Source organism: Parapedobacter sp. GCM10030251, from assembly GCF_042666505.1.
Lineage (GTDB): Bacteria > Bacteroidota > Bacteroidia > Sphingobacteriales > Sphingobacteriaceae > Parapedobacter.
Window position 1 is genome coordinate 1 of record NZ_JBHTDN010000020.1, and the last position, 41,187, is coordinate 41,187.

At 53.5% G+C, this 41,187-nt stretch carries 11 protein-coding genes; 8 read left to right on the top strand and 3 right to left on the bottom strand.

The window, feature by feature from the left end:
• The first annotated feature begins 300 nt into the window (after nt 1-300).
• Together ACFQRK_RS23320 and ACFQRK_RS23325 are read left to right on the top strand one after the other, a co-directional pair.
• On the top strand, nt 301-1,077 hold the full coding sequence (locus ACFQRK_RS23320) for an OmpA family protein (protein ID WP_379010787.1): 777 nt from the start codon (nt 301-303) through the stop codon (nt 1,075-1,077).
• A gap of 548 nt (nt 1,078-1,625) precedes the next feature.
• Nucleotides 1,626-2,270: a response regulator gene (locus tag ACFQRK_RS23325; RefSeq protein ID WP_379010789.1), complete on the top strand. Its 645-nt coding sequence runs from the start codon at nt 1,626-1,628 to the stop codon at nt 2,268-2,270.
• Here ACFQRK_RS23325 and ACFQRK_RS23330 read toward each other — a convergent pair.
• On the bottom strand, nt 2,242-5,259 hold the full coding sequence (locus ACFQRK_RS23330) for a sensor histidine kinase (protein ID WP_379010791.1): 3,018 nt from the start codon (nt 5,257-5,259) through the stop codon (nt 2,242-2,244). The two genes, ACFQRK_RS23325 and ACFQRK_RS23330, sit on opposite strands and share 29 nt — an antisense overlap.
• 395 nt (nt 5,260-5,654) lie before the next feature.
• On the opposite strand from ACFQRK_RS23330, the gene ACFQRK_RS23335 reads away from it, so the two are divergent.
• The 4 genes from ACFQRK_RS23335 (at nt 5,655) to ACFQRK_RS23350 (ending at nt 23,341) form a co-directional block, all read left to right on the top strand.
• Nucleotides 5,655-19,559: a CshA/CshB family fibrillar adhesin-related protein gene (locus ACFQRK_RS23335; RefSeq protein ID WP_379010793.1), complete on the top strand. Its 13,905-nt coding sequence runs from the start codon at nt 5,655-5,657 to the stop codon at nt 19,557-19,559.
• A 35-nt stretch (nt 19,560-19,594) separates the two neighbouring features.
• The gene (locus ACFQRK_RS23340; RefSeq protein ID WP_379010795.1) at nt 19,595-20,608 is read left to right on the top strand and encodes a type IX secretion system membrane protein PorP/SprF; all 1,014 of its coding nucleotides are present in this window, start codon (nt 19,595-19,597) and stop codon (nt 20,606-20,608) included.
• 21 nt (nt 20,609-20,629) lie between these two features.
• Nucleotides 20,630-22,588, top strand: a complete 1,959-nt coding sequence (locus tag ACFQRK_RS23345; RefSeq protein ID WP_379010797.1) for an OmpA family protein — start codon at nt 20,630-20,632, stop codon at nt 22,586-22,588.
• A gap of 108 nt (nt 22,589-22,696) precedes the next feature.
• The gene (locus ACFQRK_RS23350) at nt 22,697-23,341 is read left to right on the top strand and encodes a response regulator (protein ID WP_379010798.1); all 645 of its coding nucleotides are present in this window, start codon (nt 22,697-22,699) and stop codon (nt 23,339-23,341) included.
• Here ACFQRK_RS23350 and ACFQRK_RS23355 read toward each other — a convergent pair.
• Both ACFQRK_RS23355 and ACFQRK_RS23360 read right to left on the bottom strand, forming a co-directional pair.
• A complete protein-coding gene (locus ACFQRK_RS23355) occupies nt 23,319-26,333 on the bottom strand; it encodes an ATP-binding protein (RefSeq protein WP_379010800.1) in 3,015 nt (1,004 codons plus the stop codon). The two genes, ACFQRK_RS23350 and ACFQRK_RS23355, sit on opposite strands and share 23 nt — an antisense overlap.
• A 173-nt stretch (nt 26,334-26,506) precedes the next feature.
• Nucleotides 26,507-28,039 (bottom strand): hypothetical protein, encoded by a 1,533-nt coding sequence (locus tag ACFQRK_RS23360; protein WP_379010801.1) that lies wholly within the window; start codon nt 28,037-28,039, stop codon nt 26,507-26,509.
• A gap of 427 nt (nt 28,040-28,466) precedes the next feature.
• Here ACFQRK_RS23360 and ACFQRK_RS23365 point away from each other — a divergent pair, with 427 nt between their 5' ends.
• Nucleotides 28,467-41,042, top strand: a complete 12,576-nt coding sequence (locus ACFQRK_RS23365) for a Calx-beta domain-containing protein (RefSeq protein WP_379010803.1) — start codon at nt 28,467-28,469, stop codon at nt 41,040-41,042.
• A gap of 7 nt (nt 41,043-41,049) precedes the next feature.
• On the top strand, nt 41,050-41,187 hold a 138-nt coding region (locus tag ACFQRK_RS23370; protein WP_379010805.1), incomplete at its 3' end, for a type IX secretion system membrane protein PorP/SprF.

Here is a 41,187-nt window from a genome sequence, read left to right on the forward strand (position 1 = left end):
GTCGGACATGCCGCCTTGGGCGGGGACGGAAGCATCCTGTACTTCGTAAGCGATATGCCCGGCGGCCGGGGCGGCACGGACATCTGGTACAGCCAGAGGCGGGCAGACGGCAGCTGGGGTGCACCGGAGAATGCGGGCGCCGTCATCAACAGCGCAGGCGATGAGCTGTTCCCGAACATCGGCCCGGACGGCACGCTTTATTATTCGAGCGACGGGTTCGCGGGCATGGGCGGGCTGGATGTGTTCGAGGCCACGGGCAGCGGGCAGCAGTGGAGCGCGCCGCGGAACCTTCGCTACCCGGTGAATTCGCCGGGGGACGACTTTGCTTACATCACAACCTACGAAGGGGATGAAGGTATCGCAGGCTATCTGTCCTCGAACCGCACAGGGGGAAAAGGGAGCGACGACATCTATTCGTTCACCTACGAGAAGCCGCGGATCGTCATCATCCTGCAGGGTACGGCTTCGGATAAAAACACAAAGGACCGGCTGGCAGATGTCTCAGTGACGCTGTATGACGGCAAGCGGGAAATCGTAGCGAGGAAGCGCACGGACGGCAGCGGGACGTTTGAGTTCGTGCTGGACAGGGACAGGCAATATACGGTATTGGGGCAGAAGGAGAAGTACCACGGCGATTCGGCCAGGGTAAGCACGGCGGGCATCACGATGTCGGATACGCTTGAGGTGGCTTTGCTGCTTGAACCCATATTCGAGGTGGGCAGGACCTTCGAGCTGGAGAACATTTATTATGACTTTGATAAGCACAACATCCGCCCGGACGCAGCGGCGGTGCTGGATGAGCTGGTGCGTACGCTTCGCGATAACCCGACGCTGCGGATCGAGCTTTCGAGCCATACGGACAGCCGGGGCAGCGATGCCTACAACATGGCCCTTTCCCAGCGGCGTGCGCAGTCTGCGGTTGACTACCTGGTGAGCCGGGGTATCGCGCGTGAGCGGATGGTGGCCAGGGGCTACGGGGAGACACGACTGGTGAACGGCTGCGGCAACGGCGTGCCGTGCAGCCGGGAGGACCACCAGGCCAACAGGCGCACCGAGGTAACCGTGCTGGAGTATTAATTGGCCCGCTTCACGACGCCGTATACGCGGCCGAGCGCAATTCCGTGAAAGTGACATCGAGCAGTGCCGACGGTATTGCCGCGGAGAGTAAGTCCGGGGGTTGGCTTCGGAGCTCGGTGCATACTCCAAGGGTACTCGTTCTGGTCTCGGACGTACCTCGGTGCGGCGCGGTGCGTTGGAGTGCAATACGGGTATGCATTCAGTAAGCATGCTGCTCCGAAGCGGGTACGGAGAGGGGGACCGGCATATCCCTGGCAACCCGTGTGCCTAAGTCCACCGGAACTGTAACACTTCCTGTGGTCACGTAACGTCTGCCGCGCCGCCGCCGCTAACCGGTTGAAATTTCCATCAAAATAAAAATATGATTGGTGATAATTATTTTGGTTATCAATTAATTATGGTTTTTATTTCTTTTATTGTCGACAAACGCTTTTTTTTATAGCGATATAGCGATATCTTTATTCGCAGATACTTACAGGGTAATCGCTATATTCAAAGGATATAGCTCGATCCCAAACAGTTTATTGTGCGTACTTCTACCGTTTTACATGCCGTTACACGTCGTTATTGCCGATGACCATGGTGCTATTCGCGTTGGTTTGAAATACATAATCCGCGAATGGATGCCTGAGTCCCGGATTTCTTATGCCAAAGATATGACTGAGCTCATCGCACTTTTAGATGCGGTGTCTCCCGAGGTGATCGTATTGGATATTAATCTTCCGGGAGGAAACAATTTTCAAGTGGTCAAGCAGTTAAAAAAGAAGCGTCCCCACACCCGGGTATTGGTCTTTTCTGCATACAATGAAATGCTGTACGCACTGCGCTATATAGACGCCGGTGCGGATGGCTATTTGCAAAAAGATGGCGATGAGGACGACTTCCGGGAGGCGCTGAATACAGTCTGTAGAGGACGAAAATACCTAAGCCCTAAAATGCGCGATTACCTGCTTGAACGTCGGTTGGGCAATGTAGAACTCGGGGAAAATCCGTTAGCCGCGTTGTCCGATCGGGAGACAGAGGTTTGCCAGCTTTTGGTGACCGGAAAAGGCGTCAGCGAAATAGCGAACGAATTAAACCTTCATACCTCTACCGTTGGTACCTACAAAAGCAATATCTATGCAAAATTGGGGGTGCAAAATCTATCGGAATTGATCGCCAAGGTCACCATGTACGCCGTGGTGCGAACGTAATCGTTATGGCCGTACCGTGGCCGATTGCGCTTCTTATCATCATCGTGCCATTGATTAATCTAGCCATATGCCATACTAGGATCAGCCCCAGCCCGCCTTTTTCGCCGGATAAGCCTTTTGGTCGGCCATTCTCTGGATTGTTGTAGCGTTCCATTTCGCTGCTGGACATGCCGATACCCGTATCGACCACTTTCAGGCTCTGTGTGTCGCCGTCTGCGTGAGCCGATACGTAAACAAACCCGTTCTTTGTGAATTTGATGGCGTTGTCCAGCAGATTATGGAGAATAATCGATAAAATCTCCTCGTTCGAATGCACCGCACTGCCTGGTGAAATTTGGTTGACCAGGTTTGTTCCGGCAGCAAGGGCAATGGGATTGAATAACTTGAGCTGCTTTTGGGCAATCGCATGCAAGGATACAGCATCGAAATGGATTTGATGGGTATCAAGCATCACCTTGGCCAGTTGCGAAAGGTTATTCGAATACCGAAAAATCTGCTGCGTGGAGTCGTAAACCAATTGGATTTCCTGCGTAAGCGGCCCATCTTCGGCTTGGCTTTGGGTAGATATGCCCTTTAATGCCTGCACCACATAGTTTAATGGCGCACGGATATCATGAACCATCGAGGCCGAAAGCAGCTGTTGTAAGGAGTGTTGTTGAGCAAGTTTGGCAGAATGAGAGGCTACTTTACGGCTAAGCTGCTCATTCTGATGGACGATAAAACGCGTCCTTAGCCGGAGAATAACCCAACCGATGGCAATAAATAGAATAAACAGTACAAGCAAAAACCAAGCAGTTTCATAAAAGCGAGGTGTTACATAAAGCGTTATTGAATGATAATGATAGTCATTTACATCCCAACCTTGGCGCATCTTAAACGTCACGGTGTGGTAGCCAGACGACAACTCATTAATGGATAAGGTATGGTCTGCAGGATTCAATGGCAACCATTGCATCTTGCCGGTGCTGGTGGAAATCGCGTATTCCAAGCGAATATTCTTCAGATGGCTAGCATAAGGAGTGGACACGGTAAGGTTGAGCCGGGAAAAGTTTGACGGCAGTTGTATGCTATCGTGCGCCGGAATGGCTGTACCGTCCAGATTTACTCCGTCGACCAACAACGGCCCGGTTGGCCACTCGCCGCGGATGCTGTCTGGATGGAACCAAACTAATCCATTCAGTGAAGGAAAAGAAAACATGCCGTTGGGCAGTTTAATCGCGCAAGGGTTACAACCGCCGTTAAATTCATTGGTAGCAAAACCATCATCAACGCCGAAATGAAAATAATGCAGCCTCGTAGCCTGAGGCTTCCGAAAATCCAACAAGTGTTGTTTTTTTACCCGAAATAAGCCCTTATTCGTACTAATCCAAAAATAGCCCCGTTGATCTTCCAATATACAATGTGCGGAGCGCAAAAACCCGGCTTCGTCCATCGGCATCGGATACACGGAGGTGTCCTCATGGAAGAAAACACCGTGTTGCTCGGTACAAATCCACAGCCGGGAGGGATGCGTTTCATCCTGGTGGAGGCTCCGTATGTGATATTGCTTAAGACCTTTGATCGGATAGGCCGTCTTCGTGCCGATATGAAATCGGTAAAGCCCCTGTGATGTGCCGATCCATATGTTTTCCAGATCGGCCTGCTGGATTAGCGAAATGGCGCTTGGCAACCGGGCCAATAACGTAAAGGTTCCCGCATCTTGATTCCACTGAAACACTCCGCCTTGGAGGCTGCCCAAGAGCAGTTTGTGCTGTTGGGTGCGAAATAACGCTTGACCCGGTTCGGGATTGGGAACTTTCTGCAAGAGCTTGTCGCCCAATGCAGAGTGGCAGAACAGAGTATCTTCGGTCAGTGTCCACAACCGGTCGTTGGCATCGTACACGTGGGCATATTGGCGGCCCATGTTTGAAAATGCGGGAATAACCCGGCATCGCCCTGCAGCGTCGTACCGTTTGCCATTATCCGTCAATACCGATCCGTCCTTTAAAACAAGCTGCGTATAGTAGATATCGTGCGGCGGCGTTTCCGGAGCCCGGACGACGGAAAAATGTTTCCGCCTAAGCACAAACAATCCTTTACTATCACTGCCAAGCATCAACCGTTGATGAGCGATGTCTAGATATATGACAACAATACGATTCGCTTCAATATCGAAATCGCTTAAGATGCGGGAACTATACAGATTGCCCTGCTTGTCAGGGCGAAGCCAATAGAGGTTATGGTTGAATTGAACAAACAGTTGATTGGCTGCATTGTTCCAGAAGAGGCTAAATTTGCCTTTTTGATATTCATCCGCCAGGTCGCCCACGATGCGCACCGGACGGACTGTCCCCAGCGTATCGATAGCTAAAGCCTGGTGGAGGTCTTTTATGTAGTATAACTCGTCATTCAAGCTGACGAACTGCCAAAATGATTTTCCGGGATTCGGAATGCGAAGCGATGGCGCTGAGACGCCGCTGTTGTACCAAATGATGGAATCTTGCTTAATGACATAATGTGCCCCGCGGATATCACCCACCCGCAGGTTTTCGATCTGCAGATTCGGGTAGCGATTGGGCAGCCCCGTGCTGAAATCGTTCGCCGGGTGTTGCCACGATAAATGCGAACGCCAAGGCGGCGCTGCCTGGTTGACGATGCGGGCAGTGCCATCATAAAGGTAAACCCATTGGTTGCTGGCCGTATGTGCCCATAGGGCGCCCGGTACGGAGTCGGTGTGCAGGCTTGTCATCCGCTCGCTCTTCAGCCGAGTAGATAAGCTATCCGGCAATTTGAACCGTTCATGCCCATCGAAACGTACCACACCCCTTTCGGTAATCAGCCAAACGAATCCAAGGTTATCGGGTGCAATGCCTTTAATGCTGTTTTGAGGCAATCCATGTTCATCGGTATAATGGAAAGTCAGGTAGTTTGTTTCATCGGCTAAGATGAGTTGCGGCAGAAGCGGAAAAATACAGCAAACAAGCCGTAACCAAAAATTGGTAAATCCCATTTGGTTTGATCTGATAGATGGTATCTGTGACGAACTACGAAGGTAGAAAAAAAAACGTAATGGAGATAAAACTGACAAGGATAATGCCTAGAAAAATTACTATAGCAGGCTCGTAAAATTACTTACAGGATGTCGAAAAGACACGATTGACGCCGATAACTAATTGGGGATATTTTTGATTGCTAAAGGAATAGCAGGTTGTGCATGATTGTTCTCGATCCGTTAACCGCTGTAACTCAATGACACATCTATCAATTGGCAGGTACTAAAGTGAAGCATCCTATGAAAAACAGCTACCAGTTTTCCCGCATTTGACCCTACATCACTACGACATCCATTACACTTCCTCGCATGTATAGGGAGTGATTAATTTTTTATTGCAAACCGTGAAAAGCATGAATGGCATCATTATTCCTTTAACATTTTTATTAGGTAAGTTCGGTTTAATCCTTGGGCGCGTTAAGCTACTGATCGTTTCGCTGGTTCTCTTTGGACTGTCATTGCTTGCTGCCCAAGTATTTGCCCAAACGCAGATGAAGCAGGCTACAGGTGGAGCTGGTAAGTATCGGAATAGCATTTACTGGTTTGATTTCGCTGGTTTGGATATGGTGGCCGGGCAGACCAGAACCTATCAGTTTACGGCTAATGGCGTTGACATAACCGTCGTTATTGATCAACTTAACAATCAAATAATCGGGTATCGGCCGGGGGCTTATGTCGATGACCGAATGGATGATCTTTATAACATTGGCGGTGCGGACGGTGCTAATACACTAACGAACGCTATCGTTAACTACACATCGGGCACGCAAGTTTCCTTTCGGCTGAGCGCTTACGCCACCTCCAATGGACAGCCCGCTAATATAGGGCTAGTCTTTGGTAATGGAGAGGCAGACGCGGTACAACCTAGTAATGAATTTACGCAAGGAACAACGAATGGTGAGCCTTGGCGACTATTGGAGGCAGGTGTGTATAATAATACTACCGATCGCCAAATTACCTTTTATGACGACAACCAAACCGCGCGGTTGGCTTGTTTGGACAATGTTGCACTCCTATATAGTCAAAAGACGGCAACAAACGAAACAAACCCATTGACAATCAACGCTGTGATTAATGGCGGGGGAAGAACGGCAATGGCTTTGGGTGTAATGGCTTATTCCGAGCGCGGAGACTCACCGGAAAACTATGGTATTGCCTCTCACACTATTACCCCATCCATAACGGGCGGGACCAATCCCGGTTCGGGCACCGGCAACACCGTTTATATCGCAGCTCCTCCAGCTGGAGGGCAATTGATTACAGCCGGAACGGTAGCTCCGGCCAGTACGCCAAAGTTGGGTGCGCTACCCGGCGACTTTGACCCTTCAAGTTTTACCGGTTTAGGTACCAATGCCGATGCAGACGACTTGAATGGGCAGGATGATGAGGATGGAATTGTTTTTGAACCGCTTCTCACGAATGTTGCTTCGTACAGCATAGACGCGATTGTAGGAAATTCGAGCGGATCACCGGCCTATTTGGTGGGGTGGATCGATTTTAACAAAAACGGCACATTTGAGGAAGCGGAAGGTGCTGCCGCTACGGTGGCCAACGGTGCAACCACTGCCACACTCAATTGGACCGGACTAAGTGGCTTGACAGCAGGGCCAACTTACGCCCGATTCAGAATATCAACCTCGCCGAATTTAACGGTGGCTAATCCAAGTGGATCCCTGAATAATGGAGAAACAGAGGATTATCGATTAACGATCAATGAACCGGTCGAAATCTGCGGCAATGGCATCGACGACGATGGTAACGGCGTGGCCGATTGTGATGATCCGGCCTGTAACCCTTATGTGAATTATTTTGCAAATGGCAGTTTAGAGAATTATACACAATGTCCAAACTTAAGCGCATTAGGAACTATCGCCTACGTAACCGGTTGGAAAACCAGCCAACCGGCTCCATCTGGGACAGGTGGCCAATTGATGGTTAACGATCCAGAGAAGGGGTGCATATCACCGCGCCCAGCGGCGAGTTGGCCCGCGAGCACCAATTTACCGGCTGGTTCAGATGGTGTTGCCTGGGCTGGGATGCATGGAGGAGCAGCCAATTCAGGTTTAGAAGATTTCCAGAATACCTTGATTGCGCCACTGCCCGCTGGAACCTACACCTTTACGTTTTCTGCCGGCTATTTAGTTGCCAGCCCATATACTGCTCCCGGTTTCTTCCGATTTTACGGGGTAAGGCCCGGTGAAGCCGACTTTACCACCGCGCATCCATTAGGTGATTCGCCGCTCATTAATAATGCCTTATCTTCGTCTAATCCGACCTGGAAAGAATACAGTTTTACGTTTACATCAACGGAAGTCTACGACCGCATTTATATGGTGGCGTATTCCGGGCCCGCCGGACAATCTTATTTGGTTTTTGACAGTTTCAAAATGGTATACAATCCGCCGATGGTGGGACTGCAAAACCCCGCTGCCGCCTGTCTGCCGGACGCTATATTCGAGGTGAAAAACCCCGATCCGGCGTGGGTAAGCTATCAGTGGTACATGGACGGACAACCGATCCTCGGCGCTACGGACCTTACCTATCAACCTCGCACAGGGCAACTGGGCGTATTTACGGTGGAAGCCATATTGGGCAGTGGATGCAGGACAGCGCAGTCTGCCGGCATTACCTTGAGCAGTAGCTGCCCGGTGCCGTTTGAGTGTAATGGGTCGGCGTATTTAGCAACTACCCCTCCCGGTGCTACAACATCATCGCTACTGGTAATCAACCCGGAAAATCCAACGCAGGTACAGGCGACAATTGCATTTTCCATACCAGATACTTACAATGGCATCGGTTACAATTTCGAGGACAATCTAATTTACGGCGTAGTTTCGGGTACTTCCGCGCAGTTAGATCCCGCTGATATGGTGCGGATCGATGGCACCGGTAAAGTGACGAGGTTGCCTCGGCCCACGCCCCTGAACGCCACAGAGGCGCAACGGATGGCGACCTGGACCAACGTAGCTACAGCAAATACAAATGGAGCACGCGTAAATTTAGCCGCCGGGGTAGTTGGTTTAAATAACATGTATTATTCAACCGTCCTGACCAATAATGCGTCCATAACCTTTCTGGTAAAAGTCGATCTGACCACCATGAAATACACGCTGGTTAGGCTGTCGCTGAATTACGCTTCCATGTCAGATATCGCTTTCTCTCCCCTGGATGGCATGATATACGGTGTACAGGGAAACCGGGTCGTCCAAACTAATCCTGCAAACGGAACGCAGACACTGGTTACATTAGCCGCGGGTTCAGCACCAATGGCAGGCTGGGCTGCCGGCGGTGCCTGGAACGATGTGCAGGGCAGGGTATACTTTTTCGCCAATGGCGGAACGGTGGAACAGGGAGGCCAGCGGCTGTACCGCTATAATCCGGCTAACAGGTTGCTTGTTAATCTGAGCGCAGTAAATAATTATCCGGGGCTGGACGCAACGGCTTGTTTTCCGACGCGAATGGACAAAAAAGTGATCATGCCGGCAGGCGGGGTGAAACCCGGTGACGTTGTTGAGTACGAGTTCAGCATCTACAACGGCCAGTCGTTACCGGTAACCTTTGACTTCGAGGACGTGCTCACATCAACCGATCTAGGCTGGGTGGATGCTTCGGTCAGCCCGGCCTCACCGGGCGGCGGAACAGTCAGCATATCAGGAAATACCCTGCGGATCTCGGGTATCACAGTAAATCCAATCCCGCAGACTAGTGGCCAGCCGCTTACCTTCCGGGTATCGGTAAAAATAGCTGACAACGCCAGCTACAACAGTTGTTATACGAATCAGGCCACTATCCGGACAGGAAATCTCACCGTGTACAGTAATAATCCGGATACACCGGAAGGAAACGACCCGACCGCTTTCTGCTCGAATCCTTGTGACGTACCGGCTCCGATAAGTGGCGGCAACCTGCAAGCCTGTGTGTCCGACCTGAACGGTGGAAAATTGACAGCTTCGGCCACAGCTGCTGCCGGTACCCAATTGATTTGGTATGATGCACCAACCGGTGGAACTGTGGTAACTGATCCAAGCTTAAGTGCAGTTGGAACGGTTACTTACTATGCGGCGGCGGATGATGGAACATGCATCAGTTCGAGCAGAACTCCGGTGACCTTGAATATAACGGCAACACCGATCTTGGATGAGCAGCAGGATACCACCTCCTGCGGACCGTTCGAATTGCCCGCCATCGTAGGTGAGCATTTAAGCGGGAACGAAGCGTATTACACGGCACCCAACGGGGGAGGCACCAAATACCTTCCGGGCGATGTAATCAGCACGCCGGGCACTTCCACGCTCTACATTTTTGATCAAAGCGAGGCGCTTACCAATTGCCAAGGTAGTTTGGCGGTAGCACCGAATACAAGCTATACGCTCAGCAATCTATTTGACGATACGCACTTCCGCTATCCGGGTACGGTTGATCCCGCGTTCTGGCAGGGAACGGGTAACCAGCAGATTTTGTATAACAGCCCGGGTACGCCCAGTGGAGGTATACAGACTTATCTGGGCATTATTGGTGACGTGTCAGTAGGCAGTACCGCAGACTGCTTCGGAAGCGAAGTGAGTATAACAGCACAGGTAAACGTGGCTAACCAAGGCCCGGGTCCGGCTTATGGCTATGCCGGAAGATTAGCGATTTTTAACAAAGCGACAAACCAGCGATTGTATGATGCGCAGTTACCGGCGAACATGGCCGCCAATACTTCGGTATTGTTGACGGTGACCGGAACGGTCCCGTTGCCGGAAGTATTGGCGGGAAATATCGCGATTGTGATTGTCGTGGAGACCGATCAGTTATCTGCGCCAAAAAACTGGTTGCTTTCTGACTTCAGAGCGTCTTACCAATTCTTGCCGGAAACCACCCAGGCTTGTTCGGCAGAAACTAGTTTCGAATTGACGGTCAATGACGTTCCAGCAGCGCCGACCAGCGATGGGAACCAACAAGCTTGTATTGCTGACGTTGCCGATAAACTGACAGCCACCGCCACGGCCCCGACCGGAGCAACATTGATCTGGTACGATGCACCGGTAGGTGGAAATGCGGTAACCGATCCAAGCTTGGATACGGTTGGCGTGATTACGTATTACGCCGAGGCTGACAATGCTACTTGTGTAAGCTCGACCAGGACACCGGTGACATTGAGCATCATGGAGTCCCCCGTGCTTTCTGAAGTTGAAGATGTCGTCAATTGCGGCCCCTATGAATTACCCATCATACAAGGCGAGCACCTTACCGGTAATGAAGCTTATTATACGGGTACGGGCGGTACCGGCACAAAGTACTTACCGGGCGATGTCTTCAGTACACTGGGTACGTCTACACTGTACGTGTACGATGCAACGGAACCGAGCGCTAATTGCGCTGGCAGTTTATCGGTTTCCAACAATACGAAGCTTACCCAGGATGATATGGGCGGTGCTTACCTCTATGATGTTGACAATACAAATTTTTGGAATGGTACTGCTAGTACGACGATAAACTACGACCCCGCTGATCCAGCTTGGAGCGGACAAACCTATAAAACAATTGCCGGCGATATTAATATCTCCGGCGCCACGGAATGTTTTGGCACGCAAGTGCAGATAACCGCCAAAGTTACCGTAGTGAATAACGGCCCGGGACCTGGTAACGCATATACAGGCCAACTGGGCATTTGGCATAATGAGACCAACCAGACGCTATATACTACGCATTTGCGTTCAACGCCGGTTGGACCGGCAATCGATCTTACCGTTACGGGCGTAGTGCCATTGGCGGACTTAGCTGCCGGCAAACTTTCTTTTATCGTTTCACTGGAAACGCTGCATGGCAGCACCAAGAGTTGGACGGTTTCCGGTTTTGAGGCCGATTATCAGTTTCTTCCTGAGACAACGGGAGTGTGTTCGGCCGAGCGCAGCTTCGAGCTGACCATCAACGAAGCGCCCGCAGCACCGATCAGCGGCGGAAACCAACAGGCTTGTATTGCTGACCTTGCGGATAAATTGACCGCTTCGGCCACTGTGCCGGACGGAACACAGTTGGTTTGGTACGACGCTCCGGTGGGTGGTAACGTGGTGACAGACCCGAGTCTGGATGCGGTCGGTACGGTTACCTATTTTGCAGCAGCAAATAACGGGATCTGTGACAGTCCAACAAGAACGCCGGTAACATTGAGTATTACGGCTTCTCCGGTATTGGATGAGATAGAAGACGTAGCTGCGTGTGAAGTATTTACCCTGCCCGAGATTACCGGTACCGGCCTATCCGGAAACCAGGCGTATTATACGGCACCGAATGCAGGCGGAACGAAATACCTGCCGGGTGACCAGCTGAGCTCCGTGGGTACAACGACGCTGTATGTCTATGACGAAAGCGGAGCGGTGGCCAACTGTGCCGGAAGTTTGAGCGTCGTGGCCAATACGAGTTATCCCAAGGCTGATTTTGATCAGCTGGCCAACCAGAATACGGTGATGCAGTATCCGCGGGCAATAAATCCGGCGTTCTGGAGCGGCACCGGTACGCAAGTGATCGACTACAATGCGGCCGATCCGATAGTCGATGACCAGACCTATCCGGCGATAATCGGCAGAGTGAATATTGCTGATACCGATGACTGCTTCGGTACGGATGTGTTCATTTCGGCCGATGTGACGGTAACGAATAATGGCCCTTCCGCTGGTTTTGGTGGTGTTGGTTATTTTTCCATCATCAATACCGCAACGAATACGCGTCTGTTTAACGGCGGCATGCCGTCGAGTCCGGCTGCTGGAGCCACGTTTCAAGTCCATGTGGAAGGTGTTGTGCCGGTGGCCGATGTGCTGGCCGGAAACATCAGTATCATGATTGTGGTTGAAACCCATCACAACGGTGCTAAAAACTGGACATTGTCCAATTTCCAGTCGGCTTATCAATTTTTACCGGAAGTAGCGCAGAACTGCTTTGACGAGACTTCGTTTGAGGTGACGATTAACGAGGCGCCGGTGCTGGTGATCACCGATCCGGCAGCGGTTTGTTTGCCCGGTACGGTGGATATCACTGCCAGCGAGGTAACGCAGGGCAGTGCACCCGGCCTAACATTCGAATTTTTCGTGGATGATTTGGCCGCACAACCACTGAGCAATCCGGAGGCCATATCCGTTTCGGGAACATACTACATCAAAGGTACGGACCCGGTAACCGGATGCAGCGCCATTGCGCCGGTTGAAGTAGAGCTCATCGGCCAGCCGGAACTGCGGGTTGGCCAGCCATTCTGTACCGGTGGCCAGGGCAGCATTGAAGTGCTGTCGCCATTAGGCCCCGAATTTGTATACTCGATTGATGGAACTAATTATCAGGCAGATCCATTGTTTACGTCGGTCGCGCCGAACACCTATCAGGTGACGGCGATGAATACAGTGACAGGTTGCGTGAGCGAAGCCACGGCGGCGACCATTGATCCGGCACGGCAGATACCAACGCCCGAGGTCATACAACCAGACTGTTCGACTCCAACAGGTAGTATTATCGCAGCCCAGTATGCAGGCGCTACCTACTCAATCGATGGGGGTACAAGCTTTGTTAATAGCAATGTCTTTACCGATTTGGCCCCAGATGTTTATACGCTTATCATCCGAGATGGTGGAGATTGTGATAGCGAGCCGGTGACGGTGACCATCAACGTACCCCCAACGGCACCGGCTTTGCCAATAAGTGGCGGCGATCAACTGGTTTGTGCAGAAAATCCGGTGCAGACGCTGACCGCCACTGCAACCGTAGGGAGCGGCGAAACGCTTGTCTGGTATGACGCGCCTGTGGGTGGAAGCGTAGTGGCTAATCCGATTTTAAATGCCATCGGAACGATAACTTATTATGCAGAAGCGACAAATGGGTCCTGTTCGAGCCCCACAAGAACGCCTGTTACGCTGATGATTCAATCAGCGCCTCATATCGAGCCTATTGAAAACCAAGAAGCTTGCGAAGCGTATACGCTGCCCGAAATTACCGGGGTTAATCTGACAGGTAATGAGGCTTATTATACAGAACCAGGCGGTGGAGGGCAAATGTATGTGGCTGGAGATATAATAAACACGGTAGGAACGACGAATTTATATATATTCGATAGGGCGGAAGGACAAACGAATTGTGCTGGATCACTATCGGTTGTGAAAACGACAAAAGTCAGCCAAGCGGACCTAGAAACCCTTTTTTCCTTTGTGCCCCATTATCTGACAAACACCTACGATCAAGGGCTTTGGGAAGGAGTTTCAACCGCGATTAACTACGATGCTACTGATCCAAAATCAATCAGTCAGACCTATAAAACGGTTGTGGGAGACGTAGTATTGACAGGCTCTCCGGCATGTTTTGGTTCTGCAGTGCGGATTAACCCGAAGGTCAGGATTACAAACAACGGTGCGGATAACGGAAGAGGGTATGCAGGCCGGGTGTCTATTGTTAATAATGCGACAAATACCGAAATAAACTTCGCTCAATTAACGGATACTCCAGTGGGAAGTCCGGTGGATATCGACATAGCTGGCGTGGTGCCTGTTAGCGATTTGGTAGCCGGCAATATTAGTATCGTTATTTCGGTAGAAACCTATCACACTGACAATTATATCAAAGATTGGACAATATCCGACTTTTCGGCTGCCTATCAATTTATACCGGAGTCTACTGAAAGTTGTTTTGATGAAGAAAGTTTTAGTGTAACGATTTATGAGATGCCTACTGCGGTTGCGGGCGCTGATGAAACGCAGTACAACAGCGGTGTGTTTACATTGGATGCCGCAACGCCGACGGTTGGAACCGGTGAGTGGAGTGTGGTTAGCGGAACACCGGCGGTTGAAATAGTGGATGTTACCGATCCGAATGCAGCCATCACGTTGGATCCGAATACATCGGTGACCTTGCGGTGGACGGTTACCAATGGAACGTGTGTTGCTTTTGATGATGTGGTGCTGAGCTACGTTTCACAAGCGGATATCGAAACGGTGAAGGTGACCAGCACAGCCGGGCAGACGGAGTTCACCCCGGGTGAGTCGGTAGACTACACGATCACAGTAACGAACAACGGTCCGAGCGATGCGCAGGATGTAAATGTGGAGGATACGGCCCCTGTCGGAACGACGATAACGAACTGGACGGCGGTGGTGACCACCGGCACAGTTACACTTCCGGCCACAAGCGGCACAGGCGATATCAATGAAACGATTGCCACGCTTCCGAACGGCGCTGTGGTGACCTATACGGTGACGGTGCAGACGCCTCCGGACTTCGACGATGACCTGGTGAATGCGGTTACGGTGACCACGCCGACACCTGACCCGGATCCGACCTGCGATGACTGCACGACCCCGCCATTGACACCTGATCCGCAGGCGGACGTGGTGACGGTGAAAGTGGTGAGTGATGCCGCTCAGACGACCTTTGTTCCCGGCGAGTCGGTTGATTATACGATCACGGTAACGAACAACGGCCCGAGCGATGCAACCGCTGTGAACGTGGAGGATACGGCACCGGCCGGAACGGCGATCACGAACTGGACGGCGGTGGTGACCACCGGCACGGTGACATTGCCGAATACTTCAGGCACGGGCGATATCAATGAAACGATAGCCACGCTTCCGAACGGCGCTGTGGTGACCTATACGGTAACGGTGCAGACGCCGCCGGACTTTGACGATGACCTGGTGAATGCGGTTACGGTGACCACGCCGACACCTGACCCGGATCCGACCTGCGATGACTGCACGACCCCGCCATTGACACCTGATCCGCAGGCGGACGTGGTGACGGTGAAAGTGGTGAGTGATGCCGCTCAGACGACCTTTGTTCCCGGCGAGTCGGTTGATTATACGATCACGGTAACGAACAACGGCCCGAGCGATGCAACCGCTGTGAACGTGGAGGATACGGCCCCTGTCGGAACGGCGATCACGAACTGGACGGCGGTGGTGACCACCGGCACGGTGACATTGCCGAATACTTCAGGCACGGGCGATATCAACGAAACGATAGCCACGCTGCCGAACGGCGCTGTGGTGACCTATACGGTAACGGTGCAGACACCGCCGGACTTCGACGATGACCTGGTGAACGCGGTTACGGTGACCACGCCGACACCTGACCCGGATCCGACCTGCGATGACTGCACGACCCCGCCATTGACACCTGATCCGCAGGCGGACGTGGTGACGGTGAAAGTGGTGAGTGATGCCGCTCAGACGACCTTTGTTCCCGGCGAGTCGGTTGATTATACGATCACGGTAACGAACAACGGTCCGAGCGATGCGCAGGATGTGAACGTGGAGGATACGGCCCCTGTCGGAACGGCGATCACGAACTGGACGGCGGTGGTGACCACCGGCACGGTGACATTGCCGAATACTTCAGGCACGGGCGATATCAATGAAACGATAGCCACGCTGCCGAACGGCGCTGTGGTGACCTATACGGTAACGGTGCAGACACCGCCGGACTTCGACGACGACCTGGTGAATGCGGTTACGGTGACCACGCCGACACCTGACCCGGATCCGACCTGCGATGACTGCACGACCCCGCCATTGACACCTGATCCGCAGGCGGACGTGGTGACGGTGAAAGTGGTGAGTGATGCCGCTCAGACGACCTTTGTTCCCGGCGAGTCGGTTGATTATACGATCACGGTAACGAACAACGGTCCGAGCGATGCGCAGGATGTGAACGTGGAGGATACGGCCCCTGTCGGAACGGCGATCACGAACTGGACGGCGGTGGTGACCACCGGCACGGTGACATTGCCGAATACTTCAGGCACGGGCGATATCAATGAAACGATAGCCGCGCTGCCGAACGGCGCTGTGGTGACCTATACGGTGACGGTGCAGACACCGCCGGACTTCGACGATGACCTGGTGAACGCGGTTACGGTGACCACGCCGACACCTGACCCGGATCCGACCTGCGATGACTGCACGACCCCGCCATTGACACCTGATCCGCAGGCGGACATCGTAACGGTGAAAGTGGTGAGTGATGCCGCTCAGACGACCTTTGTTCCCGGCGAGTCGGTTGATTATACGATCACGGTAACGAACAACGGCCCGAGCGATGCAACCGCTGTGAACGTGGAGGATACGGCACCGGCCGGAACGGCGATCACAAACTGGACGGCGGTGGTGACCACCGGCACGGTGACATTGCCGAATACTTCAGGCACGGGCGATATCAATGAAACGATAGCCACGCTTCCGAACGGCGCTGTGGTGACCTATACGGTAACGGTGCAGACGCCGCCGGACTTTGACGATGACCTGGTGAATGCGGTTACGGTGACCACGCCGACACCTGACCCGGATCCGACCTGCGATGACTGTACAACCCCGCCACTGACACCGAATCCGCAGGCGGACGTGGTGACGGTGAAAGTGGTGAGTGATGCCGCTCAGACGACCTTTATTCCCGGCGAGTCGGTTGATTATACGATCACGGTAACGAACAACGGTCCGAGCGATGCGCAGGATGTGAACGTGGAGGATACGGCCCCTGTCGGAACGACGATCACGAACTGGACGGCGGTGGTGACCACCGGCACGGTGACGCTTCCGGCCACCAGCGGCACGGGCGATTTGAATGAGACCATACCGGTATTGCCGAACGGGGCAGTGGTAACCTACACAGTGACGGTCCAGACACCGTCCGACTTCACCGGACAACTGGTGAACGCGGTGACGGTAACCACGCCGACCGAGGATCCCGATCCGACATGCGATGAATGCGAGACGCCGCCATTGGATCCCGATCCGCAGGCGGACATCGTGACGGTGAAGACGGTAAGCGCGGCCGGGCAGACAGCCTTCGTTCCTGGCGAATCGGTTGACTACACGATCACGGTAACGAACAACGGCCCGAGCGATGCAACCGCTGTGAACGTGGAGGATACGGCACCGGCCGGAACGACAATAACAAATTGGACGGCAGTGGTAACCACCGGCACGGTGACATTGCCCAACACCAGCGGCACGGGCGATTTGAATGAGACCATACCGGTATTGCCGAACGGGGCAGTGGTAACCTACACAGTGACGGTACAGACGCCGTCTGACTTCACCGGACAACTGGTGAACGCGGTGACGGCAACCACGCCGACAGAGGATCCGGATCCGAGCTGTACGCAATGTACCACGCCGCCATTGGATCCGGCACCGAAAGCGGACATTGTAACGGTTAAGACTACCAGTACAGCCGGGCAGACGGAGTTCACGCCGGGCGAGAGCGTAGACTACACGATTACGGTAACCAACAACGGTCCGAGCGATGCCGTGAATGTGAATGTCAGTGACACGGCACCGGCCGGAACGACGATCACGAACTGGACGGCGGTGGTGACCACCGGCACGGTGACACTTCCGAACGCAAGCGGCAGCGGAGACATCAATGAAACGATCGCCACGCTTCCGAACGGGGCAGTGGTGACCTACACAGTGACAGTACGGACGCCTTCGGACTTCACCGGACAGCTTGTGAACGCGGTGACGGTAACCACGCCGACAGAGGATCCGGATCCGAGCTGTACGCAATGTACCACGCCGCCATTGGATCCGGCACCGAAAGCGGACATTGTAACGGTTAAGATAACCAGTACAGCCGGGCAGACGGAGTTCACGCCGGGCGAGAGCGTAGACTACACGATCACGGTGACCAACAACGGTCCAAGCGATGCAACCGCTGTGAATATCAACGACACAGCTCCTGCCAGTACAACGATCACCAACTGGACGGCCGTGGTAACCACCGGCACGGTAGCGCTTCCGGCGACCAGCGGCACGGGCGATTTGAATGAGACCATACCGGTATTGCCGAACGGCGCGGTGGTAACCTACACAGTGACGGTACAGACACCGTCGCACTTCACCGGTAATCTGGTGAATGCGGTGACGGTCACCACGCCGACGGAGGATCCCGATCCGACGTGTGCGGACTGTGAGACCCCGCCATTGACGCCTGATCCGCAAGCGGATATTGTAACCGTTAAACAAACCAGCACGGCAGGTCAAACCACATTCGTTCCGGGCGAATCGGTTGAATACACGATTACGGTGACCAACAACGGTCCAAGCGATGCGCAAAATGTAAATGTTGTAGATACCGCCCCCGGGGGGACTACCATCAGCGGCTGGACGGCGGTTGTCACATCTGGCACGGTGGCGTTGCCGAACATCTCAGGTAGAGGTAATCTCAACGAGACCATACCCACATTGCCTAACGGCGCGGTGGTGACTTATACAGTAACAGTGCAGACGCCATCGGACATGACCGGCGATTTGGTAAACACCGTCATGGTGACCACGCCTACGCCTGATCCAAACCCGGGTTGTGACGGCTGCACAACACCGCCATTACCTATTAGTAACGTTTCTAACCTCCGCGTAAGCAAAACGGTGGATGTAAACGAGGCAATGGTTGGAACCGATGTGGTGTTTACCATACAGGTTTCCAATGCAGGACCGCACAACGCCTCCGGAGTGCAGGTAATCGAGCAGCTGCCGTCCGGCTACACACTGGTAAGTCATGAGGCGGGTACCGGTTCATACGACGCCGAGACCGGCGTTTGGCGGGTAGGTAATCTTGCCAATGGCGCAATGGCTTCGCTGAAAATCACGGCGACCGTGAATGCATCAGGTGATTACCGGAACATTGCGGCTGTCGAGGGTAATGAACGCGATCCAGATGAGAGTAACAATTCGGACGAAGTGACCGTTTCTCCGGTGCATCCGCCGGTTGCCTCCAACGATGAGATCGTCGGTAGATCGAACAATGACCTGACGATCCCGATCATAACCAACGACAACGGATCGACCTATCCGTTGGATCCGGCATCGATCGAGATTGTGAGCCCGCCGCAGAATGGTACACTCATCATTAATCCAGACGGAACGGTGACCTTTAAGCCGAATCCAGGTTATACGGGTCCGGTAACCTTCAGCTATCGCGTGAAGGACAGTGCAGGAAACTGGAGTAACATTGCAACGGTATCGATTACGGTAGAGCCAAATCCGCTGCGTATTCCGAACGTCTTCACTCCGAACGGTGACGGACAGAATGACCGGTTCGAGATCATCGGAATCGAGGCGTTCGACCGGGTTGAGGTCACGATCTTCAACCGATGGGGCAACGAGGTTTATAAGAGCAGGGACTATGACAATAGCTGGGAGGGCGATGACCTGAATGAGGGGACGTACTACTACATCATCCGGTTGTATAGCGGCACCGGAGAGCACGAAGAGAAAGGTTGGGTATTGCTGAAACGGAAGTAGCAGGACAGTTTGATTAAACCATAGAAGATCAGAAGATGAAACGCAACGCACATATCTACTTGCTGGCCGGCATGATCGGTATATCAATGGCCGCCCGGGCTCAGCAGAACATCCAGTTCACGCAGTACATTTTCAATTCGATGAGCGTGAACCCGGCCTACACCGGCTACAAGGAGGAGTGGTTTGGGCAGCTGGGAATGCGGAGCCAATGGGTGGGACTCGACGGCGCGCCGCAAACAGCCCTGCTGTCGGTTGACGGGCTACTGGACCCGTTGCAAGGCAAGCGCCACGGCCTTGGAGTCCAGTTCACCGCCGATGAGCTGGGTCCGCAGTCGGCAACGTCGGTCTACGCAAATTATGCGTTCCGGCTGCGGCTGAACGAGGAGGACACGCAGCGGCTGAGTTTCGGCGTCGGTGTCGGCGCCACGCAATATGGACTTGACGGGTCGGTGCTGGATGCGATCAACCCAGGGGATCCCATCGTTCCGGCGAGCCGGATCAACAACTTCGTTCCGGACGTCCGTTTCGGGATGTACTATTACAATCCGCGGTGGTACGCGGGCGTCTCAGTAATGGACCTGCTGTCTGGCGACCAAAGCAACAACATCTTCCGGTGGGATAATACAACGACGGATAACATCCGTCGTAGGCGGCATCTATATTTCATGGGGGGTATGCTGTTCAATCTAAGCCCCGGAACCCGCCTGCGTCCGAGCCTACTGGTGAAGGAGGATTTCAAGGGACCGACGAGTGTTGATGTGAACGCAATGTTCGTGTTTGGAGACCGTTTTTGGATCGGTGGCGGATGGCGCACGGGTGTTACGGTTTTCAGAAAGGATTACGAGCGTTTCACAGGCAATTCGCTGAACCGACGGAATTCGGTATCAGCGATTACCCAGCTTTACATCGTTCCCTCGCTCAGGATCGGCTATTCATATGACCACATTCTTAGCCAACTGAGCAGCGTACAGAACGGGTCGCATGAAGTGACACTGGGTATCACCTTCGGGCGCAAGGATCGGCGCCTGTTGAGCCCGCGTTTTTTTTAGTCTGATAAGTGGAATATAGCTATGGAAAAAAGAATACTGACAAAGATTTGTGCTACCGCGATCCTATTGCCGGTGCTGTTGCTTTGGGTGTCCCCGGTGCTGGGCCAAGAACAGCCGGATCTGCGGCAAAAGGCTGCGGAACTGTACAACCGATACGAGTACGCGAATGCGGCGACGCTATACGAAAAGCTTGCAGGGCGTAAAAAGCCGCGGCTGGAGGACCTTGAGCGGCTGGCATACTGCTACCTTCAGATGGATGACTACGCGGCAGCCGAACGGTGGTACGGTCGGATCGTGGCAGATGGCGAAGCCAAAGACGCGCTGTTGCTACAGTATGCGGAAGTGCTGAAATCAAACGGTAAATATGGGGAGGCTAAGCAGCAGTTGGAGACTTACGCGAAGCGTGCAGGGAATCGCGAGGAAGTGGCCATTCAGATCGCCGGCTGCGACTCGGCGCTGGCGTGGCTTTCATCGCCCACGGCACACGAGTTGCGCAACGAGGCGGTAAACACGGCGCTGTCTGAATTCTCGGCGTTTCCTGTAGGTGATTCGGTGTACTATGCGGGTGAGCCGGAAGGGGATAACAGACAGTACGGCTGGACAGGCCGCTCATATCTGCGGGTGTACACGGCCGCGCGCGGTACGGACAACGCGCTGAGTGGGGCACGTGTGGCGCGGGATCAGGTGAACGACGGAAGCTACCATATCGGACCGGTCGCGGCCTCCGCGGATGGGAATACGCTTTTTGTTACCCGCACCTATCCTGGTAAAGACGGTGCCAAGGCGAAAGAACACCGCAGAAGATACCTGACGCAGAAGTTGGAACTGTATATCCATACACATAATGCAGATGGCTCGTGGAACGTTGAGCCGTTCCCCTACAATAATGTAAAAGAGTATTCGGTGGGCCATGCTGCGCTGAGCACTGACGGAACGACGCTTTATTTCGTGAGCGACATGCCGGGCGGTCAGGGCGGCACAGATATCTGGTATAGTGAGCGCCGTGCGGACGGCAGCTGGGAAGATCCGGTGAATGCTGGGGCCATGGTGAACAGTACAGGTGATGAGCTGTTCCCGAACATCGGCCCCGGAGGTACGCTGTATTTCTCAAGCGATGGCTTTGCCGGGATGGGAGGGCTGGACGTGTTTCGTTCAGAAGGAAGAAAGGGAACCTGGAGCCGTCCGGAGAACCTGCGTCATCCGGTCAACTCACCGGGGGATGATTTCGCTTACCTGACCACGGCGGATGATGAGGAACGGGTGATGGGCTACCTGTCCTCGAACCGGCAAGGAGGCAAAGGCGGAGATGACATCTATTCGTTTGTGATGGGCAAGCCGAAGATTATCATCATTCTGCAGGGTACCGCTTCAGACCGTAAGACGGGAGATCGGCTGGCAGAGGTTTCGGTTACGCTGTTTGACGGAGAGCGAGAAATCGTAGGCCGCAAGCTGAGCGATGGGAGCGGCCGTTTCGAGTTTGAACTTGAGCGCGGTAAGTCTTATCGTGTGGTTGGTGAAAAAGCCAAATACAAAGGCGATTCTGCAAATGTGACCACCGTTGGAATCGTACGTTCAGACACGCTGGATGTTGCACTGTTGCTGGATCCGCATTTTGAAGTAGGGAAGACCTTTGAGCTGAAGAACATCTATTACGACTTTGATAAACACAACATCCGCCCGGACGCGGCGCGGGTGCTGAATGAGCTGGTGGCGATTCTTGAGGAATACCCGACGCTGAAGATTGAACTGTCCAGTCACACCGACAGTCGCGGCAGTGATTCGTATAACGAAGCGCTCTCGCAGCGGCGCGCGCAGGCGGCAGTGGATTACTTGGTGAGCCGAGGCATTGGCCGCGGGCGGATGGTGGCCAAAGGCTACGGCGAGACGCGGCTAGTCAACGACTGCGGCAATGGGGTACCCTGCTCTCGCGAAAAACATCAAGCTAATCGACGCACGGAGGTAACGGTATTGGAATATTGATCGTGGTAACGAATTTTTTCCTGTATTATTGGCAATAGCGTTTCTTTTCATCATATATTTGTGAATGAAATGAATACGTTTACCATATTCTCTTGAAAGAACCGTTATATGTCTATTCACGTTGCTATTGTTGACGATCATAGTTCCGTCAGGGTGGGGATGAAGTACATCGTTTATGAATGGATGCCCCAAAGTTTTGTATCCCTCATTGATGATATGCAAGATTTGTTGCATTTATTGACGTCAGGAAACCCCGTCGATATTATCATCCTGGATATCGATATTCCGGGAGGAAATAACTTGCAAATGATTAAAATGATACGAGATATCCAACGAGATGTGCGTATTTTGATGCATTCTGCCTCAGATGAGCTGGTATATGCGCTTCGTTACATTGATCTGGGTGCCAACGGGTATTTACAAAAAGATAGCAGCGAAAATGAAATCAAGACGGCACTTGATACCATTTTACACGGCAAAAAGTACCTAAGCCCAGGGCTCAAAGACAGCTTGCTGCAAAGCAGGCTGAACCTCGGATCTGTTGCGACCGTTAATCCCCTTGAAGACCTTTCAAACAGGGAGTTGGAAGTCTGTCGGCTGTTGGCGCAGGGAAAGGGTGTGACAGAAGTAGCCGAAATGTTATTTATACACACTTCTACCGTGGGTACTTATAAGGCGAAGATTTACGACAAATTGGGGGTGCGAAATGTCAAAGAACTCATTGACAAATTCAGGCTGTATGAGGTAACGTGATGATGACTGTCGTACCCTTTCCTCGCGTGCTTCGGATCGATATTTCGGCCTGAATCAGATTGGCCATATCTTTTGCTAACATCAGCCCCAATCCGTTATTGTCTCCGTTGCGCACTGCTTCTTTGGTGACGTGTGCTGCCTGATGAAAATGGGTTATTTGATCTGGCGTAAGGCCGACACCAGTGTCAGCGACACACAGTGATATGCGATTATCCTGTTTTATTTCGGAATAAATGCTGATTTTGCCGCGCTTGGTAAACTTGATAGCGTTGTCAAGGATGTTGTGAATGATCACAGAGAGGATGTCTGCCTGGGAACGGATGGACGTTTTAGGAGGAACGCTGTTGTGTATCAGGTTACCACGTAAATCTGCGACAGGCTGGAAAATCGTGATCTGTCTTTCAACAATTTCGTCTACGTACACGTCGCCAAACTTGAGTCCTACTTTGGTAAACATCACTTTGGCAAGCTCAGTGAGGTTGTTGGAATAATGATAGATGTGGTGAGTAGAATGGTATAGGTGTTCAATATCTTCCGGCGCAATGGTTTGTTTACCTGCGACGGACTTCATGGCATATAGTGCTTTGACCACATAACTAAGCGGAGCCTTGATATCATGGGTAATTGAGGCGGAGAGGCGTTGCTGCCACTCGTATTGTTTCGTCAGTTCATTGGTGCGTTCATTTACCTTTTCGACCAATAGCCGGTTCTGTCGGAGTACGAACTGTGTGCGCAAGTAGATAACTAACCAAATCACGCCGCTGATAGCAATACAGGAAAGACCGATGAACCACCAGGTTTCGTAAAATAGCGGTTGCACATAAAAACGGAACGTTTCAACATGGAAATCATCTGAATTGATGCCATTGCGTATTCGTACCCTCACCTCGTGATCTCCGGACGATAGTTCGTTTATGGATAACGTGTTGTTTAGAAGATTAAGCGGAACCCAATTGCCTGTTGTTCGCCGCTTATTGTACAACATATAGTCAATCTGAATGTTGTTAGGATTTCCATAGAAAGGCGCAGCCAATTTGATATCTAACCGGGAGAAATGGTGCGGGATGTGTATGACATCTTCTATTGCAAGCGACTTGTCGTCTAGGACGATGTCGTCGAGTATGATTTTTCCAGACGGAAATTCTTCGGTAATAGCCAGTGGGTTGAACTGCACGAGGCCATCCAGCGACGGAAACGAGAAGCTGCCATTGGGAAGTTCAATGGCACAGGGTAGGCATCCACCGTTGAATTCGTTTGTTTGGAATCCCCATTGCTTATTGTAGTAAAAATAGAAAGGCGTTTTTCTTCGATCATTCTTATAGTCCAGCAATTGTCGCTTGCTCACTTTAAACAATCCTTTGTTGGTGCTTATCCAAATAAACCCATTTCGGTCTTCGAGGGTGCAATGGGAAGTGGACAGGTAAAGATTTTGGTCGAGGGGAAAACTGGTAATCTGCCCATCTTCATAGAGATAAAAGCCGTGTTGATAAGTAGTGATCCAATACCGTTGATCGGACTCATTTCGGATACTGCGGATCTGCTTGTTTCGGAACTGTGGGATTTCCGACCAGGTACGGGTCACCTTGTTGAAGATATAAAGTCGGTCGAATGTGCTTGCAAAAAGTTCGTCTTTGTTTTTTTGTTCGAGGTTGTTGATTGAGCCGGAGAATGTGGCTTGTTCGCAGAACGTATCATTTTTAGCATCGTATTTAAGTAGCGCACCCTTTCCACCGCCGATCCAAAACTGATTCGAGTCGTCATAGAATGCCACGCGGGGTAGCGCCGGAAATGGCTTGATCTCGACGATACGATCAAGGCCGGGCGCGGCAACTAAAACATTGTCGTTTCTCAAAATCCAGACATTTCCATCCGGTCCGATGATTTGTCCATGTTGAAATTGGTGTAGATGCAACGGTGGGGCGAAACGGAAATGACCGGTGGAATCAAACGCCATTCCATTATCCGTGAGCAACAACCCATTGGGCAACAAGGTCTGGTTGTAATACAGGTTCGAATAGGCATCGTCCGCCACGAGCGATTTGAAGAAGCGCTTTTTAAACACAAACAAACCTTTGGTACCACTTCCCAGCAGCAGTTGGTTTTGTTTGGGCATATCGTGGGCCGTAATGATGTTTTGCTTATCAAAGTCGAAGCCACTGATGAGTAGCTGGCTGTGTAACCCCCCATTCTCATCTCGCGATAAGCGGTACAGGTTATACGTTGTGTAAATAAAAAGTTGATCTGAAGAGGAATTCCAAAGAATTTTAAAACGCGTATGGGGAGGCAGTTTGCTTGCATCGCCCGAAATTTTTCCCTTTTTGATAGTAAGGTCGCCGCCAATTTCGACGTATTCAAGCGTTTGATTAAAGTAGATCAGTTTTCCGTGATCACTAGCGAAATTCCAATGACCCTCATTGGGGAAATAGCGAGCGGTTGACGGATTGCCGCGGTTGGTAACGTGCGAAATGGAATCTTGCGATATCAAGAAGCCGCCTTCCGATCCGTCCGGGATAAATACATATTCATTATGGTACTGTGAGTAGGGCGATGGCAGGGATAAATTAAAAAAGATATTGTCCTTGTATCGTGATGAAAGGCTGCTGATGATGTCATTACCGCTCCGAAGGGTCGTTGCTGTGCCATTTTTCAATAGTACCGTCTCACCGTGTTCGCTTTTGGCGATTAAGTCATCGAAACGGTCACCTTTGTAGAGGGCAGCCATCCGAATGGACTTCATTGATTGCGACAAGCTGTCAAAGGTCTTGAACCGGCCTTCGCCGTCATACCGCACCGGCCCTTTTTCAGTAATCAACCAGACAAAACCCAGATTGTCTTGGCCAATTCCTTTGATGCTGTTTTGGGGGAGATTGTGCTCATCCGTGTAATGGTTAAGGATATACGGATTGTCCGTAGCTCGGGTGTAATGAAAGGCGATGAGCACGCCGATGAGTGAAATGAAAACTTTCTGGACAAGGTTGACAAAATTATACACGTTACGGCAAATTATACAATCGTTGAACGCTTAAGAAAGCAAAAGCTATAATCATTGGATAGAAAATTTTTGTAAAATTAGAAAAAAAAACAATTCAAGGAGTCCTGCAATACAGGAATTAAGAGGCCTCGGTGCGCTATAACGCACCGAGGGTCAACGAAGCAGAGAATAACTTAAGGCTTGATAAATACAGGCGAACCGGTTACTGAAACTGTGCCTGTTACATTTTTTTCCTTTTGCTGCCAGTCGAATTGGGTGGCGCTCTTAATGGAAAGCGAGGTCGGAAACGTGTACTCCGCCGACGCATCCTCCGACGCGCCATTGGCTTTTGCCCACAGTACATAGATGTAATCTTCGTCGGCAGCGGAATAGAAAGCTCCGCCATCGATGTTGGCGGGCAATTGCAGCTCGGCAGTTGCCGCCGGATCGTATTGCCGGGAGCCCAATAACGTGCCTACGGTGCGCCAAGCCATACCACCCGGTGTTATCGTTGCCTGATAGGGACCTGCCGATATGTTTTGATAGAGTCCCATCGCCTGATAAGGACTGGTAGCCTGGGCCAGCGGCTTACTTTCTGCTGGGCCATAAATGTATAGTGCGCTGATGCCTGCCTTTTGTGCAACGACGGCAGCCTTGATTAGATAGTTGCGCTGGATTTCGTCACTTCCAATGTATCCGTCGACGGTTTTGCGTGGGACGTTACTCTCCGTGACAATAAATGCTTTTTTTGGATAGGTAGTGCCGTCGTAGGAATAGCGGTCCAACACGGCCTGAAAATCGGCCTTGTGGTTGATTAAAGCTTTGGCAGCTGCATCTGAATTAGGATTGTCTCCCAAATAATACATCGGATATACGTGGTAACTTAGGCAATCGAACCACTCGCCTCCTTTTTTGGGGTAGTTGGCGTTAACACTTCCACCGTCGGGGTTATCGGTGTTGCGCAAAATGGCGTCTAAAAAACCAGGGTAGCCCAAGCCACCCACGCAGACCAAGCCATCGGAATCCAGCTCCTTAACAATTTCATAGGTGATCCGGAGCATCCGCACATATGACTGGATGGGTGCAGCAAAGTTGGACAGGTCGCAGGGGTTGGGATCCGTCTGTGTCCACGTTTGGGTGGCCCGCCAGTTGCTGGTATAATCCGGTTCGTTCCAAACCTCCCAATATTTCGCGTAAGGGCCATAGGTCTTTACAACGTTGTAGACATAGTTGGCGTAGTAGTTGTCTGCATTGACTGTTCCATCGGAATTCCATATGGGTTTGTACAGGTTAGCAAACGTCTTCGACTGTACGTTATTGCAGTACTTTGTTTGATCGCGGTGTGCATCGGCAGGACCGTTAAGAAAGATGGTATGATCTTTCCCGCCCAGTTGCTGGTATTTTTTAAAAGCACCAACGCGGATGTCATAACCCCACCGTTGCACAAAATGATCATACAGAGCGGGCCGTAGGCTGTTTACTCCCGCACCCGCGATATTCTTTTCGGGGTTACCGATCAACAGTTCGGCCAACTGTACATCGGACCAACCTTGGTAATACCCCATATTGGAGCCGTACAGGAATGGCTCGGCTAATGTTGTCGGTGATTCAATCGACTCGACTTTCGCAGCCATGCGGGCTCTGTCTTTTGTGCAGGCACCAAAGACCAATAAAACGAACAAGGAAAGCACATAGGCTCTACGGCGTAGGCAAAATTGTTTAATCATATAGATAGATGTAATTGTATTGTTTCCAAGGCAATTGCAAGTGGTAAATGTGTTTTTCAAGTAGAAGCGCTTATGTCCGTCAAATTTTATACCAAATTGTTTGCTTTGCGGGCGCTTTGTGCATAATAATCGTCAGAAGGGCACGCAATAAGGTTTAGTATGAACGTGTACGTTATTTTATGTGTAGTATCGATACAATTTGGGGTATTTTGACCCCATCGCCGGGAAGTCCGCCGAGAGCGCCGGTCGAGCCATCGTTTTCCGAATCCGGGGTGACACATAGCATGTCAGGGTAGAAAATTTTCGAGGTAAATTAGGTGATTTTCTCTATCTAAATTTCCAAAGAGAACGATTGTTCCAAGGATTGCATTCAGATACTTTTGTTACGGTCAAAAAGATCCTTCTACCAGACAGATACTAATTTACCATGAAAAGAATTCTACTTGCGTGTCTTTCCCTTTTTCTTATTGTTCAACTTAAGGCTGCTGATTATTATTGGGTAGGTGGCGCGGGTTCATGGAGCGATATAAACCACTGGTCTAAAACCTCTGGCGGCGCTCCGGATCATTCGATCATTCCCAACCTGAATGACGACGTGTATTTTGATGCCAACAGCGGGCTGGCAAATGGCGATAACATCGATCTACCTACCACCAGCCCGGCATATTGCCGTAACATGAGTTGGGTGGGGGTGACCGTTTCGGCCGGCTTAATCAACAGAGGCCAACCTTTATACGTTTATGGAAATTTGGAGCTGGCCGCTTCGGTTCGGTACGGTACCCAAGGTATAACGTTCATGGGAAGCACCCCCGCAACGTTGAAGATGAACGGTGCCGGCAGGCATCCGTCTTCCGGATGGTATAATCCCATCACGGTCAATAAGCCCGGCTCTTCCCTTACGCTGCTGGATGGTATCCCAGCAGAGCTGGTTGTCACTACAATAACCCTGACGGCCGGGACGCTGGATATGTCTGATTTTACGCACAGCTTCTCAAACTTTACTGGGAATAATAATAATGAAAGAAGCGTGGATATCAGCAATGCCACGCTGACCTTGGCCGGTACCTGGGATTACCGGGGCACAAACAACACCATCAACACCACAAATTCCTACATCAGTGCGTTGTTGTTCCAGTCGGACCGTTTCACGTTCCCTAAGGTGGACGTGACCGCGCCGAGCAGTTCGCAAATGGTGATTAACAACACCACCTTCGGCGAACTGACCTTTACCAGTACCACAGCGGCCGCCGCCACATCGCGGATTGGTGCGAATAATACCGTAGACCGCCTGGAATTCAAGGGCGGCGGCGCGCTGGCAGGCGGGGGCAACGTGATTAAAGACCTTTTCATTGCGCCCAGCAATCCCGGATTCGTGTTCGTGGGCAATAATACGATCACCGGATCGCTGCACGCCAATACGCCCGACTGTAATGCGTTGTCACAGCTTTATGCCGGCTCCGGATCCGTCGGGACCACCATTACCTTTGGGCCCGGCGCAGTGGTGGACGTACAAAATGTACTATTGACCAACCTGGCCGCCGCTGGCAGTATTCCGTTACCCATTACGGTCACCGGCGCCGACGGGGGCGGCAACACGGGATGGGATATTCAGCCGCGCACAACAGGCCGGACGCTGTACTGGGTAGGCGGCGCGGGCGACTGGAACGATATAGACCACTGGTCCGCTACCAGCGGCGGTGACGGCGGTTATTGCGTGCCATTCACCGGGGATGATGTCGTATTTGACGAACGAAGCGGTTTCACGGCAGGCGACAATACGGTTACGGCGACAGCAGGTACCGCCTGGTGCCACAACATGACCTGGACCAATCTTACAGGCGCTCCGACATTCGACAATCGGGGTAAAATTCTCGAGCTATACGGCTCCCTGGTGTTGGACCCCACGCTGACGGCATACGGCAACATTTCGTTTAAAGGGACCGAAGCCGGCGAATTGACGGCCAATGGCTTCAATTTAGGTACTCCAGTTTTCCGTGTTGAAAGAACCGGTGCGAACGGCGGAATAACCTTAATGGACGATATCACGCATCCGGATTTCGCTATCTTTCATAATTCCGGCAAGTTGCTGATGCCCAATCGGACATTGCATATTTCTCGGGTTAGCATCGGATCTGCCGGTGTCCGGACATTGGACATCACCAATTCAACGATTACCCTGGAATATGAATGGCAGGCAAACTCCAGTAACTGCACGTGGGTGAATGATGGAGCAGGTTCGTTTATCATTGCAAAAACCCGTTTCCTGACCAATGGACTTACCTATCCGAAAGTGCATTGTGGCGCGGCTGGCACTGACGTGGACATCCGTAACGCTACGATTGAAGAGCTGTTGTTTACCGATACCGGCCTTACTCCGACGACCATCGCAATTGGCGGCAATAATACGATCGGTACAGTTGAATTTAAGGGGGCGGCGGAAATACGCGGAAACAACACCATCACCAACCTGTTGCTGGCCCCATCTCGCAATTACATTATCAGGAATACCCAAACCATAAACGGTCTCTTTAGCTACAATAACCCGGACTGTTCCGGCCTTGGGGAGATGAGAGGGGTGGCCGGTACGAGCGCCACGCTCAATTTCGGGCCAGCTTCAACCAAAGTCATCCAGAATGTGCTGCTGCAGAATATGGCCGCTACCGGAACCGGTGTTCCGGTTGTCGTTACTGGTGCCGATGCAGGTGGCAATTCGGGTTTTGACTTTACGGCTTCCGCCGGTGGCCCCCGATACTGGGTTGGGGGCAGCGGCGACTGGAACGAAGCTGAGCATTGGTCTACCACACCGGGCGGACCTGGCGGAGCCTGCGTGCCTACCGTAGACAATGACGTGTTTTTTGACGCCAACAGCTTTACCAGCGGCAGCAGCGAGGTCACCATCAGCCAGGGGCATGCCTATTGCCGCAATATGAACTGGACAGGAGCGGGCTTCGCGCCGACTTTTACAAAAAGTGCGTCCTTCAACCTGGAGATATGGGGCAACTTGGTGATGAATCCGGCAGTCACGATGAATACACCCCTTAGCTCCGGGCCTACGGTGCTTTTCACCGGCCCGGACAACAGCACCATTACCTCTAACGGTGCGGAGCTGGGCAATTTCGATTTCGCCATCAACAAGCCGGACGGCCGTACGGTAACGCTCACGGACGACTTTAACAATGTAAACACGAACCTGGATGTGCGCAGCGGCGGCATCGACTTCAGCGGCCGTACCGTCACCGTGGCCTGGATCACCGATAACAGTACCGCGAATCCAACCCATTTGAATATTACCAATGCCACCATCAACGGCGGATGGTATGCCATGGGTGCCGCTACGACGGTTCTGGCCGAGGGCTCCCAAATAAAAGCGAACCTCTTCCGGGTTAACACGGGCGTATATGGCAACGTGGAAGTGACAACTGGTACCGATGACAATATGTATATCAGTAACGCCACGATTGACGACTTGCTATTTAGCCATTCCGGTACCTCATCACAGGCATACATCCGCGAAGGCAATACGATCAACCGCCTTGAATTTCTGGGAAGGGGCTACATCGCGGGAACCGGTAATAGCATTGATACGCTCATCTTTGCACCCGGCAAGATATATACCTTCGCGGCAGGCACTAATACGACCATCAACGACGCCTGGTACGGTAGCGGTACGCCCTGTAACCCCACGCAGATCATCAGCTCCTCGACGTCGTCAAACGCCACCGTCACCAAAACGAACGGCACGGTGGATTTTGATTATATCCGGCTAAGCCGGATTACTGCGGCGGGTAGTACACCCTTCAAGGCCCGGGAACATTCGGTTGACCTTAGCGTAGGCGAAAACGTGAACTGGGATATTGCACCCTACGACAACTCGGCCACCATCACCGGTTTTGGCCCCGACCGTACCGTCTGTGCCGATGGATTCCCCATTGTGTTGAATACAGAGGGGTTCTTTGCCGGCCCTTCGGCCACGTATTTGTGGAGCGACGGCAGCACCGAAAACACGCTGACCGTCACCGATGCTGGCACCTACAGCGTAATCGTACAATACCCTGACGGCTGCAGCATATCCGGTGATATTGTGATTACCAAAAGCACGGTAACCGTAGAGCCGATCACCGGCGCTGACGCGGTGTGCGTCGGAAGTACGACAACGTTGCAGAGTGTTACGGAAGGGGGTGTCTGGAGCAGCAGCGATGCGGCCATAGCCACGGTTGATGCGGCTACCGGGGTGGTAACGGGGATTGCCCCCGGAACCGCCACCATTACCTATACGGTGACCAACGACGAGGGCTGTACCGGAAGCCAGCAGATGACCATCACGGTAAATCCGCTGCCCGAAGTCGATGCCATCACGGGCACACTTGACATCTTTGAAGGCGAAACCACCACCCTTTCCAGCACGACACCGGATGGCGTGTGGTCAAGCAGCAACACGGCCGTAGCGACTGTCGATGCCAGCGGCGTGGTAACCGGCGTATCCGACGGCACGGCAGCGATCACCTATACGGTGACCAACGATGACGGCTGTACGGCATCCGTTACCGCCACGGTAACGGTGGATGGATTCTCGGCTACCAAACGCGAGCTGAGCGTTACCAAAACAGCCGACGCGCAGGAACCTTCCACTAACGGTGGCTTCTGGATCGGCCTGCCCACAGGTGTATCGGCTGAAGAGGATATTACCGTGACTTATACCGTCGGCGGCACGGCAGGTACTGCCGACTACACAGCGTTAAGTGGCACCGCGGTTATCCCCGCCGGGCAAAACGGTGTCGCCTTGCCGGTGATTGTAGCCAGCGATATGCTTTTTGAGGGCACGGAAACGGTATTGGTTACGCTGAACAGCGCAACGGGCGCCGACTACACGTATACCCTCAGTGCCACCAATGGCAGCGCCACGGTAGAAATTGCGGATGATAACACGACATTCGCGCGGGAGCTACATGTATCGCTTGTTTCGCAACTGCGCGAAGGACCTTTCCCGGCATACTTCCGCATCAGGCTGCCCGGGAACATGCGGGCATCGGAAGACATCACCATTAACTATACCCTGAGCGGCTCCGCCATTAATGGCGTGGACTACACTAATCAGAGTTCAAACCCATTGAGCGGCACCGCGGTATTGCTTGCAGGCCAGGAAAATGTTGACATTCTGGTGAGACCGGTGGACGACAGGATCATAGAAGGGACGGAGAACGTGATTGTAACGCTGACCGGCGGCACGACGGCCACCATCGGCAATTTTGCGCCCAACGCCACCCAAGGCAGCATGAACGTGCCCTTGACCGACAACGACGACACGGATGCTAACCGGACACTGAGCGTCATCGCCGACGGCGACGCCGCTGAGCCGGCTACCCACAGTTCGTTTACGATCAGTCTTCCGGAAGGCATTACCGTTTCAGAATCGGTTACCGTGAATTATACCATAAGCGGTACTGCATCAAACGGAACCGATTATTCCACCATTGCGAGCACGGCCGTGATACCCGCAGGGGATAACGGTGTGGTCATACCGGTTACCGTTACGGACGATGGCCTCATGGAAGCGGATGAAACGGTGATATTAACGATAAACAATGGAAGCTCGGCCTCATTTGCATTTACGGCCAGCACCATTGCTGGAAATGCCACGGTGAATATCGCGGATGACGAAAACACCCCGGCCAACCGCGTACTAAGCATCACCAAAACGGCTGATGCCGCAGAACCTGCAACCCCGGGTGCTTTCTTGATCAGTCTGCCAACCGGTGTACTGGCATCGGAAGATGTTACCGTTAGCTATAACGTGTCGGGAACCGCAACCGCCGGATCTGACTTCGCCGTGATTCCGGCGACAGCGACGATTCCTGCCGGCCAGAACGGTGTGCAAGTCCCGTTGAACGTAATGGATGATAATACCATTGAAAGTACGGAAACGGTGATCGTTACCTTAACGGGTGGCACTTCCGCCAACCTCAGCTACACGGTCAGCTCCACCGATGGCAGTGCCACCGCGGAGATTGCAGACGATGATTTTGATGCCAACAGCCAGGTGGTCTTGCTGACCAAAGTTTCAGATGCCGTCGAAGGCGGCGACAACGGACAATACCGGATCTCCTTCCCGCCGGGCGTCACCAGTTCGGAAAACGTGGTGATCACCTTCAGCCTTGCCGGTATGGCGACGAATGCTGATGACTATGTGTTAGATGGGTTGACTGACGGCGACATTGTCATACCCGCAGGGGTAAATGAGGTATTTATCGAGGTTGATGCCGAGCCTGACGACGTTGTCGAAGGGCCGGAAGATGTCATACTCAATCTTGGCACCGCGACGTCAAGCTCTCATGCATTTACGATAGATCCGGCTTCGAACGGTGCGGTGGTGAATATCATTGACGTCGTTGACGACGAAGGCGCACAGCTGCAAGTAATCAGCGGCACAAACGGGGCTGAACCATCAACCAGTGCTTCCTTCACCGTACAATTAGCCGGTGCTCAATCTGCCTGGCCGATCACCGTCGGCTACCAACTCTCCGGTACTGCCACATCCGGCGTAGACTACCAGATCGGAACGATCGTCATAGCGGAAAATACGAACAGCGTAACCGTGAATCTCGATGTACGGGATGACATGGTGATCGAGCCTACGGAAACCGTAATCTTTACGTTGCTCTCCGGCAGTGCGACCGATGGGGCAGGAAACGGTCTTATTTTCCGGCCTGATCCTGACAATGACCAGATAACGATCAATATCGACGACAATGATGCTATTGCCGACAATCGGATATTGAGCGTAGCGGCGACGACAGATGGCGCCGAACCGAACAAGAATGGCAGCTATACCGTCAGTTTGCCGGATGGTTACAGTGCTGCCGCCGACATCACGCTAAGTTATGCGATGAGCGGCACCGCTGTCCGCAATACGGATTACACCGTGAACACGATAACGCTGCCCGCCTACCAGAACAGTGTGGTCATACCGCTTACAGTGATTGATGATAAAGTTATTGAAAACACGGAATCAGCCATCCTTACTTTGGGTGCCCCGGTTGCAGGAACCGACGGTAACGGCTTCACGTATACCCGTGACGCAACGGAATACCAAGCCATGGTTAATATTATTGACGATGATAATACACCGGCCAACCGGATGGTAAAAGTAACCAAACTCGGTGACGCGGCTGAAGGCGGCAGTGCGTTGAGGTTTTACTTCACGCTTCCTGATGGAATAACGTCTTCGGAGGCGGTAACGGTTAATTATACAATAGGGGGTACTGCGGTGAAGGGGACCGATTATAATGGTCTCTCTTCGACCCATTTCAGTGGCACGGCGGTAATTTCGCCGGGCTTCGCCACAGCTTCGATTGGCAACGTTGTAGACGACCTGATCATAGAAGGTACCGAAACGGTGATCCTTACCATCACCGACGCTTCATCTGCCAGCTTTGCTTTTACCGCTGATCCTGCTGCGAGCACGGCCACGGCGAACATTGCCGATAACGACGATCTCCCCGAAAACCGCGTACTGAGTGTGGAAACAACCATTGAAGCAGCAGAATCGGGTACCGATGGCCTCTTTACCATCAGCCTGCCTGCCGGGATAACTGCAGCAGAGGACCTTACGGTGAATTATACCGTAAGCGGAACAGCCACCTCAAACGTGGATTACACGGACATCGGTACTTCGGCGGTAATCCCCGCAGGACAAAACAGCGTAACGGTAACGGTTCCCGTGATCGATGACCAAATGATCGAAAACACTGAAACCGTCGTGCTGACGATTGTAGACGGCAAGGCGGGCAAAATCGCATTCACCGCCAGCCCCACTGAGGGCGAGGCAACGGCGCATATTGCGGATAACGATAATGTGGCAAGCAACCTGGTCGTAAGCGTACAGATTACGTCTGGCGCTGCGGAACCCGGCACCAATGGTGCCTTCAGGGTAAGCCTGCCGACGGGTATAACAGTATCCGAAGATGTAACCGTAAATTATACCGTCGGTGGTACCGCCACTGCAGGCGATGACTACATGGCGATTGCCGGCGCAATCACGATTTTAGCCGGGCAAAACGGTGTCACCGTTCCGGTAACGGTTGTGGACGACCAGGTGATGGAGCCGACCGAAACGGTTGTGCTGACCTTGTCAGGCGGCAGCAGCACCAGCTTCGCCTTCACGGGCACGGGCAGCGCGACGGTGGAAATCGCCGACAATGAAAGCACCGTGCCTTCGAACCTGGAGCTTACCATCAGCAAAACAGCTGATGCTGCCGAACCGGGCACAGACGGCGGCTTTACGATCAGCTTGCGCACGGGCATTACCGTATCCGAGGACGTAACGGTCAGTTATACGGTTGGTGGCACGGCCACGGCGGGCGATGACTACGTCGCCCTCACGGCCATGGCGGTGATCCCCGCGGGTCAGGGCGCTGTCGCCATCCCCGTGGAGGTAACGGATGACCAGCTCATCGAACCGACCGAGACGGTCATCGCCACGCTCACTGGCGGTAGCAGCAGCAGCTTCGCCTTCACGGGTACAAGCAGTGCGACGGTGGACATCGCCGACGATGACAGCACGGTGCCGGCAAACTTTGAGCTTACCATCAGCAAGACAGTTGATGCTGCCGAACCGGGCATGGACGGCGGCTTCAGGATCAGCCTGCCTACGGACATCACGGTATCCGAGGACGTAACGGTCACCTATACGGTGGGCGGCACGGCCACCGCGGGCGATGACTACGTCGGCCTTACGGGCACGGCGGTGATTCCCGCAGGTCAGGAAACTGTCACCATCCCCGTAGAGGTCACGGATGACCAGCTCATCGAACCGACCGAAACGGTCATCGCCACGCTCACCGGCGGCAGCAGCGCCAGCTTCACCTTCACGGGCACGGGCAGCGCGACGGTGGACTTCGCCGACGATGACAGTGCGGTGCCTGCGAACCTGGTGCTTACCATCAGCAAAACGGCCGACGGTGCCGAGCCGGGTACGGACGGCGGCTTCACGATCAGCTTACCAACCGGTATAACGGTATCCGAAGATGTAACCGTAAATTATTCCACCGGTGGTACCGCCGCTGCGGGCGATGACTACGTGGTCCTTTCGGGCACGGCGATGATTCCCGCAGGGCGAAACCGGGTCAACATGCCGGTGGCAGTCGTCGATGATCAACTGATAGAAGGCACGGAAACCGTTGTCATGACCCTGACGGGGGGCAGCAGTACCAGCTTTACCTTCACCGGTACGGGCAGTACGACGGTCGAAATCATGGACGACGACAATGCACCGGAAAATCTGGTGCTGAATGTGACGAAAACCGCGGACGCGGCGGAGCCTTTAACCGATGGGGCATTTAATATCGCACTTCCGGCCGGTTTGACCGCAACGGAAGACATCACGGTAAATTATTCCGTCACCGGCACGGCGGTCGGCGGCCAGGATTATATCCAACTTCCCGGCGTAGTGGTGATCCCCGCCGGAGATAATAGCGTAGATATCCCGTTGACTGTAATAGACGATCAGGTGATTGAAAGCATTGAGACCGTAATTGTCGGCGTGACCGGTGGCAGCAGCGCCAGCTTTACTTTTGCCGGTGGCAGCAGTGCAACCTTGGACATTGTTGACGATGACAATATACCGGCGAACCTCGAGTTGAGCATTCGGAAAACAGCAGATGGTGGGGAACCGGGTACAGACGGGGAGTTTACGGTCAGCTTGCCGACAGGCGTGACCGTAGCGGAGGATATTACGGTGCATTACACCGTCTCGGGTACGGCCACAGGTGATGAAGACTACGCCGCACTTTCAGGAACCGTGATTGTTCCCGCCGAGCAAAACAGTGTACGCATTCCGGTTATCGTAACGGACGATCATATTCTTGAATTAACGGAAAGGGTAATCGTCACCCTTACTGATGCTGCGAGCGCGAATTTCAGTTTTACGGCCATTGGCAACGCGACGGTGGAGATCACCGACGATGAAAGCGCGGTGCCTTCGAACCTGGAGCTGAGCATTGCCGGTACAACGGACGGCGCAGAGCCGGGCACGGACGGTGCATTCACCATCAGCCTACCCGCGGGCATAACCGTATCGGAAGACGTAACGGTAACCTATACGGTGGGCGGCACGGCGATTGCGGGCGATGACTACGCCGCCCTTAGCGGCACTGCGGTGATCCCTGCAGGCCAAAACGGTGTCGCCATTCCGGTAACGGTCGTGGACGACCAGGTGATCGAGGCGACGGAAACGGTCATCGCCACGCTTGCAGGCGGCAGCAGCACGGGCTTCACCTTCACGGGCACGGGCAGCGCGACGGTGGAGATCGCCGACGATGAAAGCACGGTGCCTTCGAACCTGGCGCTTGCCATCAATAAAACAGCGGATGCTGCCGAGCCGGGCACGGACGGTGCATTCACGATCAGCCTGCCCGCGGGCATAACCGTATCGGAAGACGTAACGGTAACCTATACCGTGGACGGCACGGCGATGGCGGGCGATGACTACGCCGCCCTTACGGGCACGGCGGTGATCCCGGCGGGTCAGAACGGTGTCGCCATTCCGGTAGCGGTCGTGGACGATCAGGTGATCGAGGCGACGGAAACGGTCATCGCTACGCTAACCGGCGGCAGCAGCGCCAGCTTCACCTTCACGGGCACGGGCAGTGCGGCGGTGGAGATCACAGACGATGAAAGCGCGGTGCCTTCGAACCTGGCGCTTGCCATCGATAAAACGGCGGATGCTGCCGAACCGGGCACGGACGGCGGCTTCATAATCAGCCTGCCCGCAGGAATAACCGTATCGGAGGACGTAACGGTCACCTATACCGTGGACGGCACGGCGATGGCGGCCGATGACTACGCCGCCCTTAGTGGCACTGTGGTGATCCCTGCAGGCCAAAACGGTGTCGCCATTCCGGTAACGGTCGTGGACGATCAGGTGATCGAACCGGCCGAAACGGTCATCGCGACGCTTGCAGGCGGCAGCAGCGCGGGCTTCACCTTCACGGGCACGGGCAGCGCGACGGTGGAGATCACAGACGATGAAAGCGCGGTGCCTTCGAACCTGGCGCTCACCATCAATAAAACAGCGGATGCTGCCGAACCGGGCACGGACGGTGCATTCACGATCAGCCTGCCCGCTGGCATAGCCGTATCGGAAGACGTAACGGTAACCTATACCGTGGACGGCACGGCCATGGCGGGCGATGACTACGCCGCCCTTAGCGGCACGGCGGTGATCCCGGCGGGTCAGAACGGTGTCGCCATTCCGGTAACGGTCGTGGACGATCAGGTGATCGAGGCGACGGAAACGGTCATCGCCACGCTTGCAGGCGGCAGCAGCACGGGCTTCACCTTCACGGGCACGGGCAGCGCGACGGTGGAGATCGCCGACGATGAAAGCACGGTGCCTTCGAACCTGGCGCTCACCATCGATAAAACAGCGGATGCTGCCGAGCCGGGCACGGACGGTGCATTCACGATCAGCCTGCCCGCGGGCATAACCGTATCGGAAGACGTAACGGTAACCTATACGGTGGGCGGCACGGCGATTGCGGGCGATGACTACGCCGCCCTTAGCGGCACGGCGGTGATCCCGGCGGGCCGGAACGGTGTCGCCATTCCGGTAACGGTCGTGGACGATCAGGTGATCGAACCGGCCGAAACGGTCATCGCTACGCTCACCGGCGGCAGCAGCGCGGGCTTCACCTTCACGGGCACGGGCAGCGCGACGGTGAACATCACAGACGATGAAAGCACGGTGCCTTCGAACCTGGCGCTCACCATCGATAAAACAGCGGATGCTGCCGAGCCGGGCACGGACGGCGGCTTCATAATCAGCCTGCCCGCAGGCATAACCGTATCCGAGGACGTAACGGTCACCTATACCGTGGACGGCACGGCGATGGCTGGTGATGACTACGCCGCCCTTAGCGGCACAGCGGTGATTAAGACAGGTGACAATAGCGTTGTGGTGCCGGTAACCATCCTGGATGATGACTTATCAGAGTCTGTTGAGACGGTGATTGTAACCCTCTCGGAGGCCTCTTCTCCCGGTATCCCCGTTACCATCGGCACCGCAAACAGCGCAATGGTTACTATTGCGGACGATGATGAGCGTATTCCGGACCTGACGGTCGCCATATCGGTTGACAACGCATCGCCGATGGCCGGGGAACAGGTCGAGTTCACCATCGAGGTGAGCAATACAGGGCCTGACGATGCCACCGGTGTGGCGGTACTTAGTAAACTGCCATCGGGGTACACGTTTGTAGCTGCGGAAGTATCACGTGGTACATATGACGAAGAACCGGGTGTCTGGGCGGTCGGTGACCTTGCCGTCGGCGAAAGCCGGACGCTGCGGATCACGGCCGTAGTAAACGGGGAAGGCGACTACGTGACCCGCGCGGAGGTGAGCGGTAACGAGGATGACCCGGATGCCGGCAACAATGAAAGCGAGGCATCGGTATCACCGGTCCATCCGCCGCGGGCGGTTGCCGATGCGGGGACGGGGTACTCGAACAAAGCGCTGGTCATTCCGGTGCTGGCCAACGACGCGGCGGGCACCCATCCGCTGGATGCGGGATCGGTCGAGATCGTGACCCGGCCGCAGCACGGCACGGTAAGCATCGACACTGACGGTACGGTCACCTATATCCCTGCAACGGGATATGTGGGCGGGGACCGGTTCAGCTACCGCGTAAAAGACAGCGGGGGCAACTGGAGCGAACCCGCCGAAGTGACCATCACCGTTGCGGCCAATCCGCTGAAGATTGCCAACATCTTCACCCCGAACGGTGACGGTCTGAACGACCGGTTTGAAATCATCGGCATGGAAGGTTTCGACAAGGCCGAGGTGGTGGTTTTCAACCGCTGGGGCAACGAGATCTACCGCCACAACGACTACGACAACTCGTGGGGCGGTGGGGATATCCCGGAAGGCACGTATTATTATGTACTGACGCTGCATAAGGGAAACACTAAGCAGGTTGAAAAAGGCTGGGTTGTATTAAAAAGGAAATAGGGAAACGATGAGATACAAAAAGGTAATCATATGGATACTGGCGGCAGGCGCGCCCTTTGCACTGCGCGCCCAGCAGAACATCCAGTTCACGCAGTACATATTCAATTCGATGAGCATCAACCCGGGGTATGCGGGCTACAAGGAG

What these genes read in the sequence shown, in the direction of transcription:
- ACFQRK_RS23325 (WP_379010789.1), top strand. Translation starts at nt 1,626, where the DNA reads ATGCCGTTACACGTCGTTATTGCCGATGACCATGGTGCTATTCGCGTT.
- ACFQRK_RS23330 (WP_379010791.1), bottom strand. Translation starts at nt 5,259, where the DNA reads ATGGGATTTACCAATTTTTGGTTACGGCTTGTTTGCTGTATTTTTCCG.
- ACFQRK_RS23335 (WP_379010793.1), top strand. Translation starts at nt 5,655, where the DNA reads ATGAATGGCATCATTATTCCTTTAACATTTTTATTAGGTAAGTTCGGT.
- ACFQRK_RS23340 (WP_379010795.1), top strand. Translation starts at nt 19,595, where the DNA reads ATGAAACGCAACGCACATATCTACTTGCTGGCCGGCATGATCGGTATA.
- ACFQRK_RS23345 (WP_379010797.1), top strand. Translation starts at nt 20,630, where the DNA reads ATGGAAAAAAGAATACTGACAAAGATTTGTGCTACCGCGATCCTATTG.
- ACFQRK_RS23350 (WP_379010798.1), top strand. Translation starts at nt 22,697, where the DNA reads ATGTCTATTCACGTTGCTATTGTTGACGATCATAGTTCCGTCAGGGTG.
- ACFQRK_RS23360 (WP_379010801.1), bottom strand. Translation starts at nt 28,039, where the DNA reads ATGATTAAACAATTTTGCCTACGCCGTAGAGCCTATGTGCTTTCCTTG.
- ACFQRK_RS23365 (WP_379010803.1), top strand. Translation starts at nt 28,467, where the DNA reads ATGAAAAGAATTCTACTTGCGTGTCTTTCCCTTTTTCTTATTGTTCAA.